This window comes from Catellatospora aurea, assembly GCF_042663325.1.
Lineage (GTDB): Bacteria > Actinomycetota > Actinomycetes > Mycobacteriales > Micromonosporaceae > Catellatospora > Catellatospora aurea.
This window is the reverse complement of sequence record NZ_JBHTAC010000005.1, coordinates 56,608-111,945: the sequence shown is the minus strand read 5'-3', so window position 1 is coordinate 111,945 and position 55,338 is coordinate 56,608. Positions and strand designations below refer to the sequence as shown.

At 70.9% G+C, this 55,338-nt stretch carries 53 protein-coding genes and 2 tRNA genes (2 of these 55 cut by a window edge); 30 read left to right on the top strand and 25 right to left on the bottom strand.

Annotated elements, in window-relative coordinates; all coding sequences use genetic code 11:
• The 3 genes from ACFQO7_RS07025 to ACFQO7_RS07015 all read right to left on the bottom strand — a co-directional run.
• On the bottom strand, nt 1-12 hold the start of the coding sequence (locus ACFQO7_RS07025; protein WP_376805656.1) for an ArsR/SmtB family transcription factor. Its footprint begins 618 nt before the window's first position; the window shows 12 of its 630 coding nt (coding positions 1-12); it begins with the start codon at nt 10-12; its stop codon lies beyond the left edge, outside the window.
• A gap of 117 nt (nt 13-129) precedes the next feature.
• Nucleotides 130-1,464 carry an aminotransferase-like domain-containing protein gene (locus tag ACFQO7_RS07020; protein WP_376805655.1) on the bottom strand — a complete coding sequence of 445 codons (1,335 nt, stop codon included), beginning with the start codon at nt 1,462-1,464 and terminating at the stop codon, nt 130-132.
• 15 nt (nt 1,465-1,479) lie between these two features.
• Nucleotides 1,480-2,559, bottom strand: a complete 1,080-nt coding sequence (locus tag ACFQO7_RS07015) for an alpha-hydroxy acid oxidase (protein WP_376805769.1) — start codon at nt 2,557-2,559, stop codon at nt 1,480-1,482.
• 539 nt (nt 2,560-3,098) lie between these two features.
• On the opposite strand from ACFQO7_RS07015, the gene ACFQO7_RS07010 reads away from it, so the two are divergent.
• The 3 genes from ACFQO7_RS07010 to ACFQO7_RS07000 all read left to right on the top strand — a co-directional run bounded on the left by ACFQO7_RS07010 (nt 3,099) and on the right by ACFQO7_RS07000 (nt 5,824).
• Entirely contained in the window at nt 3,099-4,280 is a 1,182-nt protein-coding gene (locus tag ACFQO7_RS07010; RefSeq protein WP_376805654.1) for a sensor histidine kinase, read from the top strand.
• Nucleotides 4,277-4,897 carry a response regulator gene (locus ACFQO7_RS07005; RefSeq protein WP_376805653.1) on the top strand — a complete coding sequence of 207 codons (621 nt, stop codon included), beginning with the start codon at nt 4,277-4,279 and terminating at the stop codon, nt 4,895-4,897. Before ACFQO7_RS07010 ends, ACFQO7_RS07005 begins: the two co-directional genes overlap by 4 nt.
• Before the next feature lie 66 nt (nt 4,898-4,963).
• Nucleotides 4,964-5,824 carry a hypothetical protein gene (locus ACFQO7_RS07000; protein ID WP_376805652.1) on the top strand — a complete coding sequence of 287 codons (861 nt, stop codon included), beginning with the start codon at nt 4,964-4,966 and terminating at the stop codon, nt 5,822-5,824.
• 51 nt (nt 5,825-5,875) lie between these two features.
• On the opposite strand, the gene ACFQO7_RS06995 is transcribed toward ACFQO7_RS07000, so the two are convergent.
• Together ACFQO7_RS06995 and ACFQO7_RS06990 are read right to left on the bottom strand one after the other, a co-directional pair.
• The gene (locus ACFQO7_RS06995; RefSeq protein ID WP_376805651.1) at nt 5,876-6,742 is read right to left on the bottom strand and encodes a hypothetical protein; all 867 of its coding nucleotides are present in this window, start codon (nt 6,740-6,742) and stop codon (nt 5,876-5,878) included.
• Nucleotides 6,739-7,260, bottom strand: a complete 522-nt coding sequence (locus ACFQO7_RS06990) for a SigE family RNA polymerase sigma factor (RefSeq protein WP_376805650.1) — start codon at nt 7,258-7,260, stop codon at nt 6,739-6,741. The genes ACFQO7_RS06995 and ACFQO7_RS06990 overlap by 4 nt, the downstream gene beginning before the upstream one ends.
• A gap of 134 nt (nt 7,261-7,394) precedes the next feature.
• Between ACFQO7_RS06990 and ACFQO7_RS06985 the strand changes: the two genes are divergently transcribed.
• Nucleotides 7,395-8,207 carry a hypothetical protein gene (locus tag ACFQO7_RS06985; protein ID WP_376805649.1) on the top strand — a complete coding sequence of 271 codons (813 nt, stop codon included), beginning with the start codon at nt 7,395-7,397 and terminating at the stop codon, nt 8,205-8,207.
• Nucleotides 8,204-8,407, top strand: coding sequence for a hypothetical protein (locus tag ACFQO7_RS06980; protein WP_376805648.1), 204 nt, complete (start codon nt 8,204-8,206; stop codon nt 8,405-8,407). Before ACFQO7_RS06985 ends, ACFQO7_RS06980 begins: the two co-directional genes overlap by 4 nt.
• Before the next feature lie 13 nt (nt 8,408-8,420).
• Here the strand turns inward: ACFQO7_RS06980 and ACFQO7_RS06975 are convergent, their stop codons facing one another.
• From ACFQO7_RS06975 to ACFQO7_RS06955, 5 genes are all read right to left on the bottom strand, one after another.
• A complete protein-coding gene (locus ACFQO7_RS06975; RefSeq protein WP_376805647.1) occupies nt 8,421-9,659 on the bottom strand; it encodes a sugar ABC transporter permease in 1,239 nt (412 codons plus the stop codon).
• The gene (locus tag ACFQO7_RS06970) at nt 9,659-10,477 is read right to left on the bottom strand and encodes an ATP-binding cassette domain-containing protein (RefSeq protein WP_376805646.1); all 819 of its coding nucleotides are present in this window, start codon (nt 10,475-10,477) and stop codon (nt 9,659-9,661) included. The genes ACFQO7_RS06975 and ACFQO7_RS06970 overlap by 1 nt, the downstream gene beginning before the upstream one ends.
• Before the next feature lie 92 nt (nt 10,478-10,569).
• On the bottom strand, nt 10,570-11,655 hold the full coding sequence (locus tag ACFQO7_RS06965; RefSeq protein WP_376805645.1) for a sugar ABC transporter substrate-binding protein: 1,086 nt from the start codon (nt 11,653-11,655) through the stop codon (nt 10,570-10,572).
• Nucleotides 11,656-12,020: 365 nt separating this feature from the next.
• Nucleotides 12,021-12,755 (bottom strand): M23 family metallopeptidase, encoded by a 735-nt coding sequence (locus ACFQO7_RS06960; RefSeq protein WP_417281892.1) that lies wholly within the window; start codon nt 12,753-12,755, stop codon nt 12,021-12,023.
• A 384-nt stretch (nt 12,756-13,139) separates the two neighbouring features.
• Nucleotides 13,140-14,321: a cytochrome P450 family protein gene (locus tag ACFQO7_RS06955; RefSeq protein ID WP_376805643.1), complete on the bottom strand. Its 1,182-nt coding sequence runs from the start codon at nt 14,319-14,321 to the stop codon at nt 13,140-13,142.
• A gap of 237 nt (nt 14,322-14,558) precedes the next feature.
• On the opposite strand from ACFQO7_RS06955, the gene ppdK reads away from it, so the two are divergent.
• From ppdK to ACFQO7_RS06940, 3 genes are all read left to right on the top strand, one after another.
• Nucleotides 14,559-17,186, top strand: a complete 2,628-nt coding sequence (ppdK, locus tag ACFQO7_RS06950; protein ID WP_376805642.1) for a pyruvate, phosphate dikinase — start codon at nt 14,559-14,561, stop codon at nt 17,184-17,186.
• 148 nt (nt 17,187-17,334) lie between these two features.
• Nucleotides 17,335-17,682 (top strand): VOC family protein, encoded by a 348-nt coding sequence (locus ACFQO7_RS06945; RefSeq protein WP_376805641.1) that lies wholly within the window; start codon nt 17,335-17,337, stop codon nt 17,680-17,682.
• A gap of 311 nt (nt 17,683-17,993) precedes the next feature.
• The gene (locus tag ACFQO7_RS06940) at nt 17,994-20,837 is read left to right on the top strand and encodes a glycoside hydrolase family 9 protein (protein WP_376805640.1); all 2,844 of its coding nucleotides are present in this window, start codon (nt 17,994-17,996) and stop codon (nt 20,835-20,837) included.
• Nucleotides 20,838-21,019: 182 nt separating this feature from the next.
• On the opposite strand, the gene ACFQO7_RS06935 is transcribed toward ACFQO7_RS06940, so the two are convergent.
• Together ACFQO7_RS06935 and ACFQO7_RS06930 are read right to left on the bottom strand one after the other, a co-directional pair.
• A complete protein-coding gene (locus ACFQO7_RS06935; protein WP_376805639.1) occupies nt 21,020-22,153 on the bottom strand; it encodes a DUF1996 domain-containing protein in 1,134 nt (377 codons plus the stop codon).
• A gap of 66 nt (nt 22,154-22,219) precedes the next feature.
• On the bottom strand, nt 22,220-22,942 hold the full coding sequence (locus tag ACFQO7_RS06930) for a DUF4142 domain-containing protein (protein ID WP_376805638.1): 723 nt from the start codon (nt 22,940-22,942) through the stop codon (nt 22,220-22,222).
• Between the two features lie 291 nt (nt 22,943-23,233).
• Between ACFQO7_RS06930 and ACFQO7_RS06925 the strand changes: the two genes are divergently transcribed.
• Genes ACFQO7_RS06925 through ACFQO7_RS06915 form a run of 3 tightly spaced genes read left to right on the top strand, consistent with a single transcriptional unit; the run spans nt 23,234 to nt 26,178 of the window.
• Complete coding sequence (locus tag ACFQO7_RS06925) at nt 23,234-24,241, top strand: hypothetical protein (RefSeq protein WP_376805637.1); 1,008 nt, start codon at nt 23,234-23,236, stop codon at nt 24,239-24,241.
• 2 nt (nt 24,242-24,243) lie between these two features.
• On the top strand, nt 24,244-25,503 hold the full coding sequence (locus tag ACFQO7_RS06920; RefSeq protein ID WP_376805636.1) for an NAD(P)/FAD-dependent oxidoreductase: 1,260 nt from the start codon (nt 24,244-24,246) through the stop codon (nt 25,501-25,503).
• Nucleotides 25,504-25,524: 21 nt separating this feature from the next.
• A complete protein-coding gene (locus ACFQO7_RS06915; RefSeq protein WP_376805635.1) occupies nt 25,525-26,178 on the top strand; it encodes a COG4315 family predicted lipoprotein in 654 nt (217 codons plus the stop codon).
• Between the two features lie 85 nt (nt 26,179-26,263).
• Here ACFQO7_RS06915 and ACFQO7_RS06910 read toward each other — a convergent pair whose 3' ends face one another.
• The gene (locus tag ACFQO7_RS06910) at nt 26,264-27,655 is read right to left on the bottom strand and encodes a carbohydrate-binding protein (RefSeq protein ID WP_376805634.1); all 1,392 of its coding nucleotides are present in this window, start codon (nt 27,653-27,655) and stop codon (nt 26,264-26,266) included.
• Nucleotides 27,656-27,868: 213 nt separating this feature from the next.
• Here ACFQO7_RS06910 and ACFQO7_RS06905 point away from each other — a divergent pair, with 213 nt between their 5' ends.
• The 3 genes from ACFQO7_RS06905 (at nt 27,869) to ACFQO7_RS06895 (ending at nt 30,184) form a co-directional block, all read left to right on the top strand.
• Entirely contained in the window at nt 27,869-28,132 is a 264-nt protein-coding gene (locus tag ACFQO7_RS06905; protein ID WP_376805633.1) for a hypothetical protein, read from the top strand.
• 130 nt (nt 28,133-28,262) lie between these two features.
• Entirely contained in the window at nt 28,263-28,892 is a 630-nt protein-coding gene (locus ACFQO7_RS06900; protein WP_376805632.1) for a hypothetical protein, read from the top strand.
• 74 nt (nt 28,893-28,966) lie between these two features.
• Complete coding sequence (locus ACFQO7_RS06895; RefSeq protein WP_376805631.1) at nt 28,967-30,184, top strand: deoxyguanosinetriphosphate triphosphohydrolase; 1,218 nt, start codon at nt 28,967-28,969, stop codon at nt 30,182-30,184.
• 71 nt (nt 30,185-30,255) lie between these two features.
• Here the strand turns inward: ACFQO7_RS06895 and ACFQO7_RS06890 are convergent, their stop codons facing one another.
• Nucleotides 30,256-31,098: a hypothetical protein gene (locus tag ACFQO7_RS06890; RefSeq protein ID WP_376805630.1), complete on the bottom strand. Its 843-nt coding sequence runs from the start codon at nt 31,096-31,098 to the stop codon at nt 30,256-30,258.
• Between the two features lie 55 nt (nt 31,099-31,153).
• Here ACFQO7_RS06890 and dnaG point away from each other — a divergent pair, with 55 nt between their 5' ends.
• The 6 genes from dnaG (at nt 31,154) to ACFQO7_RS06860 (ending at nt 37,359) form a co-directional block, all read left to right on the top strand.
• Nucleotides 31,154-32,998, top strand: coding sequence for a DNA primase (gene dnaG / locus ACFQO7_RS06885; protein WP_376805629.1), 1,845 nt, complete (start codon nt 31,154-31,156; stop codon nt 32,996-32,998).
• Nucleotides 32,998-33,510, top strand: a complete 513-nt coding sequence (locus ACFQO7_RS06880; RefSeq protein ID WP_376805628.1) for a hypothetical protein — start codon at nt 32,998-33,000, stop codon at nt 33,508-33,510. The genes dnaG and ACFQO7_RS06880 overlap by 1 nt, the downstream gene beginning before the upstream one ends.
• Nucleotides 33,511-33,678: 168 nt before the next feature.
• Nucleotides 33,679-34,593, top strand: coding sequence for an ABC transporter ATP-binding protein (locus ACFQO7_RS06875; protein WP_376805768.1), 915 nt, complete (start codon nt 33,679-33,681; stop codon nt 34,591-34,593).
• The gene (locus ACFQO7_RS06870) at nt 34,593-35,348 is read left to right on the top strand and encodes an ABC transporter permease (RefSeq protein ID WP_376805627.1); all 756 of its coding nucleotides are present in this window, start codon (nt 34,593-34,595) and stop codon (nt 35,346-35,348) included. The genes ACFQO7_RS06875 and ACFQO7_RS06870 overlap by 1 nt, the downstream gene beginning before the upstream one ends.
• Before the next feature lie 11 nt (nt 35,349-35,359).
• Complete coding sequence (locus tag ACFQO7_RS06865; protein ID WP_376805626.1) at nt 35,360-36,181, top strand: ABC transporter permease; 822 nt, start codon at nt 35,360-35,362, stop codon at nt 36,179-36,181.
• A 254-nt stretch (nt 36,182-36,435) separates the two neighbouring features.
• Nucleotides 36,436-37,359: a hypothetical protein gene (locus ACFQO7_RS06860; protein ID WP_376805625.1), complete on the top strand. Its 924-nt coding sequence runs from the start codon at nt 36,436-36,438 to the stop codon at nt 37,357-37,359.
• An 18-nt stretch (nt 37,360-37,377) separates the two neighbouring features.
• Here the strand turns inward: ACFQO7_RS06860 and ACFQO7_RS06855 are convergent, their stop codons facing one another.
• Nucleotides 37,378-37,584, bottom strand: coding sequence for a hypothetical protein (locus ACFQO7_RS06855; RefSeq protein WP_144119525.1), 207 nt, complete (start codon nt 37,582-37,584; stop codon nt 37,378-37,380).
• Nucleotides 37,585-37,752: 168 nt separating this feature from the next.
• Between ACFQO7_RS06855 and ACFQO7_RS06850 the strand changes: the two genes are divergently transcribed.
• Together ACFQO7_RS06850 and ACFQO7_RS06845 are read left to right on the top strand one after the other, a co-directional pair.
• Nucleotides 37,753-37,828: transfer RNA gene (locus ACFQO7_RS06850), tRNA-Asn, on the top strand.
• 174 nt (nt 37,829-38,002) lie between these two features.
• The gene (locus ACFQO7_RS06845; protein WP_376805624.1) at nt 38,003-39,463 is read left to right on the top strand and encodes a hypothetical protein; all 1,461 of its coding nucleotides are present in this window, start codon (nt 38,003-38,005) and stop codon (nt 39,461-39,463) included.
• A 57-nt stretch (nt 39,464-39,520) separates the two neighbouring features.
• Here ACFQO7_RS06845 and ACFQO7_RS06840 read toward each other — a convergent pair whose 3' ends face one another.
• The gene (locus ACFQO7_RS06840; protein WP_376805623.1) at nt 39,521-40,330 is read right to left on the bottom strand and encodes a serine/threonine protein kinase; all 810 of its coding nucleotides are present in this window, start codon (nt 40,328-40,330) and stop codon (nt 39,521-39,523) included.
• A gap of 155 nt (nt 40,331-40,485) precedes the next feature.
• Between ACFQO7_RS06840 and ACFQO7_RS06835 the strand changes: the two genes are divergently transcribed.
• Nucleotides 40,486-40,559, top strand: a tRNA-Ile gene (locus tag ACFQO7_RS06835).
• 1,079 nt (nt 40,560-41,638) lie between these two features.
• Here the strand turns inward: ACFQO7_RS06835 and ACFQO7_RS06830 are convergent.
• The 3 genes from ACFQO7_RS06830 to ACFQO7_RS06820 all read right to left on the bottom strand — a co-directional run bounded on the left by ACFQO7_RS06830 (nt 41,639) and on the right by ACFQO7_RS06820 (nt 43,348).
• Entirely contained in the window at nt 41,639-42,142 is a 504-nt protein-coding gene (locus ACFQO7_RS06830; protein ID WP_376805622.1) for a hypothetical protein, read from the bottom strand.
• 148 nt (nt 42,143-42,290) lie between these two features.
• Nucleotides 42,291-42,959, bottom strand: coding sequence for a carbonic anhydrase (locus ACFQO7_RS06825; protein WP_376805621.1), 669 nt, complete (start codon nt 42,957-42,959; stop codon nt 42,291-42,293).
• A gap of 83 nt (nt 42,960-43,042) precedes the next feature.
• Nucleotides 43,043-43,348 carry a hypothetical protein gene (locus ACFQO7_RS06820; protein ID WP_376805620.1) on the bottom strand — a complete coding sequence of 102 codons (306 nt, stop codon included), beginning with the start codon at nt 43,346-43,348 and terminating at the stop codon, nt 43,043-43,045.
• A gap of 310 nt (nt 43,349-43,658) precedes the next feature.
• Between ACFQO7_RS06820 and ACFQO7_RS06815 the strand changes: the two genes are divergently transcribed.
• Nucleotides 43,659-43,832, top strand: a complete 174-nt coding sequence (locus ACFQO7_RS06815) for a hypothetical protein (protein ID WP_376805619.1) — start codon at nt 43,659-43,661, stop codon at nt 43,830-43,832.
• Nucleotides 43,833-44,145: 313 nt separating this feature from the next.
• On the opposite strand, the gene mraY is transcribed toward ACFQO7_RS06815, so the two are convergent.
• Both mraY and ACFQO7_RS06805 read right to left on the bottom strand, forming a co-directional pair.
• Nucleotides 44,146-45,261, bottom strand: coding sequence for a phospho-N-acetylmuramoyl-pentapeptide-transferase (gene mraY, locus ACFQO7_RS06810; protein ID WP_376805618.1), 1,116 nt, complete (start codon nt 45,259-45,261; stop codon nt 44,146-44,148).
• Entirely contained in the window at nt 45,258-45,416 is a 159-nt protein-coding gene (locus ACFQO7_RS06805; protein ID WP_376805617.1) for a hypothetical protein, read from the bottom strand. Before ACFQO7_RS06805 ends, mraY begins: the two co-directional genes overlap by 4 nt.
• A 331-nt stretch (nt 45,417-45,747) precedes the next feature.
• On the opposite strand from ACFQO7_RS06805, the gene ACFQO7_RS06800 reads away from it, so the two are divergent.
• Nucleotides 45,748-46,095: an ArsR/SmtB family transcription factor gene (locus tag ACFQO7_RS06800; protein ID WP_376805616.1), complete on the top strand. Its 348-nt coding sequence runs from the start codon at nt 45,748-45,750 to the stop codon at nt 46,093-46,095.
• Between the two features lie 77 nt (nt 46,096-46,172).
• Nucleotides 46,173-47,801 carry a SulP family inorganic anion transporter gene (locus ACFQO7_RS06795; RefSeq protein WP_376805767.1) on the top strand — a complete coding sequence of 543 codons (1,629 nt, stop codon included), beginning with the start codon at nt 46,173-46,175 and terminating at the stop codon, nt 47,799-47,801.
• A gap of 224 nt (nt 47,802-48,025) precedes the next feature.
• On the opposite strand, the gene ACFQO7_RS06790 is transcribed toward ACFQO7_RS06795, so the two are convergent.
• The 3 genes from ACFQO7_RS06790 to ACFQO7_RS06780 form a co-directional block, all read right to left on the bottom strand.
• The gene (locus ACFQO7_RS06790) at nt 48,026-48,946 is read right to left on the bottom strand and encodes a sigma 54 modulation/S30EA ribosomal C-terminal domain-containing protein (RefSeq protein WP_376805615.1); all 921 of its coding nucleotides are present in this window, start codon (nt 48,944-48,946) and stop codon (nt 48,026-48,028) included.
• A gap of 55 nt (nt 48,947-49,001) precedes the next feature.
• Complete coding sequence (locus ACFQO7_RS06785; protein WP_376805614.1) at nt 49,002-49,208, bottom strand: DUF2795 domain-containing protein; 207 nt, start codon at nt 49,206-49,208, stop codon at nt 49,002-49,004.
• A 101-nt stretch (nt 49,209-49,309) separates the two neighbouring features.
• Complete coding sequence (locus tag ACFQO7_RS06780; RefSeq protein ID WP_376805613.1) at nt 49,310-51,127, bottom strand: phosphoenolpyruvate carboxykinase (GTP); 1,818 nt, start codon at nt 51,125-51,127, stop codon at nt 49,310-49,312.
• 192 nt (nt 51,128-51,319) lie between these two features.
• Here ACFQO7_RS06780 and ACFQO7_RS06775 point away from each other — a divergent pair, with 192 nt between their 5' ends.
• Nucleotides 51,320-51,664, top strand: coding sequence for an ArsR/SmtB family transcription factor (locus tag ACFQO7_RS06775; RefSeq protein ID WP_376805612.1), 345 nt, complete (start codon nt 51,320-51,322; stop codon nt 51,662-51,664).
• Nucleotides 51,665-52,580: 916 nt separating this feature from the next.
• Complete coding sequence (locus tag ACFQO7_RS06770; RefSeq protein WP_376805611.1) at nt 52,581-53,231, top strand: adenylate kinase; 651 nt, start codon at nt 52,581-52,583, stop codon at nt 53,229-53,231.
• Nucleotides 53,232-53,540: 309 nt separating this feature from the next.
• Here ACFQO7_RS06770 and ACFQO7_RS06765 read toward each other — a convergent pair whose 3' ends face one another.
• The gene (locus ACFQO7_RS06765; protein ID WP_376805610.1) at nt 53,541-54,617 is read right to left on the bottom strand and encodes a hypothetical protein; all 1,077 of its coding nucleotides are present in this window, start codon (nt 54,615-54,617) and stop codon (nt 53,541-53,543) included.
• 357 nt (nt 54,618-54,974) lie between these two features.
• Between ACFQO7_RS06765 and ACFQO7_RS06760 the strand changes: the two genes are divergently transcribed.
• Together ACFQO7_RS06760 and ACFQO7_RS06755 are read left to right on the top strand one after the other, a co-directional pair.
• Nucleotides 54,975-55,181, top strand: a complete 207-nt coding sequence (locus ACFQO7_RS06760) for a type II toxin-antitoxin system VapB family antitoxin (RefSeq protein ID WP_360538333.1) — start codon at nt 54,975-54,977, stop codon at nt 55,179-55,181.
• Nucleotides 55,178-55,338 carry the start of a PIN domain nuclease gene (locus ACFQO7_RS06755; protein ID WP_360538331.1) on the top strand. It continues 271 nt past the right edge of the window, so only the first 161 of its 432 coding nucleotides appear in the window; its start codon is at nt 55,178-55,180; its stop codon lies beyond the right edge, outside the window. Before ACFQO7_RS06760 ends, ACFQO7_RS06755 begins: the two co-directional genes overlap by 4 nt.

Below are 55,338 nucleotides of genomic sequence, written 5' to 3'. Positions count from 1 at the left end.
CACCTCGAACATGCCCCCACCCTCCCACCGACAACAAAACTTGTCAAGGAGCGAAACCCGGTCGGTGGAGAGCGGGCATGGAAACGCCCCGGGCCGCGCGGGGGCGGGCCGGGGCGTGGGGAGCGGGGGTCAGGCTATGGACTCGCGCAGGAGGGTGGCCAGGCGGCGGACGCCTTCTTCGAGGGTGTCGGGGTGCAGGCCGCTGCAGGACAGGCGCAGGGAGTGGTGGCCGCCGTCGGTGTAGAAGAAGCTCATGGGGGTCCAGAGCACGCCGTGGCGGGAGGCGGAGATCTCCAGAAGTTTCTCGTCGGCGGGGATGGGCACGTCGACGACGGCGAAGAAGCCGCCGGCGGGCACGTTCCAGGTGATGCCGACCTCGTCGCGCCAGGGCGCGGGCAGGTGCCGGTCGAGGGCGTCGAGCAGGCGGCGCAGGTTGTTGCGGTAGAAGGCGATCTTGTCCACATTGGCCGCCTTCAAGCTGCACCCGGACTCGACCAGGAGGCCGCCGACCACGGCCTGCGCGATGGGGGAGGTGTTGACCGTGACCATGCTCTTGATCGCGGACAGCTCCTCGGCCAGCAGGGTGCGGTTGCCGGTCGCGTCGACGACGGTCTGGTCGGCGACCAGGAAGCCGATGCGCGCGCCGGGGAAGCAGGACTTGGCGAACGAGCCCAGGTAGATCACGCGCCGGTCGCGGTCGAGCGATTTCAACCGGGGCCGGGGCCGATCGTCGAGGCCGAACAGGCCGTACGGGTCGTCCTCCAGGATCAGCAGGTCCTCGGCGGCGGCGACGTCGAGCAGCGCGTGCCGGGCGGGCAGGTCCAGGCAGCCGCCGGACGGGTTGGAGAAGTCGGGCACCAGGTACAGCGCGCGGGGGTGGCGGCCCTGGGCGCGCACCGCGCGGGCGACCTCGGCCACCCGGGCCGGGTCGAGCCCGTCGGGGCCCTCTGGCACGGGCACCACGTCGATGTTGAGCACCCGGGCCGCGCCGGTGATGCCGACGTAGCACGGTTCGGCGGCCAGCAGCACGTCGTCGGGGCCCGCGCACAGCCCGCGCAACGCCATGATCATCGCTTCCTGGCAGCCCGCGGTCACCGAGATCGCCTCGGCGGGCACGTCGATGCCCTCGTCGACGGCGAGCATGCGGGCGATGAGCCCGTGGATCTGGCCGTTGGTGCGGCCGTACTGCATCAGCGCGCGGCGGATCTGCTCCGGCGTGCTGCCCTGGTCGCCGAGGTACGCGACGTACACGTCGAGGTAGCGCTTGATGTCCTCGGTGTCGTAGAAGCCCTCGTACGGCCGCCCGGCGGCGAGCGAGATCGCGTCGGGATAGCGCCCGGCGACCTCGTTGAGGAAGTTCATCGAGGCGGCGACCGGGTCGCTCACCGAGGCGTGCATCGCCTCCTTGACCAGCTCCACCGGCTTGCCGGCCGTCCGCGGGCCTGGCTCCGCAACCTGCACCATCGTCTCGCGCTCCGTTCAGTCGCGGCGGTCGGGCAGCAGGACCGCGTCGCGGCCGATGTCGGCCAGGCGCGGCCTGCCGGCGAGCGCCATCGTGTGCTCCAGCTCGCCGGTGAGCATGGTCAGCAGCCCGGCCACGCCGTCCGCGCCGTCCACGGCCAGCGCCCACAGCGCCGGGCGGCCGACGAGCACCGCGCTCGCGCCCAGGGCCAGCGCGATGAAGACGTCGCGGCCGTGGCGTACGCCCCCGTCGAGCAGCACCGGGCAGCGGCCCGCGACCGCCGCGACCACCTCGGGCAGCGCGCGCAGCGCGGGCACCGCGCCGTCGAGCTGGCGTCCGCCGTGGTTGGACACCACGATCGCGTCCACACCGTGCTCGACGGCGCGGTCGGCGTCCTCGGCGGTGAGCACGCCCTTGAGCACCAGCGGCAGCTCGGTCCGGCCGCGCAGCCAGGCCAGGTCGGCCCAGGTGACGGTCTGGTCGAAGGTCTGCGCCGCGTGCGTGGCGATCGCGGAGGCGCCTTCGCGGTGTTCGTGCGAGGCGGCCATGATCGCGTCATCGAGGTTCACCGCCCGCACCGCGGGGTCGACGGCGAACCCGTTGCGCTGGTCGCGCAGCCGCTGCCCGATGCGCGGCGCGTCGACGGTCAGCACGAGCGCCCGGTAGCCGGCGTCCTGGGCGCGGCGGGCCAGTTCGGCGAGCACGGCGCGGCGGCGCAGCCAGTACAGCTGTAGCCACAGCGGGCCGGTCGCCGCCGCGGCGATGTCCTCCAGGCTGCGGCTGGCGAAGATGCTCACCACGAACAGCGCGCCGCGCGCCCCGCGGGCCGTGGCGACCTCGCCGTCGCGGTGGGCCAGCCGGTGGTACGCCGTGGGCGCGACGCCGACCGGCGTGGTCAGCGCGTCGCCGAGCAGCTTGCCGGCGGTGTCGCAGACCGAGACGTCGACGAGCACCCGGGGCCGCAGCTCGGCGCGGTCGAACAGCCGGCGGTTGGCGTCCAGGGTCAGTTCCGCGCCGCTGCCGCCGTCGAGGTAGTCCCAGACGTCGGCGGGCAACCGGGGTCGGGCGAGGGCGCGGTAGTCGTCGGTGCACAGGATCGGCAACGGACCTCCACAGCGTCGTACCCGTCCGCGGCCCACGCTAAAGGAGCCGATCGACGCCGCACAATAGCGAGCGATCTTTAGGAAGTGATTGTCGTAAGAATGATTTAGATACCGATTTCGATGATTGCCGCCCGTGATGTGTCGGCACGTCGACAGTCATAGCCGTCTATTGGGACAGTTCGCGACACGTTTTCAGAAGATCAATATTGAGGGACTTCACTGCGGAGTCAACAATCGCTACAGTCCCTAACGCGCCACTAGAGCGCTTCGGTGGCAAACCATGCAGACACCGGAGCGCGCTGTGTCGCGCCCTTCAAGATCCCGAGGAGGAGGTGTGATCATGGAGGTTGCAAAGAAGGAGGTTGCCAAGCGCGAGGTTGCCAAGCGCGAGGTTGCCCAGCGTGAGGTCGACGGCGTCATCGCCTGATTCGATCTGTGAACCGGGGCGCGGCCTGCGCCGCGCCCCGGCCCCGCGGCCGCTGCCCCTGGCGGCCGCGGCGAACCCCGCCCGGCTGCGGCTACGCTCTGACGCCATGAGCAGGGCGGGACGTGGCCAGGACGCGCTGACGCTGCTGCGCCGCGCCGAGCACGTGCTCTTCGCCGCGCTGCTGGCGATCGGCGCGGGCGAGGCGTGGGCCGAGGGCAGGCCGCGCGTGGCGGTGCTGCTCACGACCGTCGCGGTCGCCGCGTGGTACGCGGTGGGCATCGCGCTGTCGCGCCGCGCCGCCGGAGTCCGGATGGCGCTGCTGTGGCTGCTCGTGCTGACCGCCGGCTGGACCGTGCTGCTCACCCTGTCGCTGTCGTTCGTCTGGCTGGCGTTCGCGCTGTACCTGCTCTGCCTGCAACTGCTGCCGCCCCGCGCCGGCCTGCCCGGCACCGCCGTGCTGACCGCCGTCGCCGTCGCCGCGGCGGGCGCGCACCGCGGCGGCCTGGACTCCGGCACCGTGCTCGGCCCGGTCTTCGGCGCCGCCGTCGCCATCGTGATCACGGCCGTCTACCGGCGGCTGCGCCGGGAGAGCGAGGCCCGCGCCGCACTGGTGCGCGAGCTGACGCAGGCGCAGGAGCGGCTGGCCGCCACCGAACGCCGCGAGGGCATCCTCGCCGAACGCGAGCGCCTCGCCCGCGAGATCCACGACACCGTCGCGCAGAACCTGTCCAGCATCATCCTGCTGCTGCGCTCGGCCCGCGACGCCGCCGACGCCGGGCCGCAGCTGGAGATCGCCGAGCACGCGGCCCGCGGCGCGCTGGAGGACACCCGCCGGCTGGTACGCGCGCTGGCCCCGGCCGAGCTGACCGGCCGCTCGCTGCCCGAGGCCCTCGAACGAGCCGTCGCCGACGCCCGGCACTTCGGCGTCGAGGCCCGGTTCGTGGCCGACGGCGAGACCGGACCGCTGCCCACACCGGTCGCGGTGGCACTGCTGCGGGTCACCCAGGCCGCGCTCGCCAACGTGCGCGCGCACGCCCGCGCGACCACCGTCGTGGTCACCCTCTCCTACCAACCCGCGGCGGTACGCGTCGACGTCGCCGACGACGGCGTCGGCTTCGACCCCCGCCACCCGGCGACGTCCCCGTCCACGGGCACCGGCCTCGGGCTGGCCGCGATGAGCAGCCGCCTTGCCGAAGTCGGCGGCGTGCTCGTGGTCGAGTCCACACCCGGCGACGGCACCGCGATCAGCGCCACCGTCCCCTTGCCCGCCGGGGAGGCTCAAGCGTGATCACCGTGCTGCTGGTGGACGACCACCCGATCGTGCGGGCCGGGCTGCGCGCGACGCTGGAGGCCGACCCGGGCCTGCGCGTGGTCGGCGAGGCGTCCGGCGGTGACGAGGCTGTGCGCCTGGCCCGCGAGCTGCGCCCCGACGTGGTGCTGATGGACCTGCAGCTCGGTCCGGGCATTGACGGCGCGGCGGCCACCGCGCAGGTCCGTGAACTGCCCGAGCCGCCCCGGGTGCTGATCCTGACCACGTACGACAGTGACGCCGACATCCTGCGGGCCATCGAGGCGGGTGCGATCGGGTACCTGCTCAAGGACGCCGAACCGGCCGACCTGCTGCGAGCGCTGCGCGCGGCGGCCGCCGGGGAGACGGTGCTGGCCCCGTCGGTGGCGACGCGCCTGGTGTCGCGCGAGCGCGCCCCGGGCCTCAGTCTGACCCCGCGCGAGGCCCAGGTGCTGCAGCTGGTCGCGGGCGGCCACTCCAACTCCGCGATCGCCCGCCGGCTGTTCATCAGCGAGGCGACCGTCAAGTCCCACCTGGTGCAGGTGTTCGCCAAACTCGGCGTCGACAACCGGACGGCCGCCACCGCCGAGGGCCGCCGCCGCGGCGTCATCCGCTGAGGATCGTTCCCGGTTCGATACGCGCACGGTGTTGCCGCGATGCCCGACCGGCCCCACAGTGACGCCATGCGATGGGCACGGGTAGCGCTGACGCTGTTGCTGACGGGTGGGATCGCGGCCTGCGGGGTGCGGGGCGAGCCTGCGACATACGAGGTCACCGGGGTGCAGGACGGCGGCCGGGAGTTGGTCGCCGTGCACGTGGAGAGCAGCCGCGCGGACGGCGGCGGGTGGTGGAACGTCGACCATGACGGGCGCATCACGGGGTGGGCCGAAAGACTCTTTCTGGTCGGGCCGCAGCCCTCGGGCTGCGCGGTGCAGGTGTGCTACCGCGTCGCGCCCGGTCTGCTGCGGGTGGAGTCGGGCGGCGACGCCACCGGCTGGACCACCGCGTGGGAGATCACCGGCACCGACTACGAGCAGCTCGCCGCGGGATACCCGGCGCTCGGCGACCGGGCCGAGCACCTGTCGTCGAGGTCGGTCGTGGTGCGGGAGGTTCCCGGCGGCCACGTGGTCTTCGTCGCCAACGGCCGGGACGGGCTGCTCTACCGCTCGGTCAACGGGGTCTGGCACCGCCTGGGCATCCCGATGGGCGGCGAGGGCTGGTACTTCGAGGAGCCGCCGCGCCTGGCCTCCGAGCCGCCGCCCGCCGACCCGTCGTGGATCGTGGCGCTGCTGGTGGGGGCCATGCTCGGCGCGGCGGGCCTGCTCATGATGACGGTCCGGCGGATGTGGCGCGGGCAGGACGTGCGGCTGACGGCGGGCATCGCGGTCGGCGGCGGCCTGCTGTCGTACGGCGCATGCCAGGTCCCCGGCGCAGGCATGTTCCCGTCAGCGGTGTACGCCATGATGATCATCACCATGCTCGTCACGGTGGGCCTCGTCGTGCTGCTGTCGGGCGTCGGCAAGGGAGCGCCACTGCGGCGCTGACCGGCCGCGGCGGGTGGTGCGGCCGGCGGGCTGCCGACCGCACCACCGCCGTCACGGCAGGTCGGTCCGCACCGCGACCTGCAGCGCGATCGTCTTCGCCTGGGCCAGCGTGAGCGGCGGCAGCTGTCCCGTGTAGCCGGTGCGCTCCATGGTGTACTGCGAAGCGCTCGGGTACTGGGTGATCTCGGTGGCATTGTCGACGATCACCGTCACCAGCAGCTTCTCCGCCGGGCGGATGACGATCACCGCCAGTGCACGGTTGGGCTTGCCGTCGCTGCTGCCGTCGCCGGTGGCGGGCACGGACAGGATGCGCTCGCCGTTCGGGCCGGTCGACTGGGTGCAGGTCGCCGCGACCTCGCTGGCGCAGGTCTCCTTGCCGGTGGCGTGGCGCGCGGAGATCGTGATCGTGCCGTTCCGGCCTGCGGCGTTGATCAGTTGAATGGCGCCGTACTCGCCGTTGTCGGCGAACGAGTCCTGGAAGCGCAGGTCCCCGACGAGGCTCGCGCCGGGCGCGGCACGCCGCAGCGCGTCGAGCGACGCCGCTTCCAGCCGCCCTTCGACGGTCTTCGGCACGGCAGGCGACGGGAAGTTCGACGGCAGTGGCGACGCGAAGTTCGACGGCGACGGGAAGGCAGACGGCAGCGGCGACGGGACGGCTGACGGGGTGACCACCGTCGACGGGGACGGCTCCGGGGCCGATGGGCTGCCGGACGACGCGACGCCGAACGGCGTGCCGCCCGGGCCGACGAGCAGCCCGGCGGTGGCGGCGGCCAGGGTGACGGCGAAGGCGGCGGCGACCGAGGCGTGGCGTGCCCGCTGCCGCCGGGCGCGGCGCAGCACCGACGCCAGCCGGTCGGGCGGCGGTGGCAGCGGCGGCACCGCGTCGAGCACGATCCGGCGAAGGTCCTGTTCGGTCATGCGTTTGCTCCATCCAGTACGAGAGACTGCAGATCCGGGTCCGCGCGCAATTGCGCCAGCGCCCGCGACGCCAGCACCTTGACCGCGCCCTGGGTGCTGCCGAGCAGCTCGGCGACCTCGGCGACCGGCCGGTCCTCGACGTAGCGCAGCACCACGACCGCCCGCGCCCGGCGCGACAGCCGGCTCAGCGCCCGGGCGACGGCGTCCTGCGCGGCGACCGTGCCGGCGAGGTCACCGAGCGCCGCCCGCTCCGGCAGCTCCCCGCTCGGCGTCTCGGCCCGCCAGCGTCGCCGCCACCAGGAGACGTACGTGGTGAAGACGACCCGGCGCACGTACGCCTCCGGGCTGTCGGCACGCTCGACCGCCGCCCAGCGCCGCCACGCCTTGGCCAGCGCGGTCTGCAGCAGGTCCTCGGCCCGGCCCGCGTCGCCGGTGAGCAGCCAGGCACTGCGCAGCAGTGCGTCGGACCGGGCCGCGACGAAGTCGGCGAAGCCGCGTTCGAGCTCAGGTGGTGCCATGTGTTCTCCCCATACCCATGCCCCTGTTGACGCCCTGGCGATGCGCGGAGGTAACACCCGGCGTCCGGGCATCAGCCGATCATGGAAAGGTGGACCCCGCGGCGGCGACCTCGCCGCCGGGAACGGAGCGGAACATGCGGGTCAGCATCGCCAGCGAACCGGCCACCCCGGGCGCGGTCAACCTCGACTGGGCCGACGCCCGCCCTCGGCTCGCCGTGCTGCTCGACGGGCTGACCGAGAGCCCGCGGACCGGCTGCGTGCACGGCACCGCCTGGTACGTGGCCCGCCTCGGCGCCCGGCTGCTGCGCCGGCTCGACGGCCCGTCGCCGCTGGCCGAGGGCCTGGCGCTGGCCATCGAGGAGGTGGCGGCCGAGCACCCGGGCTGCGACCTGCGCCACCCGGGCTCACCCGGCTCGACCGTCTCGATCGTGCGGCAGACGGCGACGGGCGCGGAATACCTGGTGCTCGCCGACTCCCCGGTGGTCCTGGACACCGCCGCCGGACCCGTCGCCGTCATCGACGACTCGTGGAAGGCGCTCGCGACGCCCGACCTGGCCGCCGCCGCCGAGCGCGGCACCCGCGACGACCTGGCCCGCTTCATCGCCGACCAGCAGTCCCAGCGCAACACCCCCGGCGGCTACTGGATCGCCCGCACCGAGCCCGAGGCGGCCGGCCACGCACTCACCGGCACGCTCGACGGCGTACGCGGCGCGATGCTGGCCTCCGACGGCGCCGCCCTGCTCGTCACCGACTATGCGCTGCTGGACTGGCGTGGTTACCTTGATCTCGGCTACCGCGAGGGTCCCGCCGGCGTCATCGCGGCGACCCGCACCGCCGAACGCGCCGACCCCGACCGCACCCGCTGGCCCCGCCAGAAGGTCAGCGACGACGCCACCGCGGCGGTATGCCTGTTCGGCGTCCCCACCGAGGAAGGCACACGGCCATGACCGACGAGCGGTACTCAGGCGAGAAGTTCACCGACGAGGAGTCGGCCTTCCTGCGCCACGTCAGATTCGGCGAACTCCCGCCCCGCCCCGCCCCCGAAGACCTCACCGCCGAAACCGAGTCCGAAACCGACCCCCGTCGCGACGCACCCCCCGGCCACCACCCCTTCGGCCCCTTCCCGAACCCGGCCACCCAGGGCTGACGCGACGGGTCGGTCAGCGGCCGTGGGAGGTGCGGGAGCGTTGGACCAGGGCGTCGATGACTACGGCGGCCAGTAGGACGGTGCCGGTGACGATGAGGCGTACGTCGGAGGACAGGCTCAGCAGTTCGAGGCCGTTGGCGATGGCGCCGATGACGAGCGCGCCGAGCAGCGGGGCGTAGCGGCGGGTGCGGCCGCCGAACAGGCTGGTGCCGCCGATGACGGCCGCGGCGATCGCGTTGATCAGCGTCTCGCCGCTGCCGGACTGCTGGTTGGCGAAGCCGAGGCGCATCGCCGCGACCACGCCGCTGACCGCCGCCAGGGTGCTGCACAGGGCGAACACCGAGATGCGGATCGCGTCGACGTTGATGCCCGCCCGGCGGGCCGCCTCGATGTTGCCGCCCACCGCGAAGATCTTGCGCCCGTACGCGGTGCGCCGCAGCAGCCAGTCGAAGAAGACCACCACCAGCACCATGAACACGAAGGTCCACGGCACGCCGCGGTCCAGGTAGAGCTTCGCGACGACGAGCTGGAGCAGCACGAACAGGATCACCGCGACCGCGATCGGCAGCCACAGCGGCATGACGGGCAGCTCGGCGGCAGCCCGGCGACGCCGGGTCAGCAGGCTGAACAGCAGGTAGAGCAGGGGGATCAGGGCGGCCAGCGCGATGGCGAGCCAGCGCGGCACGAAGGAGAACTGGGCCCAGCGCACCAGCGTGCCGGCCGGGGGCAGGTTGATGGTGCCCTGCTCGCCGAGCACCCGCAGCTGCACGCCCTGCCAGATGAGCAGGCCGGCCAGCGTGACGATGAACGACGGCACACCGATCTTGGCGAAGATGGAGCCCTGGATCGTGCCGACCAGCGTGCCGACGAGCACCGCGATCAGCACCGCGAGCAGCGGCGCGAACCCGTCGTTGACGTGGGTGACCAGCAGGACGGCCGCCGCGAGGCCGCTCACCGAGCCGATGGACAGGTCGATCTCGCCGAGCATCAGCACCAGCGTGATGCCGGTGGCCATGATGCCCAGCGCGGCGATCTGCAGGCACAGGTTGACCAGGTTGAACGCGTTGAGGAAGGTCGGGTTGAGGCTCTGGAACACGATCACGATGAGGATCAGCCCGATGATGATCGGCAGCGAGCCGATGTCGCCGGTGCGCAGCGTCTGCAACCAGCCGCCGACCGCCTCTTTCGGGCTGCTCAGCTCGGTCGCCGGGGTCGGCGGGGGAACCGCCGGTTCGGTCAGCGGGTCCGCCATCAGGCACCGCCCTCCGCCGAGCCGGCCGCCAGCGGGTCGTCACCGGCGGTCTGCTCGCGCAGCCGGGCCACCCGCTCGGAGACGACGTTCTGGGTTGCCCCCGTGATCGCGGCGATGATCTGCTCGTTGGTGACGTCGTGGATGCGGAACTCGCCGTTGTTGCGGCCGAGCCGCAGCACCGCCACCCGGTCCGCGACCGCGCGTACGTCGACCATGTTGTGGCTGATCAGCACCACCCCCAGGCCCCGGTCGCGCAGCCGCTCGATGAGGTTGAGCACCTGCGCGGTCTGCGCCACGCCGAGCGCCGCGGTGGGCTCGTCGAGCAGCACCACCTTCGGATCGCCGAGCAGCGAACGGGAGATCGCGACGGTCTGCCGCTGCCCGCCGGACAGCGCCGCCACGGGCAACCGCACGCTGGGAATCCGCGCCGCCAGCTCGCGCAGCAGCTTGCCGCTGCGCCGCTCCATCTCCACCTCGTCGAGCGAGGCCCCCCGCCGCAGCTCCCGCCCGAGGAACAGGTTGTTGACCACGTCCAGGTTGTCGCACAGCGCCAGATCCTGGAAGACCGTCGCGATCCCCAGCTCCTGCGCCGCGTGCGGCGTCTCGACCCGCACCTCGCGCCCCGCGAACGTCACCGTCCCCGTGTCCGGCGGACTGACCCCGCAGATCGCCTTGACCAGCGTGGACTTACCGGCCCCGTTGTCCCCGACGAGCGCGACGACCTCGCCCGCGTACACCTCCAGATCCACCTCGCTCAACGCCTGCACCGCGCCGAACCGCTTGCTGACCCCCCGCAACGCCAGAATCGGCTCCCGCACCCCACTCACCCCCTAGGAAAGGAAGGGCACCTTTACATCGCCATACGTAGAGGAAGGTGCCCTTCTTAACGCCTGCCCGGTGACAGGCCAGGTCAGGTCAGTCCGGCGGCCTGGCAGGCGGCCGAGTACGTCGAGGTGCAGATCTGCTCGACGGTGTAGAGGTTGTCGGCGACCACGGTCTGCTTGATGTTGTCCTTGGTCACCGCCTGCGGTTCGAGCAGGAACGACGGCACGTCGACCGCGCCGTTGTTCACGGTCCGGTCGGTGCTCGGCTTCTCGCCCTTGACCAGCGCGACCGCCACTTCGGCGGCCTGCTCGGCCTCGGGCTTGAACGCCTTGTAGACGGTCATGTACTGGTCGCCGCCCACGATGCGCTGGATCGCGGCGAGTTCGGCGTCCTGGCCGGTGGTGGGCGGCACGGGCGTGATGCCCGCGGCCCGCATCGCCGAGATCGCGCCGCCGGCGGTGCCGTCGTTGGCGGCGTACACCCCCACGAACCCGTCCTTGCCGAGCTGCGCGATCTGGCCCTCCATGAACTTCTGGGCGTTCTCGGGCTTCCACTCGGGCGTGAAGAAGTCGGGTGTCGGCACGGTCTTGAAGCCGGAGGTGTCCAGCGCCGAGTGCGCGCCCTTGTTGAACAGCTTCGCGTTGTTGTCGGTCGGCGATCCGTTGATCATCACGATGTTCCCGGACGTCTTGCCCAGCTCCTTGAGCCGGTTCACCAGCGACTCGCCCTGCAGTTGGCCGACGCGTTCGTTGTCGAAGGAGATGTAGTAGTCGACCGGCGCGTTCTGGATGAGCCGGTCGTACGAGATCACCGGCACGTTCTTCGACTTCGCCAGCGACACGATGGTGGCCGCCGCCGCGCCGTCGACCGGGTCGAGCACCAGCACCTGCGCGCCGTTGTTGAGCGCGGCCTCGGCCTGCTGCTGCTGGCGGCTCTGGTCCTGCTGGGCGTTGCTGTAGATGATCTCGCAGTCGGGGCACAGCTGCTTGACCTTGGCCTCGAAGAGCGGCCGGTCGTGCTGCTCGTACCGCGTGGTCTGCGACTCGGGCAGCAGCAGTGCGATCTTGCCGCCACCCGCCTTGCTGCCGGAGTCGCCGCTCTCGCAGGCGGCGGCCCCGACGGCGAGCAGGACCGCGGTGGTGATGGCGACTGCCAGGCGCCGCGAAGACATGCCAACCTCCTTCACGGCCGGCTCGCCGGGCGCGTCGGCACGGGATAGGCGAATACGAACGATCCTATAAGCCGCCTATTCCGTATATATCCCGGTTCGCGAATTCTCAGCCGATCCTCAGCGTCGCCGGCGGCCCGCCCACGGTCGCCTTCGGACCTGCGGGTACCCGGGATGACCGCAGACAGCGATCATCACCGCAGGTCGCGGCCGCTCGCCGTTTAGAAGGGCACCTTCCTCTACGTATGACGATGTGAAGGTGCCCTTCCTTCGGGCGGGGCGGGGGAAGGGGACATGGCGAGAGGCCCGGATCACGGATGATCCGGGCCTCTCGTCGGGGGAGGGATGGGGGTATGGGGATGGGCGGTTCAGCAGGAGGTCTGGATGCCGCGGTCGGCCAGCCAGCCGTCCGGGTTGATCTGGTTCCACATGCCCTTGTGCACCTCGAAGTGCAGGTGCGGGCCGGTCGAGTCGCCGGTGGAGCCTTCCAGGCCGAGGATGTCGCCGGCCTTGACCTCGTCACCGACCGACACCTTGTCCTGCGACATGTGGGCGTAGTGGGTGAGGTAGCCGTTGTGGTGGTCGACCACGACCGAGATGCCGTAACCGCTGTACGCCCAGCCGGCGCTGACCACGGTGCCCGCGCCGACGGCGCGGATCGGGGTGCCGGCCGGCATGGCGAAGTCGATGCCGGCGTGCAGCACACCCCAGCGCTGCCCGAAGCAGGACGTCACCTGGGCGCCCTTCATCGGGATCAGCCACGCCGGCCGGGGAGCGGCGGCGGGCTTCGGCGCGGTCTTGACCGTGGCCGGCTTCGGTTTGGTCACCGTCGGCTTCTTGGGCGGGGTGGTCGTGGGCTTGGTCGTGGTGGTCTCCACGGGGGTGGAGCGCTGGTACCGGCTCGCGTCCTCGGCGATGTACTGCCGCTCGGCGAGCGCGTCGACGGTCGCGACATTGGTGATCGCCTTGGCGTCACCGGCGGGGGTGGAGTCGTTGTCGTTGGCATTGGCGGCACCGGCGATCAGGCCGAACGCGCTGACACCCGCGAGAGCGGTGATGGCCAGTGCCTGGCGGGAGTGCCGGGCGAGGCCTCCGCGGACCATTCCGCCGGTCTGGGCGAGGCGGTCACGGCTCTTGTCGAGGTTGCCGGGGACGCTGTGCTTGCCACGTCTGAAGTAAGTCACGGGGGTTGGGGGCCTTTCCGTCATCACCTTTGATTCGGGAGCGCCCATACTGCCTGCTCAGTGACTGGACTCACCACCGCGGTCAGGAATCATCCGTCCTGATGGGTGAACTTTCCTCCCCTTCTAGGGGCTTACTGGCCGGTTCATCACGTCTTGCCACACTGTGATCTGCATCACAGCATGTCCGAATTGCTGGCATTTTCCCCTACGGGATCGCCTCAGGGAGGCGCTGTTTTATCCCATCAAAGCTCCACTCGGACGGCCAAATCACCACGAAATGGAGCTTTGATCTTGGGGGAAATTTCAGCTCAGCATGACCGGTAGCCGATCGAGGCCGCGTAGCAGCGCTCCCGGACGCCAGATCAGCTCGTCCAGCGGCTGCGTCGCACGCAGTTTCGGGAAGCGGTCCAGCAGGCCGTTGAACGCGATCTCGCCCTCCAACCGGGCCAGCGGCGCGCCGAGGCAGTAGTGGATGCCGTGGCCGAACGCCAGGTGCTGGTTGTCGGTGCGTGCCGGGTCGAAGCGCTCCGGGTCGGTGAAGGCCTGCGGGTCGTGGTTGGCCGACAGCAGGCTGACCATGACGACCGCCCCGGCCGGCACGGTCACTCCGCCGAACTCCACCGGCTCGGTGGCGATCCGCAGGGTCGCGGTCTTCACCGGGCTCTCGTATCGCAGGAACTCCTCGATGGCGGGGGAGAGCAGGTTGCGGTCCGCGCGCAGCCGCGCCAGCTCCTCGGGGTGGCTCAGCAGCAGGTAGACGCCGTTGCCGATGAGGTTGACGGTGGTCTCGTGCCCGGCGAGCAGCAGCAGGAACACCAGCGAGGTCAGCTCGTCCTCGGTCAGCCGCTCGCCGTCGTCGGCCGCTGTGACCAGCGCGGACAGCAGCGCCTGGTCGGGCTGGGCCCGCTTGCGCTCCACCAGCTCGCGCACGTAGTCGTTCATCGCCGTCGCGGCCGCCAGCGCGTCGCCCTGCGCCAGCGCGCTCGCGATGATGGTGTTCGACCAGGCGCGGAAGCTGTCCCGGTCGTCCATGGGCACCCCGAGCAGCTCGCAGATGACCGCCAGGGGCAGCGGGAAGGCGTACTCGCCGATCAGGTCGACCTCGTCCCGCCCGGCGAAACCGTCGAGCAGCTCGTCGGAGATGCGCTGCACGTCGGGACGCAGGTCGGCGATGCGGCGGGCGGTGAACGCCGACGAGACGATGCGGCGCAGCCGGGTGTGCGCGGGCGGGTCGTTGCTGAGCATGTGCGAGTCCATCGCGGCACGCAGCTCGACCGGCCAGCCGCCGCTGGTCCGTATCGGGGCGCCCGAGACGTTCTTGCTCAGCCGGGGGTCGTTCAGGGCGCGGCGGGCGTCGTCGTGCCGGGTGACCAGCCAGGCGTTGAAGTTCGGGGCCACGGCGAACTCGTGCGCGGGAGCCTCCTCGCGCAGCCGTGCGTAGACCGGATGGGGGGCGGACGTCGCTTCAGGACCGAACGGATGCATGCTGCGAACGTTAGCAATCGATGTCCGTTTCGGCCGCCCCCTTCGAGCCTCGCCGAATGTCACCCGATCGGGGCGGGTATGCGCGCTAGTGCGCGTGGGAACGCTCCCCGAAAACCGTGCGAACGGCACAACTGTCGATGCATGTGCCATACGTCACCAGCTCCTCCTAAATTCCCTGAGCGGCCGTTAAGGTCCCGCGCAAGACTGATTGTCGAGGTCACTACGCGGGAGGTCGCAATGACGAAGTACGTGTACGACTTCGCCGAGGGGAACAAGGACCTCAAGGATCTGCTCGGCGGCAAGGGCGCGAACCTCGCCGAGATGGTGCGGATCGGCCTGCCGGTGCCCCCCGGGTTCACCATCACCACCGACGCCTGCCGCGAGTACCTGACCGCGGGCAGCCCGCCCGCCGAGCTGGCCGAGCAGGTCGGCGCGCACCTCGCCGCGCTGGAGCAGACGATGGGCCGCCGCCTCGGCGACCCCGCGGACCCGCTGCTGGTCTCGGTGCGCTCCGGAGCCAAGTTCTCCATGCCCGGCATGATGGAGACGGTGCTCAACGTCGGGCTGACCGACGACAGCGTGCACGGGCTGGCTGCGCGCAGCGGCAACGAGCGCTTCGCGTGGGACTCGTACCGCCGGCTCATCCAGATGTTCGGCAAGACCGTGTGCGACGTGCCCGGCGACGCCTTCGAGCACGCCATGGACCGGGTCAAGGGCTCGCGCGCGGACGTGGACCTGGACGCCGCCGAGCTGCGCGGCCTGGTGGACACCTTCAAGGCCATCTTCGCCGAGCACACCGGGCGCGAGTTCCCGCAGGACCCGCGCGAGCAGATGGACCTCGCCGTCAACGCCGTCTTCGACTCCTGGAACGCCGAGCGTGCCGTGCTCTACCGCCGCCAGGAGCGCATCCCGGCCGACCTGGGCACCGCCGTCAACATCGTCGCGATGGTCTTCGGCAACCTCGGCCCCGACTCCGGCACCGGCGTCGCCTTCACCCGCGACCCGGCCACCGGCGCCCGCGGCGTGTACGGCGACTACCTCGCCAACGCCCAGGGTGAGGACGTCGTCGCCGGCATCCGCAACACGGTGCCGCTGCAGGAGCTGGAGCACCTGGACAAGAAGTCGTTCGACGAGCTGATGGGCATCATGTCCACGCTCGAAGGCCACTACCGCGACCTGTGCGACATCGAGTTCACCATCGAGGCCGGCAAGCTGTGGATGCTGCAGACCCGGGTCGGCAAGCGCACCGCGGCCGCGGCGTTCATCATCGCGTCGCAGCTCGTCGACGAGGGCATGATCGACCTCGACGAGGCGCTGCGCCGGCAGAGCGGGGCGCGCCTGGCCCAGCTCATGTTCCCGACCTTCGACGACTCGGCGGTCGACAAGCCGATCGCCAAGGGCATCGCGGCCTCACCGGGCGCGGCCGTCGGGCACGTGGTGTTCGACAGCGCGCACGCCGTCGAGCGGGCCGCGAAGGGGGAGAAGGTCATCCTGGTGCGCCGGGAGACCAATCCCGACGACCTGCCCGGCATGATCGCGGCGCAGGGCATCCTGACCAGCCGCGGCGGCAAGACTTCGCACGCCGCGGTGGTGGCCCGGGGCATGGGCAAGACCTGCGTCTGCGGCGCAGAGGCGGTCGAGGTGGACCTGGCCGGCCGGCGGTTCACCGTCGGCGACGTCACCGTGGGCGAGGGCGACCTGATCTCGATCGACGGCACCACCGGGGCGATCCACCTCGGCGAGGTGCCGGTCACACCCAGCCCGGTGGTGCGCTACTTCGACGGCGAGCTGCCCGCCGACGCGGACACGCTGGTCGCCGCCGTACACCGGATGCTGGCGCACGCCGACGAGCGCCGTCGGCTGGCCGTGCGCACCAACGCCGACACCGGCTCCGACGCGGCGCGGGCGCGGCGTTTCGGGGCGCAGGGCATCGGCCTGTGCCGCACCGAGCACATGTTCCTCGGCGAGCGCCGGGCCATGGTGGAGCGGCTGATCCTGGCCGACGGCGAGGCCGAGCAGCAGCGGGCGCTGGACGCGCTGCTGCCGCTGCAGCGCGACGACTTCGCCGAGATCTTCCGGGTGATGGACGGGCTGCCGGTCACCATCCGGCTGATCGACCCGCCGCTGCACGAGTTCCTGCCGCCGCTGGAGGAGCTGGCCGTCGAGGTCGCCACCGCGAAGGAGCCCGACCCGCATAAGGAGGCGCTGCTGGCCGCGGTGCGCCGGATGCACGAGCAGAATCCGATGCTGGGTCTGCGCGGGGTACGCCTCGGGCTGGTCATCCCGGGCCTGTTCGGCATGCAGGTGCGGGCCATCGCCCAGGCCGCGGCGAAGGTCCGCGCCGAGGGCGGCGACGCCCGGCCGGAGATCATGGTGCCGCTGGTGGGCGCGGTGCAGGAGCTGGAGGCGGTACGCGCCGACGCCGAGCGCATCCTCGCCGAGGAGGGCATGTCCGGCACCCCGATCGGCACGATGATCGAGGTGCCCCGGGCCGCGCTGACGGCGGGCCAGATCGCCGAGGCGGCCGACTTCTTCTCCTTCGGCACCAACGACCTGACCCAGATGGGCTGGGGCTTCTCCCGCGACGACGTGGAGGGCTCGTTCTTCAGCCGATACCTGGAGCTGGGCGTGTTCGGGGTGTCGCCGTTCGAGACGCTGGACCGCGACGGCATCGGCCGGCTGGTGCGCATCGCCGTGCAGGAGGGCCGCCAGGTGCGGCCGGATCTGAAGATCGGTGTCTGCGGCGAGCACGGCGGCGATCCCGAGTCGGTGCGCTTCTTCCACGAGGTGGGATTGGACTACGTCTCCTGCTCGCCGTTCCGCGTCCCGGTCGCCCGCCTGGAGGCCGGCCGCGCGGTCCTCTGACCTGCCGGATGTTTGGAAGGGCACCTTCACATCGCAAAGCGATGTGAAGGTGCCCTTCCTTTCTTGCGTGGGGGTTTACGGGTGGTGGCACACGGGAATCCGGGGGCGTACGCTTTCGGCACTCTGTCCACTCTGGCAGGAGGCGGCGATGGGGCTGCGCTGGCATGGCACCGCAGTGGACGCCGGGGATCCGGCACGGCTGGCTCGCTGGTGGGCCGAGGTGCTCCACTTCCAGATACTGGAGGAGCGCCCGGACGCGGTGGCGATCGCGCCCGACCAGGCGACGTATCCCGGCATGCTGTTCGTGCAGGCGCCCGCCGCGAAGGTGGGCCGCAACCGGCTGCAGGTCGAGCTGGACTGCGACGACCTCGTGGCCGACATCGAACGGCTGATGGACATGGGCGCGCGCCACGTGCCCGCCCAGACGCCGAGCACACCGTGGACGCTGCTCGCCGACCCGGAGGGCAACGAGTTCCGGCTGCGCCCGCGCCCGTGATTCCGCGCTGAAGGTTCCATCGCCGACGGTCCGTCGACATGGGAGCGCTGCCAGCGCGTGAAGCGCTCTCGGTGCAGGCTGCGCGGCACGCGGGATAGATCATCGCATAACTGCTGGTCGTTGCCGCTTCACATGTGCGTTACATCCGGCTACATTGGTCCGCAGTTGTGGGAGCGCTCCCGCAAACTTCCGCCCGATCACTCACCGCGCCTGGCCGCCACGCCGGGCGGGGTCGGATGCGCCCACGTCCGGTCCCGCGCCGTCCCGTCGTGGACCGCTCCGGTGCGGCTCCACGTACGAGGAGTTCCGTCATGCCCGACGCACGACCACACTGGGGACGCCGGCTGGCGGCGACCGCAGCCGCGGCGCTGACCGCGGCGAGTTTCGCCGTCGCGGTCAGCCCCGGCCCGGCTGCCGCCGCCCCGACCTTCAACTACGCCGAGGCGCTGCAGAAGTCGCTGTACTTCTACGAGGCCCAGATCGCCGGCCCGAAGCCGTCCTGGAGCCGGGTCTCCTGGCGCGGCGACTCGGCCATGAACGACGGTTCCGACGTCGGCCTGAACCTGACCGGCGGCTGGTTCGACGCCGGTGACCACGTCAAGTTCGGCTTCCCGATGGCGTTCACCACCACGATGCTGGCCTGGGGCGCGGTCGAGTACCGGGCGGGCTACGCCGCCTCGGGGCAGCTCACGGCGCTGCTCAACAACCTGCGGGTGCCCAACGACTACTTCATCAAGGCGCACCCGTCGGCCAACGTGCTCTACGGGCAGATCGGCAAGGGCGACGACGACCACAAGTGGTGGGGTCCGGCCGAGGTGATGCCGATGGCGCGGCCCGCGTACAAGATCGACGCCAGCTGCGGCGGCGCTGACCTGGCCGGGGAGACCGCGGCCGCGATGGCCGCCTCGTCGATGGTGTTCCGGCCGACCGACCCGACGTACGCTGACACCCTGGTCACGCACGCCAAGCAGCTCTACACGTTCGCCGACACGGTGCGCCAGACCTACCACTCGTGCATCACCGACGCGACGAACTTCTACAAGTCGTGGAGCGGTTACACCGACGAGCTGGTCTGGGGCGGGATCTGGCTCTACCGGGCCACCGGCGACGCGAGCTACCTGGCCAAGGCCGAGGCGGCGTACGACAGCCTGGGCACCGAGCCGCAGACCACCACCCGCTCCTACAAGTGGACGCTGGCCTGGGACAACAAGCAGTTCGGCGCATACGTGCTGCTGGCCAACCTGACCGGCAAGCAGAAGTACGTCGACGACGCCAACCGCTGGCTGGACTACTGGACCGTCGGCGTAAACGGCGAGAAGATCCGCACCTCGCCGGGCGGCATGGCCGTGCTCGACAGCTGGGGCGCGCTGCGCTACGCCGCGAACACCTCGTTCGCCGCGCTGGTCTACAGCGACAACACCACCGATTCGGTGCGCAAACAGCGGTACAAGGACTTCGCGCTCAAGCAGATCAACTACGCGCTCGGCGACAACCCGCGCAACTCGTCGTACATGATCGGCTTCGGGAACAACTCGCCGAAGAACCCGCACCACCGCACCGCCCACGGCTCGTGGTGGGACAGCATGACGGTGCCCACCGGGACCCGGCACGTGCTGTACGGCGCGCTGGTCGGCGGCCCGTCCTCGCCCGACGACTCCTACAAGGACGAGCGCAACGACTACGTCATGAACGAGGTCGCCACCGACTACAACGCCGGCCTGACCTCCGCACTTGCCCGGCTCTCCCAGGAGTACGGCGGCACCCCCCTGGCCGGCTTCCCGGGTGTGCAGGCCCCTGACATGGACGAGATGACCGTCGAGACGACGCTGGTCGCCGACGCGCGGGAGACCCGGGTCAAGGCGATCGTCTACAACAAGTCGGCGTTCCCGGCCCGCGCGCTGACCACCGCGAAGTTCCGCTACTACTTCACCCGTGACGACTCCAGCGCGGTCGTGGTCACCTCCGGCTACACCCAGGGCTGCCCGTCGCCGAGCACCGCGAAGCAGGCGCAGGGCAACCTCTGGTACGTCGAGGTCGACTGCACCGGGTACACCATCGCGCCCGCCGGGCAGTCGCAGCACCGGATGGAGGTGCAGTTCAAGGTCGGCGTCGGCGAGGGCGGCACCTGGAGCACCGCCAACGACCCGTCGTACCTGGCCACCGCGGGGGTCAACCCGGGCGTGCCGCTGTACCACGGCGGCGTGCGGATCTGGGGCAACGAGCCCAGCACCACCCCGGACACCACCGCGCCCAGCGTGCCCGGCACCCCGAGCGCCTCCGGCGTCACCACCACCGGCATGACCCTGGCCTGGGCGGGTTCGACCGACACCGGCGGCAGCGGCCTCGCGGGTTACGACGTGTACCGCGAGGCGGGCACGACGGACGTGCTGGTCGGCTCGCCGACCACGGCAACCCTGTCGCTGACCGGGCTCACCCCGAACACCTCGTACACCTACTACGTGGTGGCCAAGGACGGGGCGGGCAACCGCTCGGCGGCCTCGACCCCGGCGACGTTCACCACGCTGATCGCCGACCCGGTCGACACCACCCCGCCGAGCACGCCCGGCACGCCGGTCGCGTCGGCGATCACGTCCAGTGGCGCCACCCTGACCTGGACCGGCTCCACCGACAACGTCGGCGTCACCGGCTACCGGGTCTACCGGGAGGCCGGGGCGACGGACGCGCTGCTGGCCACGGTCACCGGAACCACGTATGCGGTGACCGGGCTGACCGCCGCCACGGCGTACCAGTTCTACGTGGTCGCGGTCGACGCCGCGGGCAACGCCTCGACCCCGTCGAGCGCGGTGTCGCTGACCACCCTGCCGAACAACCCGGCGGGCAGCTGCCAGGTCACGTACGGCAGCAACGACTGGAGCACCGGCTTCACCGGCAACGTGACGGTCAAGAACACCGGCACGTCCACGATCAACGGCTGGACGCTGCGGTTCTCGTTCACCGCCGGGCAGCAGATCACCCAGTCCTGGTCGTCGAAGTACACCCAGACCGGGGCCGACGTCGCGATCACCAATGAGAGCTGGAACGGCACGCTCGCCGCTGGGGCGTCCACGTCGTTCGGCTTCAACGCCACGCACACCGGCAGCAACCCGCGGCCGGCGGCGTTCACGCTCAACGGCGCCACCTGCACCATCGGGTGACGCCTCCGGCCCGCGCCGCCGCCAGGGGGTGGCGGCGGCGCGGGCACACCGGTCCGAGCCCAAGCGGACCGCAAAAGGGGGTACGCGGATGCGGTCGCGTACCCCCTCGCCTTGCCAGAGGAAGGGCACCTTCTCATCGCTATGCGATGTAGAAGGTGCCCTTCCCAACGGCCAGGAGAGTGTCAGCAGCGGCGGCCGCGGTTGATGCAGTCGGTGGCGAACGTGATCAGGTTCGCCGGCATCACGTTGGCGAAGTCGGCGTGGTCGGTGAGCGGGTTGTGGTTCTGCTCGGGGAAGGTGTCCAGCGCGAACGAGCGCCCGCGCGGCACGCTGTAGGTCAGCGTCATACGCAGCTGCGCGATCGGCTTGGTGCCCTCCGGGCAGCGCCCGTCGCTCGCGGGGAAGATGACGTGCGCGCGGTGGTTGGCGCTGTCGGTGTTGACGCCGTCCCAACAGCTCGGGAAGTCCAGGACACGCTGCACCTGGCTGCCCCGCGGGCACAGCGGGTACTTCGTGGTGCGGCGGTTGGTGAAACCGGTGCAGGTCCACTGCGCCTTGGCGTTGGTCGGGCCGTTGGTGACCGCCTTGGCGTCGCCGGTGATCAGCCGCAGGAAGCGCGGCATCTGCTCGACCTTCGCGAACCGGTTGCCGCGGAACTCCAGCCGCACCGACGCCGGGCGCAGGATGCGGCCGATGTTGCCGTCGTTGCCGCCGCCGTCGGCCGTCGCGTCCTCGCCGACGGTGCCGCGCTGGCGCAGCACCGGCCAGTAGTAGGTGGAACGGTCGTCGCGGCGGCAGGTGGTGCCCGCCGCCTCGAGGCTCTCGTTGGTCGAGTTGCCGTCGGCGGACAGGTTGCCGACGTAGTCGTGCGTGTGATGCGCGCCGTTGAACACGCCCGGCGCGACGATGAAGTTGTCGGGGTTGCGGTGGTCATTGAGGTTACGGCCGCACAGCGAGGTGAACGTGCCCGCCGAACCCTCGGCGGTCGCCCGCCGCTCGCGCACGTTGGGCGCGACCGCGCGGATGTCGACGAAGTCGCCGACCACCGGCGGGCCGGTCGGGGCATGGCAGCGCGCGGGCGAGCGCGGCTTGGCGCACTCGGCGTCGGGGCCCTGATCGTTCGGGATGCGGGCGGCCGCGGCGAGCTCCGCCGAGACCTCCGCGGCGGGGGTGGCGCCGGCGCCGTCACCGGTCGCGGCCTGCGAGACCTGGCTGATGGTGGCCAGCACCGTCGCGGCGATCAGCACGATCACCGCGGCCAGTAATCGCCGCTCGCGGGGTTCCATCCGGTGCCGGGGGGAGTGAGTGCGTGCCATGGGGGTGGTCCTTCCGGGAGGTGGGGTGCCGGGTGCGGCCGACGGGGGCGGCGGCCGCACCCGAGGTCAGCGGGGGTGCCGGACGCGGGCGGCCGTCACCGCGCCGACGCCCAGCGAGGTCGCCAGGATCAGCCAGATCATCGGCTCCGGTGTGCCGCCGGTACGCGGACCTGCGGCGGAGTTCGGCGCGGCGGCCGGGGTGGGGGGTGCGGGCAACGCGCCGTAGTCGACGAGTCCGGTGCTCTCCAGGTACGTCATGTGCCGCATCACGATCGTCACGGCCTTCTGGGCGAACTCGCGGATCACCTCGTTGCGGGTGCCCGCGCGGACCGCCGCGATGACGCTGAAGACCTTGCCGTGCGCGACGCGCAGGCGGGCGATGAAGACGTTGTCCCAGGCCTCGCCGCGCAGCCCGTTCAGCTCGTCGAGCCAGCCCTGCTGCTCGGCATTGGGCCGGTCGGGCACCGCCACCTGCAGCTGCGCCGCGACCTTGAGCACCTCGGCGTCCAGCGCGATGTGCTCGGTACTGATGTGGTGGCCGATCTCCCTGACCTTCTCGCTGCGGGCCCGGTCCTGGGCCTGCTTGCCGGCGGGGGACTCCCAGAGCCCGGCGAGGCGCACCCGGACCAGCAGGTCCCGATCGGCGGGGCCGAGCGGCCCGAACTCGGTGACGGTCCAGCCGGGGTCGGGTTCTTCGGCATGGGCGGCCGGCGGCGAGGTGAGCGCCACCGCCGCGGCGAGGACCGCGACCGCTGCGAGCGCAGCGGTCCGGGCGAGGCGAATGTCCATCCGACGCCTTTCCGTGTTCGCCCGAATACATGATGCGCTGCCTATCGGCAGCGCCAGGAGCCTAAGCTCGGAGTCCGCTGTGAAGTCAATCCCCGAAGACATTGTTAAGCCGCTTTTAGGGTCTGCATAGGACGTACCTAAAAAAGTGTGCCCTGTTCACGGGAGTCTTCCGCGATGTGGTCATAGGCATTGACATTGTGCCGCAAAGGGTTGAAGGTGTCGTCCCAAAGGGATTGCGGACCTCATTCGCGATGCCATTGGCGCTTATTAGAGCAGAGTAGCGGGACGGTTATGGAGAGTGCTCATGTCATCGCCGCGACGGTGGGATTCACCTCGTTCGGGCTGCTGTGGCTGGCAGTTCTCGGCGGCGTCGCGTTGCGCAACGGATGGGGCCTGAGCCGCATCCGCCGGCCCGTGGCGTACGCCGCGCATCAGGGCATCGCCCTGGTCGGGCTGACGCTGGGCCTGGTGCACGGCATCGCCCAGCTCGCTGTGCCGAACGGCACCATCAGCGTGATCGACGTCATCGTGCCGTTCGTGGACACCCACGACCCTCTCGGCGTCGGCGCGGGCGTGCTCGGCCTGGAGCTGGTCATCGCCGGCGCGATCTCGATCGTGATCCAGCGCAAGCTCGGGTTCAGCCGCTGGCGCGCCGTGCACATGGCCACGTACGTCGGGTTCTCGCTGGTCTCCGCGCACGTGCTGATCTCCGGCACGGACACCGGCCCGAGTTGGGTCTGGGGGCCGGTGTACACCGCCTGGCTGGCCACGGTCGCGCTGTGGTTCACCACCTGGCCGCGTCGCTCCCGCCGGGTCGAGTCCGACAACGTGCTGGCCGTCGTACGCCCGGAGCAGCCGCGCGACAGCCTGGTCGTCGATGTGGACCCGGTGCGCTGCGCCCGGTTCGGCTTCTGCGAGCAGGAGTCGCCCAACGTGTTCAGCCTGCGCAGCGACGGCCGGCTCGACTACACCGCGGCCCCGCCCGCGTACCGGCTGGACGAGGTGGTTCGGGCGGTCGAGGTGTGCCCGGCCCGCGCCATCAGCGTCCGGCGTCCGGCAGGCAGTGCCCCGACTCCGCCGCCGACCCCGGTGACCCCGCTCATCGTGCGCCAGCGGGAGCGCCCCGCCGCGCCGTCTGTCGAGGACGAGGTCGAGGAGACCCGCCCTGCGGGACGCTCCACTTTCGAACCTGCCACGGAACTCGACGAGTTCCGGCAGTCCCGGCGGCACAGCCGTGCTTCGCACCGCGCCGCCGGCGCCCGCGACCGCTTCCACGTCGGCGATCTGAGCGAGGACTGAACATGAGGCACCGGATCTCGGACCTTGATCGGATTCTTGTGGTCGGGGGTGGGCGGGCCGCGGTGGCGGCGGTGGAGGAACTGGACCGGCTCGGGTTCAGCGGTGTGGTCACCGTGCTGGCCGGTGAGTCGTATCCGCCGTACCACCGGCCCGCGTGCTCGAAAGGTCTGCTCACCGGCCAGCGGCCGGCCGACGTGCAGCTGTCCACCGAGGCCTCGGCGCGCTGGCTGACCGGGCGGGTCGCGGCCGAACTCGACGCCAAGCGCCAGATCGTCTACGGCGAGACCGGCGAGATGTACGAGTACGACGCGCTCATCGTCGCCACCGGCGCCCGCCCGGTCATCCCGGACGGCTGGCCGGTCGGCGAGCCCGGCCTGCACAGCCTGCACGGCATCGACGACGCGCTCGGGCTGGCCGCCGACCTGCGCCGAGCGCAGCGGGTGGCCGTCGTCGGCGCCGGGCTGACCGGCTGCGAGGCCGCCTACGTGGTCCGCTCACTCGCCCGTGAATGCACCATGATCGACTCGAACGCACAGGTCATGACCCGTGCGGTCGGGTCCGTGACGGGTGGGCTGATCGCCGACACGATGCGCCGTGAAGGCGTACGCATGCGCCTCGGCCGCCGGGTCAAGCACCTGTCCCGGGGCCGCCGCGGCTGGCGGCTGGACCTCGACGACGGCTCGCACGTCGACGCCGACCTCGTCATCGCCACGCTCGGCGAACGGCCCGACACCGGCTGGTTCACCGCCCGCCACGCCGACACCACCGACGGGCTGCTCTGCGACGAGAGCCTGCGGGTGCAGGGCGTGGACCGGGTCGTCGCGGCCGGTGCGGTCGCCCGCTGGCCCAACGCCTGGTACGGCGACGCCCCCGGCCGCGTCGACCAGTGGATCGCCGCCATGGAGATGGGCCGCGCCGCCGCCCGCACACTGCTGTCCGGCACCCGTGCCGCCCCCGCCGTCGGGGTCCTGCCGCGTTACTGGTCCGACCTGTTCGGACTGCGCATCCAGGTGATCGGCCGCCTCGACAAGTCCGAGGAGGTCGCCGTCAGCGAACTGCGCCCCGGCCGCCGCGACATCGCCCGCGGCGGCGTGCTCGCCGCCCACCGCCGCGGTGGCGTGACCACCGGGGTGGTCGCGGTCAACGCGCCGAAGCAGTTCACCACGCTCGCCCGCGCGATGCGGGAGGCGGGCCCGGCCCGCCCGCTCGTGTCGCTGCCCGCCGTCATCCCGAACCAGCGCCGCCTGAGCCTGGTCGGCTGAGCCGAGAGAAGGGAACCTCCGATGCTTCGAAGTGTTCGCGCCGCACTGGCAGCCGCGCTGCTGCTGGCCCCGCTGGGTGCGATGACCGCCTGTGCGGGCCTGCGCGACGGCCCGGCCCCGGTCACCGCGCCCGCACCGTCACCGCTCGGTCCGGCCGAGAACGAGCCCGCCGCCGAGGTCGTCGCCGCCGTCGGCATCCCGACCGCCGAGCTGCGCGGCAAGAAGATCCCGAAGATGGGCGAGGTGGTCGTCGACGCCGACGGCTTCGTGCTCTACCGGTTCGACAAGGACACCGCCGAGCCGCCGGCCAGCAACTGCTCCGGGGACTGCGCCGCGGTGTGGCCGCCGGTGCTGGTCGACGAGAACGTCAAACTGACCGGACTGGACGCCAAACTCGTCGGCACCATCGAGCGCGAGGACGGGGCCACCCAGGTCACCCTGAACGGCTGGCCGCTCTACCGCTACCTCGGCGACAAGAAGGCCGGGCAGTGGAAGGGCCAGGCGGTCGGCGGAGTCTGGTTCGTCGTCGCGCCGACCGGCAAGAAGAACCTGTCCTGCCTGCCGACCGCGACCCCGGTGCCGGTGCCCCCGCCCGGCGCGGACGCCTCGCCGGACGCGGGTGCGTCGCCCGCCGCCGCTGCCTCGCCGTCCGGGGACGGCGGATACACGTACTGAACCGGCCGCCCGGTCCCGGGGCGCCGCCGACGGGAGGGCGCGGCACTTGCCTGCCGCGCCCTCCCGTGCGCCACACCGGATCACGTCAGCGCCGGAAGCGGAACCAGTCGATGTTCACGTAGTCGTTGGGCTGCCCGCTGCTGAAGGTCAGGTAGACCGTGTGGGTGCCGGTCACCGAACCCACGTTCGCGGGGATCTCCCGCCAGCTCGTCCAGCCGCCGGTGTTGGCGATGGCGAAGTTGCCGATCGGCGCGTTGGACAGGCTGTCGATCCGCACCTCGACCAGGCCGCTGATGCCGCCCGCGGCACCGGACGCGGCCCGGGTGACGAAGTCCAGCGGCCGCGGCGAGCCGAAGTTCACGCCGTCGAAGCGCAGGTGGTCACCGTTGCCGATGCTGCCGACGTAGTAACCCTCGTAGATCGTCGTGCCGGCCTGGCCGTTGCGGCTCTCGGCCTGGATGTTGGCGTACGCGTCACGGTTGCCGCTCGGCGGCGGGCTGGCCGGCGGCGACGACGGCGGCGGCGTGGTGCCGCCCGTGGTCTGGTAGACCGCCACGTAGTCGACCCGCATCGGCTGACCCGACACGGTGCTGCCGGTCGGTGTCGCGGACCCCGCCACACCGTTCGGGAACGAGCCGCCCATCGCCACGTTGAGCAGCAGGAAGTAGCCCGCGTGCGAGGTCATCTGGGACCAGTACGAGCCGACCTGGCTCTGGTTCACGGTGTGGTAGAGCGTCCCGTCGACGTACCAGCGCAGCTGCTGGGCGTTCTCGTTGGTGCGGTCCCACTCGAAGCGGTACGTGTGGAACGCCGACTGGCAGGTGCTGCCCGGGCAGGCACGGCTGGTGCCGATGCCGTTGAACTCGTTGCACGGCCCGCCGGGCGCCACACCGCAGTGCAGCACGCCCCACACCGAGTTGATGCCGTTGACGTTCTCCATGATGTCGAACTCGCCGATACCCGGCCAGTTCTGGTAATTGCCCCGGTAGGGCGCGCCCAGCGCCCAGAACGCGGGCCAGTAGCCGGCGGCCGCGGCCCCGGTGACGTTGGGCATCTGGATGCGGCCCTCGATGCGCAGGACGCGCCCGGCCGCGGGCTTGAAGTCGGTGCGGACCGTCTCGATGCGGGACGAGGTCCAGCTGGAACCGCTGCGGATCGGGGTGATCAGCAGGTTGCCCGCGCCGTCGTGGCGGACGTTGTTCGTGCTGTTGGTGTACGTCTGGATCTCGCCGGTGCCCCAGTTGGCGGGGCCACCCGGGTACTGCGTGCCGGTGTCGATGATCCAGTTGCTGGACGACGGCAGCGTGTTGTTCGCGCCGTTGAAGTCGTCGCTCCAGACCAGCTGCCAGCCCGAGGGTGTGGCGGGCAGGGAGGCCTGCGCGGGCAGGGCGTTGACCGTGGCGACCGCCGCGGCGACCAGGACGGCCAGTCCGCCGGCCAGGGTCGCCTTGCGGTGTTGGGAGAATCGCGTGCTCATCAGGGCTTTCTCCTCCTGGGGAAGAGGGCGGTCCGCACGCCGCCGGGCTCGGCATGGGCGGCGGAACCGGGGACCGTGGGACGGTTGTGAGAGCGCTCTCTTGTTCCCTCACTTAACGTCTCCGCAACGCGAATGTCAATAACCATCGATGCCAACGTGCGCCGATCGCAGGGTTGTGGTACCTTGGTACCCAAGTACCTCGGAGGTGGAGCGATGAACGCCAAGAGACAGTCGCCGCTGAAAGTCGATCCGGACATCGACGAGCTGATCTCTCAAGGCGCTCATTTCCTCGGGCTGACGAAGAAGGACCTTGTCGCGGAGGCGGTCAAGAATTACCTCGCGGCCCGGCGCGAGGAACTGCACCAGCGGATGACGGAAGCGATGCGGGTGCTGGACGGCACCACCTCCTCCCGCGTCGCCATGCTCGCCGGGGTGTCTCCGGACGACGTCGAACGGCTCGGCGGGATACGGGAGTAGCACGCGGAGCGTGTCCGGCCAACCCTGCGCTGCCTGCGCGACGACCTGAAGATGGAGTCGCCGTCAGTCGACCGGCTGCTCGATGAGATCGACCACCCACTGCTCGCCAAGGCATCGGAACAGTTCGCCGATGCGACCACCCCCCCACGAACGCATCGCCGCCGTCGACGACCGGGTCCTGTTCAAGGTCAAGGTGCAGCGCTGGCGCGGAGCGGTTCTGGTCGAACCCGACCTGCCATGGCTGGTTGCCGCAGGTTGGCGTGAGTCCGGCAGCAGCGACGACTTCTACGCCGCACTCGCCGCAGACGCACGGAGCGCTCGGGCGCGGTACAACGCCGACGCCAGACCTGCGCTGACCACCGACACCTACACCGCTCACCTGCTGCCGACACATGACGACCGGTTGCGGCAGCGCCTGGAGCGGGCCACTCGTTTCGTCCGTGGCCTGGAGGCGCTCGTACCGGAACTGGTGCGGCAGTCCTTGCGAGACGGTCATGAGAGAACGGCCGAACTCGACTCGTTCGACCTGGGTGTTCAAGTCCGGGCCGAACACGGACACGAGACCTACGTGGCCGTCCGCGTCCGGGGATCGGTGCCGCCGAACCTCGTGCCGGTGATCCTCGACATCGTGCCTGGCTGCGATCGCACCGGCTGGTACCCGGAAGCGGCACTGCCGGACCGGGCTCTGCACCCCAACGAGCAGGCCTGGTCCAACATCATGGACACCGCGGTGGCGGCGAAGTTGCTGGACGTCGACTGAGCACCGACGACCGGCCGCCCGACGTTCACCGTTGCGTGCGTGAGGATGCCGGTCGCGGTCAGTAGCATTGGTTGATGGTCGATCCCAGCGAGCGGTTCATCCCCGAGCCTTCGAAGGACACCGGTTTCGGGCGCAGCCCCTACGAGCGCGACCGGGCGCGGGTGCTGCACTCGGCCGGGTTCCGGCGGCTGGCCGCCAAGACCCAGGTGCACACCGCGGGCAGCGGCGACTTCCTGCGTACCCGGTTGACGCACTCGATCGAGGTGGCGCAGATCGCCCGTGAGATGGGCGCCCGGCTGGGCTGCGACCCCGACGTCGTCGACGTCGCCGGGCTGGCCCACGACCTGGGGCATCCGCCGTTCGGGCACAACGGCGAGGACGCGCTCGACGAGGTCAGCCGGGCCTGGGGCGGGTTCGAGGGCAACGCGCAGACGCTGCGGGTGCTCACCCGGCTGGAGGCCAAGGTGGAGGGCGCGGGGCTCAACCTCACCCGGGCCTCGCTGGACGCGACCTGCAAGTATCCCTGGCCGCGCCGGGAGGGCACCCGCAAGTTCGGGGTGTACGCCGACGACCGCCCCGTCTTCGACTGGATGCGCCTGGGCGCGCCCGACGACGACCGGCGCTGCCTGGAGGCGCAGGTCATGGACTGGTCCGACGATGTGGCGTACTCGGTGCACGACGTCGAGGACGGCCTGTACTCCGGCTTTGTCGAGCTGCGGCCGCTGCTGATCGACGCCGACGAGCGGGCGGCGCTGTGCGCGGACGTGGCGCAGGTGTACTCGTCGGAGTCGCCGGCGGTGCTGCACGAGGCCCTGATCGAGCTGCTCGCCGATCCCGTCGTCGCGCCGCTGGCCGGATACGACGGCTCGTTCAAGGCGCAACTGGCGCTCAAGCGCTGCACCAGCGTCCTGACCGGACGGTTCGTCGCCGCCGCAGTCGACGCCACTCGCGACAAGTACGGCGACGGCCGGCTGCGCCGCTACGACGCGGATCTGATCGTGCCGTCCGCCGCCCGGATCCGCTGCGCCCTGCTCAAGGGCATCGCGCTGCGCTACGTGATGCGCCGCCGGGGCATGGAGCCGTGGTACGACGAGCAGCGCCAGATCCTGCGCGACCTGGTGCGGCTGCTGGCCGACCGGGCCCCGGACGAGCTGGACCCGGTCTTCGCCCCGCTGTGGCGGGCCGCGGCCGACGACACGGCGCGCCACCGGGTCGTGGTGGACCAGGTGGCCTCACTGACCGACACCGCCGCCCAGGCCTGGCACCAGCACCTCACCATTCCCGGCACCTGACCTCCGCCGAGCCCCCCGACGCGTGCGCCGCCGCGCAGGGTCGGCCTGCGGTTTCCGGGAAACTGCGGGAATCAGGAGCCCGATTCCCGCAGTTTCCCGGAAATTGCAGCGTGGGTTTCGGCGGAACCCGGCGGCTCGGTGACGGGGAGTTCGGCGGCGGGCTCGGCGAGCGTGGTGGGCGCTTCGGCCGGGGTGCCCGCGTCGTGGAGCGGGTGCGGGCGGGACGGGAAGAGGTCGAGCACGTCCAGGGCGCGGGCGGCGAGCAGGCGTTCGCGCTCGGCGGCGTCGCGTCGCACGGTCCGGCTGACCCACCAGAGGTGGACGGCGGCCGAGGCGGCGAACAGTGCCACGACGAGCAGGAACAGCGCCCAGCCGTCGTTGTCCAGGGCGTTCAGGGCGTAGCCGCCGCCCGCGGCCAGCAGCGCGCTGTTGACCAGGCCGATGCTGGCCGCCAGGCCGACGGCCTCGCGCTGCCGCTGTCGTCCGGGTCCCGCGCTCGGCAGGAACAGGCCGGGGTCGTCGAGCGTGGGCAGCAGCACGTACGGGGCGACCTGCGGGGCGCGGCGCACCAGGTAGCTGCGCAGCGCCTGTTCGGCCAGCCCGTAGCGGTGCGCCGTGCCGGTGAAGCGCAGCTGCCGGAGGAACACGGCCGGGCCCATCAGCAGCAGCAGCGCGCCGAGGGCCGCGATGACGCCGAGGCGCACCTCGGCGTCGATGTCGCTGCCGACCAGGCCGGCGGACACGGCCGCGACGGCGGTGGCGATGACCAGGAAGAAGTTGTACCGGTTGTGGGCCTGGTCGCTCACCGCCCGGCGCATCTCGATGATCTTCTGGTACTCGGTGAGCGCGACGGTGAGCTCGATGTCGTCGGCGGCGCGGCGGGCAGGGTCGGGGGTGAGGGTGGGATGGGCCACGATCGCACGGTATCGGCTGTGCGCCCGCCGGGCATCGGCTGGCAGGATGTAGCGCATGGCCGGGGGTCGCATCCGTGATGAGGACATCGCGCTCGTACGCGAGCGCAGCTCGATCGTGGACGTGGCCGGTGAGCAGGTCACCCTGAAGAACGCGGGCGGCGGCAACCTCAAGGGGCTTTGCCCGTTCCACGACGAGAAGACCCCGTCGTTCACCGTGTCCCAGGCCCGCAACGTGTGGTTCTGCCACGGCTGCGGCGAGGGCGGCGACGTGATCAACTTCGTGCAGAAGATCGATCACCTGAGCTTCATCGAGTCCGTCGAGCGGCTGGCCGACCGGGCGGGCATCCAGCTGCGCCGGATCGAGGGCGGCCCGGCGGTCGAGCGCCCGCAGCACGGCCAGCGCCAGCGCCTGGTCGCCGCGCACGCCGCGGCCCAGGAGTTCTACGCCGAGCAGCTGCTCACGCCGGGGGCGCGGGCGGCCCGGGAGTTCCTCGCCGAGCGCGGCTTCGACCGGGACGCGGCCCAGCGATACGGCTGCGGCTTCGCGCCGGTGGAGTGGGACCTGCTGGTCAAGCACCTGCGCGGGCGCGGCTTCACCGCCGCCGAGATGGAGACCGCGGGCCTGGCCCGGCCCGCGCGTTCGGGCAGCCTGGTGGACCGGTTCCGCCGCCGCCTGCTGTGGCCGATCCGGGACGTCTCCGGCGACGTGATCGGGTTCGGGGCGCGCAAGCTGTTCGACGACGACGACGGCCCGAAGTACCTGAACACCCCCGAGACGCCGCTGTACAAGAAGTCGCACGTGCTCTACGGCATCGACCAGGCCAAACGCGAGATCGCCAAGCAGGGCCGGGCGGTGATCGTCGAGGGGTACACCGACGTGATGGCCTGCCACCTGGCCGGGGTGACCACGGCCGTGGCGACGTGCGGCACCTCGTTCGGCGCGGATCACATCGGGGTGCTGCGGCGGCTGCTGCTGGACACCGACGCGTACGCAGGAGAGATCATCTTCACCTTCGACGGCGACGCCGCGGGGCAGAAGGCGGCGCTGCGCGCGTTCGGCGACGACCAGCGCTTCGTCGGGCAGACGTTCATCGCGGTCAGCCCGGACGGCATGGACCCCTGCGAGCTGCGCCTGGCCCGGGGCGACCTGGCCGTGCGTGACCTGGTCGCCCGCCGCGAGCCGCTGATCGCGTTCGCGCTGCGCTCCACGCTCGCCCGCTTCGACCTGGACACGGTCGAGGGCCGGGTGGCCGCGCTGCGCACCACGGCCCCCATGGTCGCGAAGATCAAAGACCGGTCACTGCTCACCGGGTATGCCCAGAAGCTCGCCGGGGACCTCGGCGTCGACGTCGACCAGGTGCGTACGGCGATCCGCAGCGCCGACAGCGCGACGGTGCCCGCGCCCCGCCCGGCCGCGGCCACCCCCGACAGCCCGCGCCTGGTGGTCGAGCGCGAGGCGCTCAAGCTGGCGATCCAGCAGCCGGTGCTGGCCGGGCCGGTGTTCGACGCGGTCGACGAGACCCTCTACGCCCACCCGCCGTACCGCGACGTCCGGGCGGCGATCGCCGCGGCCGGCGGCGCGTGCGCCGGGGTGGCCGGAGCGGGCTGGGTCAACAGCGTGCGCGACGCCTGCGCCGACCTGGCCGCGCAGATGCTGGTCATGGAGCTGGCCGTGGAGCCGGTGCGCTACGACGGCGAGCCGGACTCCGGCTACCTGCACGTCGTGCTGGCCCGCCTCCAGCTCGCCGGGCTCAACCAGCGCATCGGCGAGGTGAAATCGCGGCTGCAGCGGATCAACCCGGTCACCGAGTCCGACGAGTACCGGGCGCGGTTCACCGAACTCGTCGCCCTGGAGCAGCACTCCCGGGCGCTCAAGGAGAAGGCCGCCGGAGGGCTCTGATGAAGTTTCGACTGTTCGGCGGGCGGCGTACGCTGCCCGCGGAGCGCCGCCCGCAGCTGTCCGCCGACGAGCGGGTGCTGGCCTGGGCTCCCATGGGCGAGGACACCGTCGTCGCCACCAACCTCGGCCTGTGGTGGGACGAGCAGCGCACCGGCTGGCACCGCATCGACAAGGCGGTCTGGGACGGCGAGGCGCTGGTGGTCACCCCGGCCGAGGTCGTCGCGGAGCGCGCCGGCTACGAGGTGGTCGCCGACGGCACCCCGGTGCGCCTCAAGCTCACCGACCCCGACCACCTGCCGCACCAGGTGCGCCTGCGGGTGACCAGTTCGGTGCAGCACCCGCAGCACCACGAGCTGCCCGGCGGCGGCGCCTGGATCTTCGCCCGCCGCGTTCCCGGCGTGAACGGCCTGTCCTGGACCGTCCGCTACGACCACGGCACCGACGGCGACGACCCGGCCACCGTCGCCGCCACCGACCAACTCATCGCCACCACCCGCGGCGACCTCCTCTGACCCCGCACGAAGGAAGGGCACCTTCTTATCGCTCCGCGTATAAGAAGGTGCCCTTCCTATCGCTGGGGTGGCGTGGTGCGGGCAGGTTGATCGATTAATCGGGAAAAAGGGCGCGAGTTTGTCGGGGGCCGGGGATAGGGTCGCCGCGTGAGTGACCAACGACCCCCGATGATCCATGCCCGCGGACTGGTCAAGCGGTTCGGCGACTTCACCGCGGTGGACGGCATCGACCTGGAGGTCGCGCCCGGCGAGGCGTTCGGCTTCCTCGGCCCCAACGGCGCGGGCAAGTCCTCCACCATGCGCATGATCGGCTGCGTGTCCACGCCGACCGCCGGTGAGCTGCGCATTCTCGGCATGGACCCGGTGCGTGAGGGCCCCGCGATCCGCGCCCGGCTGGGCGTGTGCCCGCAGACCGACAACCTCGACCCCGACCTCACCGTGTTCGAGAACCTGACCACCTACGCGCGCTACTTCGGCATCCCGCGCGCCGAGGGTCGCCGCCGCGCCGCCGAGCTGCTGGAGTTCGTGCAGCTCACGGAGAAGTCGGGCAGCACCGTCGACCCGCTGTCGGGCGGCATGAAGCGCCGGCTGTCCATCGCCCGCGCGATGATCAACGAGCCGGACCTGGTGCTGCTCGACGAGCCCACCACCGGCCTCGACCCGCAGGCCCGCCACCTGCTGTGGGAGCGGCTGTTCCGGCTCAAGCAGCGCGGCGTCACCCTGGTGCTGACCACGCACTACATGGACGAGGCCGAGCAGCTGTGCGACCGGCTCGTGGTGATGGACGCGGGCAAGATCGTCGCCGAGGGCTCGCCGCGCCACCTCATCGAGACGTACTCCACCCGCGAGGTCGTCGAGCTGCGCTTCGGCGACGACGCCCCAGCGACGTACGTGGAGAAGCTCGCGGGCATCGGCGAGCGCCTCGACCCGCTGCCGGACCGGCTGCTGCTGTACAGCGCCGACGGCGACGCAGCCGTGAACGAGGTGCACCGGCGCGGGTTCACCCCGTCCAGCGTGCTGGTGCGGCGCTCGACCCTGGAGGACGTGTTCCTGATCCTCACCGGCCGGACGCTGGTCGACTGATGGACGGCACGTTCGCGGTGTTCAACCGGGCGCTGGTCGCGTACCGGCGGCTCTGGCAGGCCTCGGTCTTCTCGTCGTTCATCCTGCCGGTGCTGTTCGTGCTCAGCATCGGCATCGGGGTGGGCGGCTACATCAGCGGCGTCGACGGCGTCAGCTACCTCGACTGGATCGTGCCGGGCGTGCTCGCCTCGACCGCGTTCCAGATGGCGGTGGGGGAGTCGACCTTCCCCGTGCTCGGCGACTTCAAGTGGGTGCGCGGCTACCACGCGATGCGGGCCACCCCGGTGCGCATCGCGGACATGATCGCCGGATACCAGCTCTACATCATGTTCCGGGTGGTCATCGCCGCGGTGGTGTTCCTCGGGGTCAGCGCGCTGTTCGGGGCGATCCACTCGCCCTGGGTGGTGCTCACGCCGCTGGTCTGCGCGCTGCTCGGGGTCGCGGTCTCCGCGCCGACCTCGGCGTTCGCGGCCTCGATCGAGAACGACAGCTATTTCGCGTTGCTGTTCCGGTTCCTGGTGATCCCGTCGACGCTGTTCGCCGGGGTGTTCTTCCCGGTGTCGCAGCTGCCTGAGCTGCTGCGGCCGCTGGCGTACGCGTCGCCGCTGTGGCACGCGGTGGAGCTGTGCCGGGCGGCCACGCTGGGCGTCGCGCCGCCGTGGCCGGTCGCCGCGCACGTGGCCTACCTGCTGGCCTGGGCCGGGCTGGGTTATCTGCTGGCGCTGCGCGCGTTCCGCCGCCGGCTCGCGGACTGAGGGGACGGACCATGGTCACCACGTATGCCGTCGCGCGGGTCGCCCGCGGCAACCGGCTCTCGCCCGCGCGAGTGGGCGCGGTCATCAACCGCAACGTCGGGGCGCTGCGCTCCGGCCCCGCGTACTGGCTGGTCCTGGCCTCGGGCTTCTTCGAGCCGGTGCTCTACCTGCTGTCGATCGGCGTCGGCGTCGGCGCGCTCGTCGGCGACCTGACCTTGAAAAACGGCGAGGTGCTGCCGTACGCCAACTTCGTCGCCCCGGCGATGCTGGCGGTCTCGGCGATGTCCGGCGCACTGGCCGAGACCACCTTCAACTTCTTCTTCAAGTTCAAGTACGTCAAGACGTACGACGCCATGCTGGCCACCCCGCTGCGCCCGATGGAGATCGCGACCGGCGAGCTGACCTGGGCGATGATCCGCGGTTCGCTGTACACCGGAGCCTTCCTGGTCGTCATGGTGGCGCTGGGCCTGACCACGCCCGGCTGGGCGCTGCTGGCCTTCCCCGCGACCTGGCTGGTGGGCCTGGCGTTCGGCGCGGTCGGCATGGCGGTGAGCACGTTCATCCGCGGCTGGCAGGACTTCGACCTGATCAGCACCGGGCAGTTCGCGCTGTTCCTGTTCTCGGGCACGTTCTCGCCGGTGCAGGACTACCCGCTGCCGGTGGAGATCCTGATCGCGATCACCCCGCTGTACCACGCGGTGGAACTGATCCGGGGCATCACCACCGGCATGCTCTCCTGGTCGATGCTCGGCAATGTGGCATACCTGCTGGTCATGCTGGCTGTCGGCCTGTACGTGGCGAGCCGCCGTCTTACGTCTGTGCTCTGCCGTTAAACCTGTTTCCGATCGCCCGCGAGAGCGGCCGCTCGGTGTCTTCCGGAGCGCAGCGGAGGATGACGCCGATTAAGGCCGCGGCAGCCGGCGACCAGGTCACAGCGTGAATGAGCGCATGAGCGAGATCATGCTCATGCGCTCATTTGTTAGGTTCTATTTGTCTGATGTGGATCAGGCAGGTACGTTCTCGGCAACACGCCGCCGGGCGGAGGTGACCGATGCGCCTACGACACCCCGACGGACAGACTGTGCACGTGGCGACCGTCGTGTCCGTCGAGAACGTCAAGGACGTGCGCGCGCTCTTGAAGACGCTGGACGCCCGCGTCGTGCCGCAGCGCCAGCGCCTGTTCGCCGACGTGCTCAGCGTGAGTCTGCGGCTCGGGCCCATCCTCGCCGCCACCCTCGCCTCCTCGCTCGGGCTGCGCCAGCGGCTGCGCCACGAGCTGGCCGTGCGGCGGCTGGAGGTGGTCACCCTCGACACCGGCCCCGACGTCACGCCGCCCGACGGCAGCTGGCGCACCTGGTGGATGCACACCCTCGACCTGGCCCGGGTGCTGGTCGACCTGCTGCCCGAGGACAGCGCCCACGGCTCCATCTCCACCACGCTGCCGCGCTCGGCCGTCGCCGCGCTCACCGGTGACGAGGCCGACGGCGAGACCGACACCGCGGCCGACGAGATCCGCCGGGAGCAGCGCGAACGCGAGTGGCAGGTGGCGACCCGGCTGATGGCCGACCTCAGCGGCGGCCTGACCGAGATCGCCTGGCACACCGGCCGGCTCGTCCGGGTCGCGGTCGAGGCCGCCCCGAACACCCTGGTCACGGGCTCGCAGGATGTCGTGCGGCTGCTGGAGCGCGCCGACCCGGCGCGGATCGGCGCCTGCCTGAGCGCCGAGCAGCTCGCCCACGCCGCGGAGAGCCCGGCCCAGGCGCTCACCCGGCTGCGCCGCGCCCGGCTGTCCGTGGTGAAGCTGCGGCTGGGGCACCACGCCGACGGCACCGATCTCGCCGCGGTCGCCCGGTCGATGCTGGCCGCGGTGCTCGGCGGGGTGCACGCCGGCTGCGACCACCTGGAGGTCGACGGCACCGAGGAACTCGACGCCGCCCGCGACGAGCTGAGCGCGGTGGGACTCGACGGCGCGGCGGACCGCCCGATGCCGGGGGTCGGCCGCGCCGGATAGATCCGCGCGAAAGGGGCTTCAGACCTGCTGGTTCAGCTTGCGCAGGCCCTCGTCGTAGAGCTTCGCGGCCTGCGCCTGGACCAGACCCGCCGCCTCCTGCACCGTGGGGTGCTCCATCACCTTGCGCGTGGTGGCCACCAGGTCGTCATAGGTCTGCCGTCCGGCCCGGGTGCCGAACACGAACCCGACGGCCGCACCCGCGGCGAACCACACCAGCTTCCCCATCGTGCCTCCTCAGCCTCGATCGCGTAGTACGCCCCATCCTGCCTGTTGCGGGCACACCGCGACACCAGACCGGCCAGGGTTACCCGTTTGCCATACCCGGGGGAGCGTCCTGTAGTCTTGTCGAGGCGCGCCGCTGAGGAGAGATCCGCAGGGTCGCTAGGAGCACATTCCCCTGTAGCTCAATTGGCAGAGCAGCCGGCTGTTAACCGGCAGGTTCTTGGTTCGAGTCCAAGTGGGGGAGCCAAGCAGACAGACCCCGGCCTTGTGGCCGGGGTTTTTTGCTGCTCTTCGCGCTCACGTAATGCGAATAAAAGACATGTATGACGGTTTTGCCTCATTTGCTGCTGTTGTCGGTCATATGCTCCGTCTCGGTGTTTTCGCACCTCAGACGTCATCTCACGCAGCGGAGGCATTGCGTATGACAACCCGACTCCACCGGACGGCCCGCAGGGCGGCGCACACGGCGCTGCTCAGCCTGGCCCTGGTGACCGGAGCGGCTTCGGCCGCCACGGCCGGCATGCCCGGCCTGAACAAGGCACTGCAGGACCTGGAGACCGCCGCGTCACCGGACGTGACCATCGGCAACGCGATCTTCGACACGGCCACGGTGAGCGAGGTCGCCGAAGGGGTGGCCGGTTCGCTCGTCTTCGAGCTGTACGGGCCGGACGACGCGGAGTGCACGGGCGACATCATCTTCAACCCGACCGTCGTGACCAGTGGATCCGGTGAATTCCGCTCGGGTGACTTCGTCCCGACGGCACCGGGGACGTACCGATGGATCGTCCGGTTCAACACCGGCACCGAGACGATCGAGTCGGGTTGCAACGACGAGGGCGAGGACACGGACGTCCTGCAGGCCACGCCGCGGGTGCGGACGCTCGCCTCCGACGACGTCCCGCTGGGCGAACCGATCTTCGACCGGGCCCGGCTCACCGGCGGCTACCAGCCGACCGGCACGCTCACGTTCAGCCTGTACGGCCCCGGGGACGACGTCTGCGAGGAGGCGCCGGTCACCACCTCGACCAGGACGGTCACCGGCAACGGCCCGTACCGGTCCGACCCGTTCACGCCGACCGTGCCCGGCACCTACCGCTGGCGCGCCGACTACAGCGGCGACGCCAACAACGCGCTCGCCGGCACGGCCTGCAACGACGAGCTGGAGCAGGTCACCGTCCGCGCCGTGCCGACGCTGGCCACCAACGTGACCGCCCCCGAAGTGGACCTGGGCGCGGCCGTCAGCGACACCGCGACCCTGACCGGCGGCCTGCGCGCGACCGGCTCGATCGTCTTCACCCTGTACGGCCCGAACGACGAGGACTGCGCCACCGACCCGGTGTTCACCTCGGACCCGGTGACGGTGACCCCCGACGGCACGACCTACGAATCGGGCGACTTCACCCCCGACGCGGCCGGCACCTACCGGTGGATCGCCACCTACAGCGGTGACGCCAACAACGAAGAGGTCGCGACCCAGTGCGGTGATGAGGACGAGACCGTGATCGTTCGCGGCGACCAGGTCACGCCGGTCCTCACCACCCGGGTGTCGCGGGGCACCACCTACCTCGGCAAGCCGGTCACCGACATCGCCACCCTGTCCGGCGGCGCCGACCCGACCGGCACCATCACCTTCAACCTGTACGGACCCGGCGACGCGACCTGCTCGCGTACCCCCGTCTTCACCTCCGTCGTGGACGTCACCACCGGCAACGGCGACTACACGTCCGGTGAGTTCCGGCCCCGCGTCCCCGGCGCCTACCAGTGGGTCGCCGAGTACAGCGGCGACGAGAACAACGCAGGCGTCGTGACCGAGTGCGGTGACCCCGCCGAGCAGTTCATCGTGAAGAAGAAGCCGCCCTACGGCGGCGTGCCGCGCCCGTAGTACCCGAACACCTCCGGTGGGCTCGACGACTGTCGGGCCCACCGGTCTTTGCGCAGCTCACGCTGTCGCGGCCCGCCAGGCTTCGGTCAGCTCGGCGACGGTCGCGTGACGGCCTTCGGGGCGCGGGGCGGTCGCCCTGGTGATCACGTCCGACTGGCGGTCCGTGCCCCGCCACGCGGCCTCGACGTCGCCCGCGTCCAGCAGCAGGCGCAGCATCCGGCCCAGGTTGAACACCGTGGTCCGCTCGTCGATCACCGCGCCGCGGCGGAACTCCTCCGGGGCCATGAACCGGGTCGAGCCGGGCAGGCGGTCCGCCTCCAGCGTGAACGGTCCCGGCCGGTACTCGTCCATGTCGACGAGGTGCATCCGCGACGCGGCGAAGTCGTACAGCAGGCAGCCGTCGTAGAAGTCCACCGCGACCAGGCCCGCCGCCGTCACCGTGACATGCGCGTCGAGCACCGCGTCCAGGGCCGCCTCGACCCGGTCCGTCGGCAGCGCCCGGAAGCGGGCCAACGCGCCGTCGGGGTCCGTGCGCACCGCGGCCCCGCGCGGATCGGCCGGGTACAGCACCCCGCCGTCCCGCCACGGGTACACGAGCACGGACTCGCCGGAACGCAGCCGGTACGCGGCCAGAGGCGCGACGATCGACTCGTGCGCCACCGCCGCGTGCACCGACAGTGCGCGGTGCAGCAGCCGGTCGTGCTCGGCCCGGAACACCTTCACGAAGCGCCGCCCGGGGGACGTGGCGATGCCGTACGACAGGCAGCCGGAGCCCTGCAGTTCGAAGGCGGCGAAGCGGGTGCCCAGGGCGTCGAGCCAGGTCGGCAGGTCGTCGTCGGCAGGGATCGGCGTCAGGGGAATCGGCATGTCGCGACGGTAGGGGACCGGGCTCGCTGGTGCGATCCGATATCGGGGCGCTGCCCGCGGGCCATGGCCGACCGGCCAGGAGTGTCGCGCTGATATCAGGCGTGTGAGCGGCGGCTCAGATTCGCTACGCTATGCGCGCCGGGATGATCCGGCGCGGGGCGGTAGCTCAGCAGGTTAGAGCAGGGGACTCATAATCCCTCGGTCGCGGGTTCGAGTCCCGCCCGCCCCACCGAGCAGCAAGCGCCTGAACTGCGAGTTTGTTCAATCTACCCGGTCTCCGGGCGCCTCGCCAGGGGTTTTTGATCTCCTTGCGTGGCCATTGCGTGGCCACGAGAGAGGCGAAAATCCCTCGGATACTCCTGCGCGGTGACGCCATAGGCTGGCTGAGGGTGTCCTCTGCGTCATCGTGTCAGGCGGCCGGGTACGCCGCGGAGCTGTCCCGGAGGACGCGCTCCACAGGACTTGCTGCAGGACCTGCTCCTGTTCCTCGTCGTCGATCTCCTCGGGCGCTGGCGGCGGCTCGCCGTGCTCATTCGCGCGACGTCGCGGCGTCCTGGACAAGCCCCTCGGGCTGCCCGGAGCTCAACTCGTCGCCCGGAGCGTCGCCAGCGCTCGCCTGCACTCCGTCGCCGGAATCGCGGCCAGCGCCATCGGGACTATGGGCGCGGTGGGCGGGACTGTCTGGGGCATGGCCAAGTGCCACCAGGCCAGCCTTCTGTGCCCGGCGGAGAAAGCTGGCGGCGGCGAAGCTGGTTTGCCTGCCGTGGAAGTACGTCGTACAGCCGAACGCGCAGTCCGTCTGTATCTTGAGTCCAGTTCGCGGCCGATGGTCGCGTCGGTGGCCCGCACGCTGGGGGTGCGGTGCCGAGATATTGCCTAACAACAGGTCTACGAAGCCCACGTGCCAGTGGTCGACGGTCTGCCAGGACTGTGTGACCTCGTCGAACTCCCACTTCGCCCGACCCCGGCGGACCTCGTCGATGCCCAACACCTCGACTGGTGCGGCTGGTCGGGCAGCACCACGGCGGCGTGCGTGGTGCCGCCACCACCGGCCACGACACGTCCTGATCTCGTGCGGACTGTACGATCGTGCGCTCACCGTCGGCGACCACCGCGCCGGCGGCCGACCGCAGCCGTGTGGTCAGCCGCTCGCGGGCCGGGACGACGGTCACGGCCTGGGTAAACGACCGTCTGGCTGTCACCGGGGTTGCAGCGCCGTGCTGACGGCTACACCGCAGGTCGTTCAGTGAGATGCCGGCACCGGATAAACCCGGAGTTCGGCAGGTGGCGAGGGGGTGTTTCGGATGCTCAGGACTTTCTGACGACGCTCGACTTGAGCTGCATCGGGCCGATGCCGTCGAACATCGCGGTCGGTTCGGTGGGGAACACGCGGTGGGCCCAGCGGGTCGGCGAGTCGGCTCCTTCCGGCGGCAACGGCAGCGGGCCGGGCGCGCGTCGCAGCACCGCGACCGCGCTGTGCACCGAGGGGAACATGTCCAACGCGGCACCGGGCGAAGCGGCCAGCAGGCGAGCCGGTGGCGCGATGAGGGAACCGCCGCGCCCGTTGTCGTCACCGGCGAGCGCGCTCAAGCCGGCGTCCGTCCATGCGGTCAGGCCCTGCACCAGGAAAGGACCCGATCCGGTCAGCTGGGCGGCGGTGGTACGCAACTGCGCGGCCTGCTGCGGGTCGAGGACGTCGGTGAACACGGCCACACCGTCGTGTACGCGTGCCCGGGCCTGATGGGCGAACTGCCCGATCGGCGCGGGTCGTCGTGACATCGCGTCGTACGGGGCCGCGCCCCAGATCGGCACATCAACCCCCGCTGCTGCGTAGATTGGGACTTAACAACTTTAGCAAGTCACTAGTGATCGGATGTTCGCGGAGTGTGCCAGCGCCGCGACGATGCGCGTCCGGGGCCGGGCGTCGGTACACCTGTGCGCCTGGCGGCGTGCTTGTCCGCTACATGAAGCGCACCTTCCCGGTGTCCAGGTCGTAGACGGCCCCGGCGACGTGCAACTGTCCGGTCTGTGCCCGGCTGGCGATGAGCGGGCTGGCGTGGAGCCTGCGGACTTGCAGGGTGATGTTGGCCCGGACCGCGTTGGCGACCAGGTCACCTGGCCTGCCGACGACCTTCTCGACGGCAGGGCGCAGGTGCCGCACGAGGACGCCGCCGTGCCCCGAACCGGGGGCCGAGCCGGTGACTGCTTCGACGGCGGCGGTGACCGCACCGCAGCGTTCGTGGCCCAGGACCACGACCAGCGGCGGGTGGAAGTGTTCCAGCGCGTACTCGATGCCGGCGGTGACGACCTCGTCGGCGATGTTGCCGGCGACGCGGTTGTCGAACACGTCGCCCAGGCCCTGGTCGAACAGGATCTCCGGGGCGACGCGTGAATCCGCGCAGCCCAGCGTGATGACGAACGGCTGCTGCCCGGCGGCGAGCTGGTGCTGGCGGCGGGGCTGCTGATGGGGGTGGCGGGCCCTGCCTTCGGCGAACCTGCGGTTGCCGTCGGAAAGGCGCGCCAACGCTCGCGAGGCGGTGCGGGGTGGGACGGGGGACGCGGCCTGCGCGAAGCCGGGGCCGGGCAACGCGAGCGGCAGTCCGGCCGCCAGCAGTGCACGTCTGTGCATGATGGTTCGTCCTTGCGCGGTGGGTTCATGCCGGCGCGTCGCACCGGGCCGCAGGTTCGAGGTGTGGCAACGCGCGTGGGCGGCTACGTGCCGCCCGGCGACCTGAGGACCGGGCCGGGCGCATTGTCGGGATCGATCGCGCAGGGCTCGGCGCACAGAACCTGCCGGGCGATCGGGCAGACCCGGGTGATCAGCAGGAAGTCGTGGTGTGGCCGGATCTCGAGGAACCCGGCGACCTGCAGCGCTGTCAACGCGGCCAGGACCCGGTCGGTCGGCTCGCTCAGATCGTCGGCGCAGGCGACCGGGTCGACGGTGGGAACACCACGGTCGCATGCGGCGACGATCTTGGCCAGCAGCGGTCGCTGCAGCTGCGTCCACAGCCTGTCCACACGAGGTCCAACGAATCCCTGGCCGAACGACACATGCCGCAAAGACCTCCAAGCTCGTGATATTAGTCACATAAGGTGCGCAATGAGTACATCACGCAATTGAAGATGTACTCAATTAGTGAGCCGTGCGAGTGCGGCAGCAGTCACCGTGCGTGTTGTTGGCGCCAGGGCGCCGAGGTGTCGCCGTGTTGCGGCAGCAATGTGACCGAGATGGCGGCCTCCGGACGGCAGGGATCGTGCGCCAGGTGGCTCGCGCCGCTTGCGGGCAGCGGGTCGTACCCGTCGACCGACCGTGTTGAAGGGCAGAACGATGTATCTCCTGTTCGGAAAGTGGTACCTGTGGTACCTCGCCGTGCTCGGGCTCGGCGCACTCGGCGGCCTCGTCGTGCTGGTGCGGATCCTGATCGAGGGCTCGCGGACGGATACGGCCGTGCCTGCCGATCAAGGCCAAGACGAGGCCGTCGACTCCGAGGCAGACCGATGAGCCCCGTCCGTTGAGCTGCCTGGTTTCCGGCGGTGAGTTCAACGGCTCCGCGGTCCCGCCGCGCGGCCGGCGCGGCGATCGTTGCGTCGTGCCCGAAGCCCGGGGGATCGGGCTTGCCCGCCTGGGCCTTCGCCGTGCTGCCCCGGACGGCGCGCAGCGTCGGCCGCGCGGCCAGCGGTCTCGTGGGCGAGTCCGCTGCCGCGATCTGCTGCCGAGGCCAAACGCGGCCGGATGCCAGCTGCGTTGCCGGGTTGAATGGCGCGGTCGCTGCGGGAGCCCGCCCGGGGCGGCCTCGGTGGTCTGCCGCGGTCGATCAGCTCGTCGCGGTCAGGAACGCGCCGTAGAAGATGCCCAGCCCGATCGCGGCGAATATCCCCCCGATGACCCAGAACCGGATCACCACGTTGATCTCACTCCACCCCTTGAGTTCGAAGTGGTGGTGCAGCGGGGAGTTCAGGAAGACCCGTTTGCCGGTGGTCTTGAACGAGATCCGCTGGATGACCAGCGACATCGTGATGATCACGTAAAGTCCGCCGATGATCGGCAGCAACAGCACGGTACGGGTCGCCACCGCCATCGCCGCGACCAGGCCGCCGAGCGCGAAGGCGCCGGTGTCGCCCATGAAGATCTTCGCCGGGGAGGCGTTCCACCACAGGAACCCCACCAGCGCCCCGGCCGCCGCGGCGGCCAGCATCGCCACCTCCAGCGGGTCCCGCACCGCGTAGCAGTACTGCAGGCCACTGGCGTTGTAGCCACCGGGCGCGATGTCGGCGCACCAGTGCCGGTACTGCCAGAACGCGACCAGTCCGTACGCGGACAGCACCATGATGGACACACCGCTGACGAGCCCGTCCAGCCCGTCGGTGAGATTGACCGCGTTGGTCGTACCCATCACCACCAGGACGAACAACGCGACCGCGCCGTACTTGGACAGGTCCAGCCAGTCGATGTCGCGCACGAACGACAGGGTGGTGCTGGCGACGGTCTGCCCGTTGGTGCTCTCAAAGGTGAGCGCCACGATCCCGAACGCCACCCCGACCACCAACTGGCCGATCAGCTTGCCCCGCTCGCTGAGACCGGCGCTGTTGCGCTCCCGAACCTTCAGCCAGTCGTCGATGAACCCGACAGCGCCGCTGAACACGCACACCCCCAGCAGCACCAGCCCCGTCATGGTCGGCGCGACCTGGGCGATCTGTGCTGTCGGCAGGCTGCCCAGGGCCAGGTGTCCGGCGACGTACGCGATCAGCGTGGCCACGACGATCACCACTCCACCCATGGTGGGGGTGCCCCGCTTGACCAGATGGGTCTGTGGCCCCTCGACCCGGATCGGCTGGCTGTACTTCAGCCGGGCGAACCCCTTGATGGCCAGGGGCGTGCCCAGCAGGGTCACCAGGAAGGCGACCACCGCCGCAATCAATACCGCTCTCACCGGGCACCCGCCTCATTCCCGGCCGTCCCGCTGGTGGACTCCCAGAACCGCCCCGCCACCGTCCAGGTCAGGTAGCACGAGCCTTTCATCAGCACCCCGGAACGTAGCTGCTGCCGATGTGCCGCCACGGCCGCGTCCTGATCGACTATTCGCACCGACTCTCCTGTCCTGCCCGTGGCCTGCCCGCCCAGCGCCACCATGCAACGGAGCACGGCGAAGGCTAGCCGTTCCCGCCGCAGGGTAGTCAATCCCGTGGTGCCGCCGCCGTCAGGGCCTCGCCGCCACGGCCTGCTCGGATGGGCTATGAAGGTCGGCAGGCCGGCCGCGGTGGTCCTGGCGGCAGATCGTGGCATTGGGGCCGGCCAGCACCGGCAGGCGCCAGTCGCAGTGATCCGCATCACATGGCTTGCGTTGTGCATCTGTGTAGCAATTGAAAAGGTGTTCAATTGCTGAGTCAGTCATCGCTGCGAGTGGGGTTGTCGGGTCGTGGGTGTGCCGATGTACGAGAGCAAGGCCGAGTTCTTCCGGACCCTGGGTCATCCAGTGCGCATCCGCGTGCTGGAGCTGCTCGGCGAAGGGCCCAAGGCCGTGCGGGACCTGCTCGCCGATGTGGAGATCGAAGCGTCGAGCCTGTCCCAGCAGCTGGCGGTGTTGCGCCGCGCGGGGATCGTCGTGTCCTACCGTGACGGCGCGGCCGTGATGTACGCCCTGTCCGGGCCCGATGTGGCTGAGGTGATGGCTGCCGCGCGCCGGTTCCTGACGGCGATGATCGCCGGGCAGGCCGAGCTGCTCGACGAGCTGCGCGTGGCCGAGTCCGCGGCGGTGGCGCAGTGAGCGGTGTGGCGGCGGTGTGCCGCGGCGGCTGGGATCGGGTGTCGGCGTTGCTGCCCGGGCGTGCGGACTGGACGACCATGCGCCGCCAACCCCGCCGTGACCTGCTCGCGGGGCTGACCGTCGCGGTCGTCGCGCTGCCTCTGGCACTGGGGTTCGGCGTGTCCTCCGGGCTCGGCGCCGCGGCGGGTCTGTCCACCGCGATCGTCGCCGGAGCCCTCGCTGCGCTGCTGGGCGGCTCCAACCTGCAGGTCTCCGGACCGACCGGCGCGATGACGGTAGTTCTCGTGCCGATCGTGCACCGGTTCGGATCCGGCGGTGTGCTCACCGTCGGCCTGATCGCCGGTGTGCTGCTCGTGGCCCTCGCCCTGGCGCGCGCAGGCAGGTACGTGCGTTACGTGCCCGCACCGGTCGTGGAGGGCTTCACCGCGGGCATCGCCGCGGTGATCTTCCTGCAGCAGGTGCCCGCCGCCCTCGGCGTACCCGTCCCGGAAGGGGAGAAGGTCACCGTCGTGGCGTGGCACGCGATCGTCGACTTCGCCGCCCATCCCCAGTGGACCGCCATGGCGCTGGCGCTCGGCGTGGCCGCGGTGATGCTGGTAGGCGCCCGATGGAAGCCGGGCGTGCCGTTCTCGCTGCTGGCCGTCGCAGCGGTGACCGTCGTGGCGGTGATCGCGCACCTGGACGTGGCCCGCATCGGCGCACTGCCCGCTACGCTGCCCGCCCCGTCGCTGGACTTCCTCGACCCGGCTGCCGTGCCGACGCTGCTCACCTCGGCGGTCGCGGTGGCGGCGTTGGCCGCGCTGGAGAGTCTGCTGTCTGCCACCGTCGCCGACGGCATGACCGTCGGCCAGCGCCACGACCCCGACCGGGAACTGTTCGGCCAGGGCGTGGCCAACCTCGTCACGCCCCTGTTCGGCGGCGTGCCCGCGACCGCCGCGATCGCCCGCACCGCCGTCAACGTCCGCACCGGTGCCGGCTCGCGCCTTGCCGCGCTCACCCACGCCCTGGTCCTTGCCGTGATCATGCTGGCGGCCGCGCCGCTGGTCGCGCACATCCCGCTCGCGGCGCTGGCCGGGGTGCTGCTGGCCACCGCGATCCGCATGGTCGAGGTGAGCTCGCTGCTCGCACTGGCCCGCTCGACCCGTTCGGACGCGGTGCTGATGGTGCTCACCGCGGCCGCGACCCTGGCCCTGGACCTGATCGCGGCGGTCGGCATCGGCCTGGTCCTCGCCACTTTCCTGGCGGTGCGCAAGATCGCCCGCGCGGCGACGCTGGAGCAGGTGCCCCTCGACGTGGCCGACCACCATGCCGAGGAGGCGGCGCTGCTGACCGAGCACATCGTCGCGTACCGGTTCGACGGCCCGCTGTTCTTCGCCGCGGCCCACAGGTTCCTCCTGGAGCTGACCGAAGTCGCCGACGTGCGGGTGGTCATCCTGCGCATGTCGCGGGTGTCAGCCGTCGACGGCACCGGCGCCAGCGTGCTACGCGACGCGATCGAACGCCTCGAACATCGCGGCATCACCGTCTACCTGTCCGGTGTACGGCCCGAGCACGAGCGCGCGCTGTCCGCGATCGGCGTACTCGAACGCCTGCGGGCACAGAGCCGGCTGTTCGCTCACACCCCGGACGCGATCACCGCAGCCCGGGCGCTGCTGCACCGGACCGGGGTACTCGCCGGCGCCGAGCCGGCGCTGAAGGCAGCGTGAGTACGCGTGCAGGCACATAGACGCGCGGCCTGGCAGGCTTACCTGGCCGTCGCGACGCAGCTGCTGCCTGCGCTGCGGCGTGCCGCCCTTGAGGACATGGTGCTGTCCGGGCAGTTCGCGGCCCTGAGCGAGCGCCTGGCCGCAGGGCATCATTGGTGGGGTGTCGACGGTGAGCGGATGTCGGCGATCGCGGCCCGGGCCGACGCGATGCATCACTGCGGGGATCACGCCGGAGCCGCGGTGCTGTTGCGGGCGTTGGCGGTGCGGCTGTTCGCGATCTCCAGCAGCATGCCGACAGCGTCGTGTGACGGCTGCGATCCGCAGTGACCTGCCGCGGCCGCAGCGTCGGCCTGTGCGCCTACGGCCGATGGCGGCTGCGGCGATGCGTCCGGTGTCATGGGGCTGATCAGGCCCAGGTCCCCGTCGTGGCGGCGGTAGAGCAGATTGCCGCGGCCGGTGCCGCGGTCGGTGTAGAAGATGAACGGCACCGCGTTGGTGGCGAGCCGGTGCGCGGCCTCGGCGGGGCCGAGCACGGATGCGGGCCGGGCGTCGACCTGGACCGCCGCCGGGATCCGGCTCGACGATGCCGTGGCCTGCCGGGTCATCCGCAGCTGGTCGTATCCGCTGCGGTAGATGACGGCGTCGGCGCCGGTGTCGGCCTCGGTGAACAGGTGTGCCTCGTAGTCCATGGCAGACAACCGCATCGCCGCTTGTGCAGCGGTGGCCGTCTGCAGCCGCACCGCTTTGAGCCGGGCGATGGCGCCTTCGCCGGGCATTGCGAGTCTGCGCCGGAACGGCAGCGGCGTTGTGGCCGAGTCCATGCTGCGCGCCAGGCGGTGGATCTGGCGTTCCAGCCGGTCGAAGGCTGCCGTTGCGGCGGCGTAGGGGCTGCGGGCGGAGATCTGGATGCGGACGGGTTCCCCGCGGACCTGCAGGTTGACCTGGATCAGGGTCGGCCCGGGTGCGCAGTCGCCGGCGGTGATGCGCAGCCGGACCGGTCCGGCTGCGTTGGCGTCGGCGGCGACCACGGCCGCGACCGCCTGCCGGGTGAGGTCGGCGAAGCCGGGATCGACCTCGCCGCGGGTACACACCTCGACGCGGACACCACCCTGCCGGGGCACGGGCTGCCAACCTGAGGACGCCATGGCCGCCTCCATCTACGCCCTGGTGCCGTGCTCGTGGCACGGCACCAGGGCCGGGTCAGTCGCCGATAGGGATGTGGGTCAGGTCGGTCCACAGGTCACGCATGGCCGGATAGGAGCGCTCGGGCAGGGTCCGGATCACCTCGATGACCTCGGGCCGGGCGTGACTGCCCGCGGCGAAGGCGAGGAGCCGGTCGCGGGTGGCGGGTCCGGCGGTGAACGCGGTTTCGATGTGGTCGGCCAGTTCGGTGCGGGTCACGGTCACCGGGTGTGCTCCTTCACGGGTGTCGGGTTGGTGGCGTGGCCCGCCGCTCGGGGAAGGAGGAGGGGTTCGACGGGCCACGCCACGATCATGGGATGTTGCGGTTAACGCAGCCTTGCCTTCAGCTCGTCGAGTTCGACCCATAGCGTGCCGGGCAGTTTGTGCCCGAAGCCGTGGAACCATTCGGTGATTTGCGGGACCTCCACTGCCCACTCGAGGGGGTCGACGCGCAGCGCCTCGACTAGGTCCTCGTCGGCCAGGTCGAGGCCGTCGGTGTCGATCGCCGCTGGGTAGGGGACCATGCCGATCGGGGTGTCGACGGCGTCGGCGGTGCCTTCGAGGCGTTCGACGACCCACTTGAGGACGCGGGAGTTCTCGCCGTAGCCGGGCCACAGGAACCGGCCGTCCTCGCCGCGGCGGAACCAGTTCACCTGGAAGATCTTCGGCAGCTTGTCGGGGTCGGCGTCCTTGCCGATGGTCAGCCAGTGGTTGAGGTAGTCGGCGGCGTGGTAGCCGATGAACGGCAGCATCGCCATCGGGTCGCGGCGCACGACGCCGACCTGCCCGACCGCGGCGGCGGTGGTCTCCGAGGACAGGGTCGCGCCCATGAACACGCCGTGGTTCCAGTCCCGCGACTGCGTCACGAGGGGCACGGTGGTCTTGCGGCGGCCGCCGAACAGGATCGCCGAGATCGGCACCCCGCGTGGGTCGTCGTACTCCGGTGCCAGGATCGGGCACTGGCTGATCGGGGTGCAGAACCGCGAGTTGGGGTGGCTGGAGGGCTTGCCGGTGTCGGGGGTCCAGTCGTTGCCGTGCCAGTCGGTCAGATGCTGCGGCGGGGTGCCCATGCCCTCCCACCACACGTCGCCGTCGTGGGTGAGCGCGACGTTGGTGAACAGCGAGTTGCCCCGGGCCAGGGTCCGCATCGCGTTCGGGTTCGTCGAGTAGTCCGTGCCGGGGGCGACGCCGAAGAATCCGTATTCGGGGTTGACCGCGTACAGGCGCCCGTCCTCGCCGAAGCGCATCCAGGCGATGTCGTCGCCCAGGGTCTCGACCTTCCAGCCGTCGATGGTCGGCTCCAGCATGGCCAGGTTGGTCTTGCCGCACGCCGACGGGAACGCCGCCGCGACGTAGTGCACCACCTGCTGCGGGCTGGTGAGCTTCAGGATCAGCATGTGCTCGGCCAGCCAACCCTCGTCGCGTGCCATCACGCTGGCGATGCGCAAGCTGTAGCACTTCTTGCCCAGCAGCGAGTTGCCGCCGTAGCCCGACCCGTACGACCAGATCTCGCGGGTGTCGGGGAAGTGGGCGATGTACTTGGTGTCGTTGCACGGCCACATCACATCCGCCTGGCCGGGTGCCAGGGGTGCACCGACCGAGTGCAGCGCGGGCACGAACTCGGCGTCTTCACCCATGACGTCGAGGACCGGGATACCCATCCGGGTCATGATCTTCATGCTGGCCGCGACATACGCCGAGTCGGTGATCTCCACCCCGAACTTCGGGTCCTCGGCGTCCAGAGGGCCCATGCAGAACGGGACTACGTACATCGGCCGACCGGCCATGCTGCCCCGGTACAGGCCGGTCATGAGCTGCTTCATCTCGGCCGGGGCCATCCAGTTGTTGGTCGGGCCGGCATCGTCGGCATCGACCGAGCAGATGAAGGTGCGCTCCTCGACCCGGGCAACGTCCGAGGGGTCGGTGCGGGCCCAGAACGAGTTCGGCCTGTGCTCGGGGTTCAGCCGCACCAGGGTGCCGGCGTCGACGAGCCGCCCGGTCAGGCGCTGCCATTCCTCGTCGGAGCCGTCGCACCACACCACCTCGGCGGGTGTGGTCAGCGCGGCCACCTCGGCCACCCACGCCAGCAGCCGCGGATGGGTGGTCGGGGCGGGGGCCAGGCCGGGCGTCGTTGCCACAGTCATCGATCACGTGCCTTTCTGCGCGAGGACGGCACCACGACACCGCCCTCTACTAATTGCTAACTTTAGCAACTTGCTATGTCGTGTAGTCTGGGGTGGTGACGCGAAAATGTCACACGACGGCCAGCCGGGCCGCCCAGACGTCGAACGCACGTCTGGGCGGGTACGGTGTCTTGCGACGAAGGGGGTGGACCGGTGAGCAAACCGCTGTATCAGGCCAAAGCGGAGTTCTTCAAAGCCCTGGCCCACCCGGCCCGCATCCGTGTCCTGGAGTTGCTGTCCGTCCGGGAGCATTCGGTCGGGGAGATGCTGCCCGAGGTCGGTCTCGAATCGGCGCACCTGTCCCAGCAGCTGGCCGTCCTGCGCAAGATGAACCTCGTCGTGGCCCGCAGGGAAGGCTCGACGGTCTACTACTCCCTGGTCAGCCCGCAGGTGGCCGAACTGCTGGCCGTCGCGCGGCGCATCCTCACCGAGGTCCTGGCCAACCAGGTCGGGCTGCTGGACGACCTGCGCGCAGCCGAACCAGTCGGCCAGCCCTAACCGCAGCACCCCTTGACCGGGCGGGCGTGTCGGGCGAGGTTTCCTTCTCTCGTGCTCGCCTGACACGCCCGGCCCATCATCGAAGCTCGCCCACCGCCACGGCCAGGCCCGGGGGCTGCGACATGCGGCTGGGCGGGCGCAAAAAAGCGCTCGCGGCCGTGAAGCGACCCGTCAGGCACATGTGGCAAGGACAATTGCCGTGAGCGGCGATGCCGGTGCCGAGCCACATTTCCGGCGCAGTGAGGACGTCGCGGCGACCGTCTACCGGTTCGCCTGCCCCGCGGGGGCGCCTGCTTCACGGCAGCGACCTGACCCGGGCGATCGGCCAGACCTGAAGCCGCTGGACTTCGGCTGGCAAGCCATGCGCCCGTGTCGCCGGCTTGGACCCCGGTGCCCGACGCCGTTGTCGATGCGCCGGGGCGGCTTGAGGTCGAGCCGGACCGGCGCAGGTCTTGGCAGGCGGCAGGCCCGGCCAGTGATCAGATGCGACTCGTCGCGCCGGCTTGGGCGCCATGCCTGGCCTCTCACTGACAGCCTAGCAGCTTGCTAATCTTAGCAGCTGGTTAGATCGTATCAGGTCGATGGATGGCTCGGGTTCGAAGTGCTCGCATGCCCGGATCGTTCGAATCATGACCATTCTGCGGCGAGCGCGGAGCTCGACAATGCTCCGGCCGGTACACCGTCGGCTCTGGCCGCGCTCCGGCGGGGCCTGGGGCGAACAGACACTGCACGGTGACGACCGCGGTCGAGTCTCGTTGGACGCGGGCAGTCAACCACATACGGCGGGCAATGTCACGACTTGCCATTCTTCGCAAGTGATTAAGTCCTGCGGGTGATCCTGATCATTGTCCGCAGGCCGTCGCGGCCCCAAAAATCGCCTGTAACCGCAACCAACGACTGCTGTCCAGGTGAGTGAGTGAAGCTCGTACTGCTCGGCCCGCCCGGCGCGGGCAAGGGAACCCAGGCCGACCTGCTGGCCACCGGCCTCTCCGTGCCGAAGATCTCGACCGGGGACCTCTTCCGTGCCCACGTGTCGACCGAGACAACGCTGGGCCTGCTGGCGAAGTCCCACCTCGACGCCGGAACCCTCGTACCCGACGAGGTGACCGTCGGCATGGTGACTGCCAGACTCGCAGAGCCCGACACCTGTCCCGGGTTCATCCTCGACGGCTTCCCGCGCACTCTCACGCAGGCCCGACTGCTGGACGAGATGCTCGACCACGACGGGCGGCGGCTGGACGCCGTGCTCGAATTCCACGTCGACACCGCCGAGGTCACCCAGCGGATGTCCGGGCGGCGTACCTGCCGCGCATGCGCGGCGGTGTGGCACCTCGTCCACCGCCCGCCGACCTGCGGGCGCTGCGGCACGTGCGGTGGCGAGCTCTACCAGCGTGCCGACGACGAGCCGGCTACGATCGCCCACCGGCTGCAGGTGTACGCCACGCAGACCGCACCGCTGGCCGACCACTACCACACCTGCGGCCTCCTGGCCCAGATCGACGCGGCAGGGACCGTGGAACAGGTCTCCCAGCGGGCGCTGGCCGCGCTCATGCCGGCGCTGGGCTGAGCCGCCAGCGGGATCAGTACCGGCCGGTAGATCACGTAAGCTCCGATGCCACCACATGCGCCCACAGGCCGCGGCGTTCGCGCAGCCGTGACTGCTGCTGGGCGGTCCACGGGCCGGCGAGCTCGGCGACCAGTTTGCCCAGTCGTCGCCGACCGCGTACACGTCGAAATCCCCATCGACCTCCTCGACCGACCAACAACCGCTGGTCGACGAATGGTTGCCAGGGTCCGAGAGATCTTTTCAGCCGATCCTTCCGCGCGCGACGCGGGCCGCCGCCGCGAGGCCTACGCAGGCCGACCGGCCTCGCCACTACCCAGCGAAAGCGACGACCCAGACGCCGACCAGGAGCAGCAGCGGGACGAGGACGACGGCTGGAAACGGGCGCCGCAGCGGAGCGTATGGCGGCGCGAGACCGATCAGCCCTTCGGCTGACACGTCCGCGCCGCCCGCCGGGCCGGAGTCAGCCGCGACGGCGGAGTCGTCCAGCTCCGCAAGCCGTGCGTACAGCGCATCCGCGGTCTCGCTCATCCACCTCCAGGTCCGGGGATCGGCGCAGGACAGCAGCCGGACGTGGGAGTACACGAAGAGGCGGTCCTCGACGACCTCCACGTCGAAGACCGTCTGCCCTGGCCCGACGAACCTGGCGACGATCTCCGGCGTGAACAGCGCACCGGCCCAGCCCTCCGCCTCCGCCGGGCAGTGCAGCCGGAACGTGTCCGCGAACGGGCCGCCCAGCAGCGCGCGCCCCGTCGCGGGCTGGGCGGGCAGGCTCGATCCGAGCCGCCGTCCGCCGGAGCGGGCTTCGAGCACGATCCGCGGCATCCGTCGGCCCAGCGTGAGGGCGAAGTAGGACCAGTGGAGCGACTCGCCCGCGCGGCCCTTCTGAATCCAGGCGCGGTGGTTTGCGACCTCCAGCGGACGAGGTCCGGAGCGGCGCAGCCGCGCCGAAGCGCGACGCAGGGTGCCGCGCTGGAAGACGAGCCCCGGCAGGTCCGGCTCCCTGACCTCGGGCGTGAAGTCGAGCCCGTTCGCGGCGGCGAACCGGTGCAGCCTGAACAGCTCCTCCCGCTCGCCCCTCCGTACGTGGGCGACCCAGCTGAACACCGCGGCGACGAGGCAGGCGGCCGTGCCGATCGACAGTAGCAGGGCTCGGCCTCGCAGCGGGTCCTCCGGCGCGTCCGCGCTCAATGCGTAGAGCGCCAGGGCTGCGAAGACGAGGGCAGCGACGACGGCTGTCGTGACTGCGTAGAGGACGATCAGGCCGACCCCGACGTTCCACCGCGAGCGGTGCCCGAGGAACCGAGCGGTGAACTGCCGCATCTCGGGGCGGGTGGAGCAGACGGTGAGCGGCGTCGTGTCGAGCGTCCCCTCAGATGTCACCGTCACCCGCGGACTCCCTGCTTCTCATCAGCACGGCGCCACCATACTCGAGCGTCACCACCGCGCCACCGCGAAGCCGCGCTGCTCAGGGCACGAGCACCTTCACCGAGCGCAGGCCCTGCGGCCGTCCTTGCCGGTCGGAGCCCCCGTGAGCGATGCGGACCCGGAGTCTGGTGCCCGATCGCTGGCAGAACTCTCCGTCGAGGCCATTCGGATCTGGGCCTGAGCTGACCGGCGTGGTGGCGTCCGGCCATGCCGAGGCGGCGATCCTGTGGGCCGGATGGACGCGGCGAGGGTTCGAGCCGGTCGCCCAAGATCGCCGTACGTTGCGATCTTGATATCAAGATAGGCATACTTGATGTCATGGCACGTACTGTGATTGATCTGGACGACGCCCAGCTGGAAGCGGCAGCTCGCGAACTGGGCACGAAGACAAAGGTCGATACCGTGAATGCGGCGCTCGCCTTCGTCGCCGAACGACGCCGACGCGCCGAGGTCTTCGACGACCCGTTCGTCTGGGGCAGCCCCGACTTGGCAGACCCCGAAGTCCGGGCGGCAGCCCGCCGGTGACTGCGATCCCTGCGGGGCTGTACCTGGCCGACACCAGCGCGATCGCGCGCGTTCAGCATGACCCGGTGCGGGCGGAGCTGACCCGCATGGGCAGGGCCGGCCTGCTCGCCACCTGTGTCGTCGTGGACCTCGAGGTGCTCTACTCCGCGCGCAGCCC

Excerpts from the sequence above, each read along its gene's own strand:
- ACFQO7_RS07020 (WP_376805655.1), bottom strand. The coding sequence starts at position 1,464 with ATGGTGCAGGTTGCGGAGCCAGGCCCGCGGACGGCCGGCAAGCCGGTG.
- ACFQO7_RS07010 (WP_376805654.1), top strand. The coding sequence starts at position 3,099 with ATGAGCAGGGCGGGACGTGGCCAGGACGCGCTGACGCTGCTGCGCCGC.
- ACFQO7_RS07000 (WP_376805652.1), top strand. The coding sequence starts at position 4,964 with ATGCGATGGGCACGGGTAGCGCTGACGCTGTTGCTGACGGGTGGGATC.
- ACFQO7_RS06995 (WP_376805651.1), bottom strand. The coding sequence starts at position 6,742 with ATGACCGAACAGGACCTTCGCCGGATCGTGCTCGACGCGGTGCCGCCG.
- ACFQO7_RS06990 (WP_376805650.1), bottom strand. The coding sequence starts at position 7,260 with ATGGCACCACCTGAGCTCGAACGCGGCTTCGCCGACTTCGTCGCGGCC.
- ACFQO7_RS06985 (WP_376805649.1), top strand. The coding sequence starts at position 7,395 with ATGCGGGTCAGCATCGCCAGCGAACCGGCCACCCCGGGCGCGGTCAAC.
- ACFQO7_RS06980 (WP_376805648.1), top strand. The coding sequence starts at position 8,204 with ATGACCGACGAGCGGTACTCAGGCGAGAAGTTCACCGACGAGGAGTCG.
- ACFQO7_RS06975 (WP_376805647.1), bottom strand. The coding sequence starts at position 9,659 with ATGGCGGACCCGCTGACCGAACCGGCGGTTCCCCCGCCGACCCCGGCG.
- ACFQO7_RS06965 (WP_376805645.1), bottom strand. The coding sequence starts at position 11,655 with ATGTCTTCGCGGCGCCTGGCAGTCGCCATCACCACCGCGGTCCTGCTC.
- ACFQO7_RS06960 (WP_417281892.1), bottom strand. The coding sequence starts at position 12,755 with ATGGTCCGCGGAGGCCTCGCCCGGCACTCCCGCCAGGCACTGGCCATC.
- ACFQO7_RS06955 (WP_376805643.1), bottom strand. The coding sequence starts at position 14,321 with ATGCATCCGTTCGGTCCTGAAGCGACGTCCGCCCCCCATCCGGTCTAC.
- ppdK (WP_376805642.1), top strand. The coding sequence starts at position 14,559 with ATGACGAAGTACGTGTACGACTTCGCCGAGGGGAACAAGGACCTCAAG.
- ACFQO7_RS06945 (WP_376805641.1), top strand. The coding sequence starts at position 17,335 with ATGGGGCTGCGCTGGCATGGCACCGCAGTGGACGCCGGGGATCCGGCA.
- ACFQO7_RS06940 (WP_376805640.1), top strand. The coding sequence starts at position 17,994 with ATGCCCGACGCACGACCACACTGGGGACGCCGGCTGGCGGCGACCGCA.
- ACFQO7_RS06935 (WP_376805639.1), bottom strand. The coding sequence starts at position 22,153 with ATGGCACGCACTCACTCCCCCCGGCACCGGATGGAACCCCGCGAGCGG.
- ACFQO7_RS06930 (WP_376805638.1), bottom strand. The coding sequence starts at position 22,942 with ATGGACATTCGCCTCGCCCGGACCGCTGCGCTCGCAGCGGTCGCGGTC.
- ACFQO7_RS06925 (WP_376805637.1), top strand. The coding sequence starts at position 23,234 with ATGGAGAGTGCTCATGTCATCGCCGCGACGGTGGGATTCACCTCGTTC.
- ACFQO7_RS06920 (WP_376805636.1), top strand. The coding sequence starts at position 24,244 with ATGAGGCACCGGATCTCGGACCTTGATCGGATTCTTGTGGTCGGGGGT.
- ACFQO7_RS06915 (WP_376805635.1), top strand. The coding sequence starts at position 25,525 with ATGCTTCGAAGTGTTCGCGCCGCACTGGCAGCCGCGCTGCTGCTGGCC.
- ACFQO7_RS06910 (WP_376805634.1), bottom strand. The coding sequence starts at position 27,655 with ATGAGCACGCGATTCTCCCAACACCGCAAGGCGACCCTGGCCGGCGGA.
- ACFQO7_RS06905 (WP_376805633.1), top strand. The coding sequence starts at position 27,869 with ATGAACGCCAAGAGACAGTCGCCGCTGAAAGTCGATCCGGACATCGAC.
- ACFQO7_RS06900 (WP_376805632.1), top strand. The coding sequence starts at position 28,263 with ATGCGACCACCCCCCCACGAACGCATCGCCGCCGTCGACGACCGGGTC.
- ACFQO7_RS06895 (WP_376805631.1), top strand. The coding sequence starts at position 28,967 with ATGGTCGATCCCAGCGAGCGGTTCATCCCCGAGCCTTCGAAGGACACC.
- dnaG (WP_376805629.1), top strand. The coding sequence starts at position 31,154 with ATGGCCGGGGGTCGCATCCGTGATGAGGACATCGCGCTCGTACGCGAG.
- ACFQO7_RS06880 (WP_376805628.1), top strand. The coding sequence starts at position 32,998 with ATGAAGTTTCGACTGTTCGGCGGGCGGCGTACGCTGCCCGCGGAGCGC.
- ACFQO7_RS06875 (WP_376805768.1), top strand. The coding sequence starts at position 33,679 with ATGATCCATGCCCGCGGACTGGTCAAGCGGTTCGGCGACTTCACCGCG.
- ACFQO7_RS06870 (WP_376805627.1), top strand. The coding sequence starts at position 34,593 with ATGGACGGCACGTTCGCGGTGTTCAACCGGGCGCTGGTCGCGTACCGG.
- ACFQO7_RS06865 (WP_376805626.1), top strand. The coding sequence starts at position 35,360 with ATGGTCACCACGTATGCCGTCGCGCGGGTCGCCCGCGGCAACCGGCTC.
- ACFQO7_RS06855 (WP_144119525.1), bottom strand. The coding sequence starts at position 37,584 with ATGGGGAAGCTGGTGTGGTTCGCCGCGGGTGCGGCCGTCGGGTTCGTG.
- ACFQO7_RS06845 (WP_376805624.1), top strand. The coding sequence starts at position 38,003 with ATGACAACCCGACTCCACCGGACGGCCCGCAGGGCGGCGCACACGGCG.
- ACFQO7_RS06840 (WP_376805623.1), bottom strand. The coding sequence starts at position 40,330 with ATGCCGATTCCCCTGACGCCGATCCCTGCCGACGACGACCTGCCGACC.
- ACFQO7_RS06825 (WP_376805621.1), bottom strand. The coding sequence starts at position 42,959 with ATGCACAGACGTGCACTGCTGGCGGCCGGACTGCCGCTCGCGTTGCCC.
- ACFQO7_RS06815 (WP_376805619.1), top strand. The coding sequence starts at position 43,659 with ATGTATCTCCTGTTCGGAAAGTGGTACCTGTGGTACCTCGCCGTGCTC.
- ACFQO7_RS06795 (WP_376805767.1), top strand. The coding sequence starts at position 46,173 with ATGCGCCGCCAACCCCGCCGTGACCTGCTCGCGGGGCTGACCGTCGCG.
- ACFQO7_RS06790 (WP_376805615.1), bottom strand. The coding sequence starts at position 48,946 with ATGGCGTCCTCAGGTTGGCAGCCCGTGCCCCGGCAGGGTGGTGTCCGC.
- ACFQO7_RS06780 (WP_376805613.1), bottom strand. The coding sequence starts at position 51,127 with ATGACTGTGGCAACGACGCCCGGCCTGGCCCCCGCCCCGACCACCCAT.
- ACFQO7_RS06760 (WP_360538333.1), top strand. The coding sequence starts at position 54,975 with ATGGCACGTACTGTGATTGATCTGGACGACGCCCAGCTGGAAGCGGCA.